This window comes from Halobacillus trueperi, from assembly GCF_003386945.1.
GTDB classification, from domain to species: domain Bacteria; phylum Bacillota; class Bacilli; order Bacillales; family Halobacillaceae; genus Halobacillus; species Halobacillus aidingensis.
Window position 1 is genome coordinate 56,848 of sequence record NZ_QUAE01000002.1, and the last position, 56,915, is coordinate 113,762.

The following is a 56,915-nucleotide window of genomic DNA, read 5'->3' on the forward strand; positions in this document are numbered from 1 at the left end:
TTCCTTTTTCCAAAAAAGGTAATTAAGCTAGTGGCTCGAGAATGGTCTCTCTTAAAAAGCTGGAATGAACTAGAACAAACTTCTATTTCCTCTTATTATCGTATGTTTTTCAAATCCCCCGCATACCTCTAAATCTCTAGAGTAAAGTCCCACACAGCTGATTTCATGAACCTTTTTAAATTATTTAGCACTATCAGGCAACAATCACACGTTAGTAATGAAAAAGCCGCTATTCTATCGTAGAAAATCGATAGAATAGCGGCTTAGCTCAATTATGATGTTTTACGTTCTTTTTCCTCAACGGATACAGGTACAATTCTTTCCGTAATCAGCCCTTGTTCCTTCGCCATCCGCTTAGCCACTTTCGGCGCTAACCAGACAGGCGGCAACAACAACAGTGAAACCGGAACAGCGGTAACAACGATAAAGTTCTGCAGGGTTTGAATACTGCTTTCCCCAATACCGAGAAGGGTTGCAGCGATCCCTCCAAAAAGCAGGGCCCAGAATACACGAAGAACACGTGGCGGATGAGTATCACCCGTAATCGTGACCGCAACAGAATAAGACATCGTATCTGCTGTGGTTGCGACGAAGATGACCGTAACAATTAAGAATCCAGCAGCCATGACCATTCCGTACGGCACTTGTTCCATAATCGCCATCACCGCGGCAGGCATTCCTGTGTTGTTCAAGGCTGTAGAAATGGCTCCCGGTGATTCCAGTTCGTAAAACAAACCAGATCCTCCGACAACGGCAAACCAGAAATTACTCACAATTGGAGCGATGATTGCCACGGCAAGAATCAGCTCACGGATGGTCCGACCTCTTGAGATCCGGCTGATGAACATCGCCATCGCCGGTCCGAAACCGAGGAACCAGCCCCAGAAGAAGACGGTCCAATATCCGAGCCAGCCGCTATCTCCGCGATAAAGACTCATACGCAGGAAGTTCTGAAGTTGAAAAGCTTCCGCAGCGATGAATGAATCGATGATGAACATGGTTGGTCCTAAAATGAGCATGCCGATCATAAGAATGACGGCAAAACCGACATTCAGACGACTGAGCAGTTGAATCCCTTTATCTACACCAGAAGCTGCAGAAATGGCAGCGATTGTCACAAGGAAAATGATCACGAGTGACTGAGTGAACATAGTGTCCGGGATATTGAATAAATAGTTCAAAGCATAACCGACTTGTAGTCCTAAAAAGCCGATCGGTCCTATCGTTCCTGCGGCTACGGCAATGACAGATACAATATCAGCTGTAGCTCCGATGATGCTTTTCTTATTGAAAATTTTCTCTCCAACCATCGGATACAAAATCGCCCGTGGCTTTAACGGGTACCCTTTATGGTAGTGCGCATACATCAGTACAATCGTAGCTACCGTACCTAAACACGCCCATGCGGTAAAGCCCCAGTGGAAAAAGCTTTGCGCTAACCCAGGTACGACGGCCTGTGCACTTGTCATTCCCTCATCCGCAAAAAGCGGTGGCGTCGTTAAGAAATGATAAATTGGTTCTCCGGCTGCCCAGAAGACACCGCCACTTGCAAGCAATGTACAAAGAATCATGGAGACCCAGCGGAACCAGCTGTTTTCCGGTCGATCCATTTTTCCTAATTTCACTTTTCCATATTTCGATAGGGCCAGCGAGACACCAACTACGAATGTAGCAAGCAGCAGCAGTTGCCAGAAGGCACCAAAGAATGTAACAGAAAAGTCGAACGAGCTTGAGATCCATTCTCCCATCAGGTCTTTATTCAAGAGAGACATGAGTAAAAATAAGACGAGAAAGCCTCCGCTGATGCTGAATGTGACCCAGTCAATTCTCGTTCTCCTATTCGTTTTTTCGTTCATTATTTTCCTCCTAGGTTTAATAACCTGTGATAGTTAATTTATTTTTAAGTCAATGACGTATATACAATGGCTTTGTTCTTTAGACGTTCAGAAAACGAATACTCCTCTTATTCTGAGACTTTTCTTAACACATAGGGATTAATTATAGAGATGTTCGTACAACTCGTCAAATCGAAGTGTTGTAAAGATTGAGAGGATGTTGAAGCATTTGTTAGCTGAGGTAGGCTGGTTAACTGTGAGCAGTAAATCTATAACATGCAGTCCATCTATTATAATTTAGCTATTATAGATTACGAAAAAATAGATTCACATAAAAAAAGCACCCCTACGGAAAGAGGTGCTTTGAATATAAGCTATTAATCGAACAGGACACTCACGGAATGCTCGTGCTGGACGCGTAGTAAGGCATCCGCGAGCAGAGGAGCGACAGAAAGAATGGTCATTTTATCAATCTGTTTTTCTTCCGGTTGGAAAATTGAATTCGTGATCACTAATTCTTTGATCGGTGACTGTTCGATTTTGATGACGGCAGGGTCCGATAACACGGCGTGCGTTCCGCAGGCATAGATGTCGCTGACTCCATTCTGATGAAGAATATCAGCAGCGACAGTCACGGTATCCGCTGTATCCATCATGTCATCGACGATGATGACGTTTTTACCCTGGACATCCCCGACGACGTCACGGATTTCCGCCTCCCCGGGCTCCGCTTTGCGTTTATCAATGAAAGCAAGCGGGGCATCAAGGATATTCGCCATTTTTCTTACCCGATTCATGCTGCTTGTATTAGGAGAAACGACGACAAGGTCCTCGATGTTCTTCGTTTTAAAATGTTCTCCAAGAATGGGAATGCCTTGAAGCTGATCCACAGGGATATTGAAGAATCCTTGGATCTGCGGAGCGTGTAAATCAAGCGTAATGACTCTGTCTGCGCCTGCCTTCTCGAGAAGGTTGGCGATCAACTTCGCTGTAATGGGTTCACGGGGACGTGCTTTCCGGTCTTGACGTGCGTACCCATAATAAGGGATAACGACATTGATCGTTTTGGCAGAAGCTCTCTTTAAGGCATCGACCATGATCAACATTTCCATCACATGCTCATTGACAGGCTGGGATGTGGACTGGATCAGGTAAATATCATCCCCACGGACACTTTCTTCAATATTGATTTGAACTTCTCCATCGCTGAAACGGACGACTTTGCTTTTTCCTAAAGGCACTTCCAGAATTTCTGATATTTCTTGAGCCAATGGTTCATTGGAGTTTAAAGTGAATAGCTTCATCTGTGATTGTGTATCCATATGTATCGCTCCTGTTTTTGTAAAGATTTCATTAAGAAAAACTTATCACTACAGGGAGTTGGATGCAAGTTCGGAACCTCGTTTGGTAAGAGTTACCCATCATTATAATTCGGGTCCAACTGATCGGTAATCAACATATGACCAGGGGCATGAGTAATCATAATGGGTGGCTTCGCTTGGAGCGCAGCATTTTGTGGTGTAACTCCACACGCCCAAAAAACAGGTGTCGCTTCTGCAGAGTCAAATTCGACGGCTTCCCCATAATCCGGATTTTGCAAATCATTGATGCCGATTTCTTCTGGTGATCCGATATGGACAGGACTCCCGTGAGACTGTTCAAACCGATCCGATATAGCAAGGGCCTGATCGACTAAATGGTTCGGGACCGCTCTCATACTGACGACCATATTCCCTTTAAAAATCCCGGCAGGCTCCAGTGGAATGGTTGTATCGAACATGGGCACGACTTTTTTCTGCTCCTGGTGGAACAACGGGATGCCACCATCAAGGAGCGCTTTTTCAAAAGTGAAACTGCACCCGATCAGAAACGTAACGAAATCATCCTGCCACACATCTGAGATATTTAGAACTTCTTCTGAAAACTTCCCATCGCGATAAATGCGGTACCGCGGCAAGTCTGTCCGGATATCCGCATCTGCCGATTGAGGAATCGTCTGTCCCGCTTCCATCACTTCGACTAAAGGGCAGGGCTTGGGATTTCTCATGCAGAACAATAAAAAATCGAAGGCGTACTCTTTCGGAAGTGTCACCATATTGGTTTGAATATACCCTTCACATAATCCGGACGTTGTACCAGTGTTTTCTTCCTTTCGCATCGCCGCTCTTTCTTTATAGGGTTCCATATTGAGCTCGTCTCCTTTTCTATCTGAAACTATAGTACTTCCATCATCTTAAGTTGTATTATACATGACTTTTTCATCTGAAGTTTCCAACGGATTTTCACCAAAAGATCAACAACAAAAATCATAAGGGTGAAGAGGTAAGGAAGCTTTGTACAGCCAAGCAGGTTCGTGATTAGGATCCTGCCAATGCCAGGCAGCAAGTGCAGCAGCGCAAGCATCAATGGTGTGGGATTCCTGGGCCATCACTTCCGGGATATCCAGTAATTGGTGTGTTTCGAACCATCTCCTTATCCTTTTACGAATGGTTAGGTCTTGCTTGTAGTGAAGAACATCATCAATCGTCTCCATTCTTGCTCCAAGCGCCGCTCCGGGATGAACTTCAACGATATGAACTTCGTATTTGGTTGAAAGACGTTCGATTTCCCTTGTAAAGCGTATGCCTCTCAACGATAAGTACACCATCCGCATCATCGTCGGGGGCATGATGGATGCTCCCTTCATGCCGAGCTTAGTTACGAAAGCTCTCAAGGATCGGTCGCTTTCCCGGTCCCCTCCTCCGTCTTCATAGGATAAAGGAGCGTCCACACCGATGGTAACGGAGTCCTTATTTGCTAGAGATTCTATGTATGTAATTAAAGCATGGTCATTCATCGGTGTTTCATGTTTTTTGTAAGAGAGCTTGCCTTTCTGCTTTTGAAAATGAACGAGTACGGTGTCTTTGGTGTTGCTGGGTCCGGATAAGTCAATCCCTATGTACTGCACCTGCGCTCCTCCTTCAACGTTCGCTGATCTATCAGCCTATACGATTTGATCAAATGAATGACAGACTTTTTGATTATCCATTTTTATGGAGAGTTGATTTATCAGGGTTTCGACCATGATATCATTATTTTCAGGATTATATCAGGATTTAAGAAAGCAATCCGCTACAACGAAAATTAATTTAGAAATAAAAACAGGCATCTATATAAAGATAGATACCTGTTTAACCTGCAGGATTCACATCATCTTCATGGACGGCATAGACGACCAGCCGTTCATCATGTGTTCCCGCTTCTTTATTGAATTCCCCTGTGCAAGTGATGAGGTTCAACTGTCTTCGGTAGGAAAAACCAAAAATCTTGTTCAATGGTGCGTTCTTCCGATCATACGCCTCTGATTTTTGTACGATAAAGGTTTGTTCTGTTCCTTCGTCATCTGTGACGATGATTTCGTCCCCTTCTTGCAAATCTTCCAGGTTATAAAATACCGCCGGACCCGTCCGGCTATCTACGTGGCCCGCTAGAACGGCACTTCCTTTCGCTCCTGGCTGATAACCATCTTTGTACCAGCCCACACCATCCACACTTCCCGGTTCTCCCATCTGACCATTTGCATAACGACCCACATTCTCAATATCCGCTTTCACATCAATCGCGGGAATGGTTACGGTATTCGGTGTGATGGCTGTCTCATCGGTGGTTTCAGAAGTTGTGGATGCATTTATTTTCTGGGAGTCATACGTTTTTCTTAAACTTTCCTTTTCCTGCGCCTCTTTTGACGTATCCGCTGCCTTTTGTTCAGCATCCATATTCGCATCCGGATCCTGAGCACTGGAACACGCAAACAAGAAGCAAAGAAACAACAGTGGAATCCATTTGTACATATCATTCACCTTCCATCTATATTAAACTACCCCTGGAAATATCTGTATGACCAGGGGTAGAAATTTTTGGTAATTATCTCTTATGCATTGTTTTTGCTTTTGCGTACGCCGATGGCTGTTGCGAATAGGACGGCTGCCATGCTGGCGAAGGCGATCATCCAGGCATTCATTCCGTCATCTGCTGTTCCGCCGAGACCTGTTTTAGGCATTTCAGAAGGCATGTTGGATGCGAACATTTCAGGGTTTTGCGCTACGATGGCACCTGATAGACCCTCACCTACTCCATACATGTGCGCGTATGCTTCACGAAGCTGGTCATAAGCTGCGTCAAAGTCACCGTCTACATAGCTGTCGAACGACCCTGTCAATTGGTTTACGTGCATTTGAAGTCCTTCGGCTGTTGCTTCTGCTTCTAATCCGCCTTCTGTCGCTGTATCAAGGAACTCGGAGAAGTCTGCACGGTAACCATCCAAAGCAGTCAAGGCTTGTTCTTTTGCTTCTTCATCTCCCGCCCCTGTCGCTTCTACATAATCGACGAAGTAACCGATGTGCTCAGACCACATTTCTTCAAATTGTTGTCCCGCTTCCTCTCCATAGACAGAAGTGATGGCTGCAGAAAGATCTTCCGTATTATTGCTGAGTGCAGCTGCGGCATTTTCAAAGTCTTCCGCACCGTCTCCGCCTTTTTGCATCGCAAGGACGGCAAGGGCTGCGTGCTCAGATAGCAAGTGGTTCAAGTCTGCACGAAGGTCAGCGGCTGGTGTCGCTGGGTTCGTGTTTTCGAATTTTTCCGGGAATTGGTCGGTAATTGCTGTGGATAGACCTTTTCCTACTCCGTACATGTGATCGATACTTGTACGAAGTTTTTGATAGGCTTCATCAAAGTCGCCTTCTTCATAATTGTCAAAAGCACCAACGAGCTGATTTACGTGCATTTGAAGACCTTCAGCCAGCGCAGAAGCTTCTAAGCGTTCGTCTGTTGCTGTTTCCAAGAACATGGAGAAATCTTCACGGTAGTTGTCCAAATTGCTTAACGCTTCTTCACGTCCCGCTTCATCTTCTTCTGCTGTCGCTTTTACATAATCAACAAAATATCCGATATGTTCAGACCACATGGATTCGAATTGCTGTCCTGCCTCATCTCCATAGACGGAAGCAATCGCTGCGCTCAGATCTTGTGTATTTCCTTCAAGGGCTGCAGCAGCTGCATCAAAATCCTCAGCTCCCTCAATTCCTTTCTGCATTGTTACAACGGCAAGGTAGGCGTGCTCGGAAAGGGACTGATCAAGTGTTGCGCGTAAATCAGCAGCCGGCGTTGATACCGTTACATCAGACATTTTTTCATTGTGATCTCCGTGATCATCTGCAAACGTAACCGTGGCTGTCGGCAGCATTAGTGCTGCGGACATCGGCAAAGCGATCAAAGATTTTTTCCAATTGATTTGTTTTTTCATTTCCAACCACTCCTCTTAATTTTGATTTCACTAAGCTAACGAGAGGAGATGCATTTTGGATCACAAAAAAACAAAAAAAGTTTTAAAAAAGGCTAAAACCCTTGTTATATCAACAAAAATTCTATTCGAAAAAAAGAAAACCACCTTTTCACGGTGGTTTTCCATAGACGCTTTCAAAACCAGCATCACTTATTTTCAACTGGTGAAGTCGATCGGAGGGAATGCAATCTCTGTTTCAACTCTTTAACTGTGCTCACCTTCAGCACTTTATCTTGAACGTCCTCAAATGCTTGAAAAAAGTGCGGTTTCCCGTTCTCTTCAAAATATTTGTTCCACTTGAACATTTTGAAGAAGATTTGGAAGGTGGGTATGTAATTGGCCTTTTCCAAACGAAGCTTCTGTAAAATGAAACGCTTGATGATCCGGTATGTCCGTATTGAATATTTGGTATCGAGGAAGATGATGACATCCGCATGACGGAAACTTTCTTCCACCCACCACTCATTGTGGACTCCTTCCATAATCCATCCTTCCATCCCGACTACCCGCTTCAAGTATTCGGCCCGCTCCTCTTCTGTTCTTCGAATATCGCCTGTCTGGTGCCTTTCCCACACGACATTATCCAATTCATAATAGGGAAGTTCCAATTCTCTGGATAGTTTTCTTGCGAGTGTCGTCTTCCCACTCGCAACGGAACCGATGATATGTATTTTTTTTACGTCGTTCACTAGACTCCCCCTTTTTAATACCGCTTCTTATTCTGGAGCGTTCATCATTATGTCAGCCCCCTCATCCCCGATATTGAACAGGAATCCACACCTCTTCCACGGCTTCAGGGTCAGCCGGACGATAGTCTTCTGTAAACCGTTCAAAATGCTCCCGGTCATCCAAGACGTAGGATGAAGATGGCAGCCACTCTTTGAATATGTATTGCAACGTTTGGTTGAATTCACTTGCAGGTCCACGATGCAGAAAGACCGCATAAATTCCACCACTCAAGAAATGGGTTTCCATCGCTGGCATTTCTTCAGGATCTATTTGATCAACTTCTACAGCCGCCCATTTAACAAAAGTTGTAGAAGAACTAAAATTCTCAGAACCCAATCCCCCATCAAAAACCTTGAGATTGTATAACATTTCATCGGTACGATTAGGAATGGAATGACGGTACGGCATAAAACTTTTCCAAAGTTCTTGAGTAGAATCTTCATTTAAAGACATCCGCTTCGATTTTCCAATCAACGTCTTTTCCTCTATCGCTATAATTTTCGGATCCATTTCTTCACCTCCAAAAGTGACATTCATTTTTGATTCCATTAAGAGACATAGACGATTGCCATTAGAAAATTTATCCTCATAAACTTTTTCTCCACGAAGACTTCTATTCCTGCTACATCCATAGGTTTCAGATCAAACCTTCAATATTTACAACGCCATAAGCTATAAAGCAAACGTAAGGCTAAAAAATATGATATTTTATTCCAATTATTTTATCGGGAATGACTTTTACCTTATTGACCTCTTTGGATATCCATTAACCAACAATCTTGATACTCCACCTCATGAAGCTCATGACTTGGAAGCAGCTTCACTTTTCGAAACCCGCATTTTTCATAACATCTTAAAGCCCGCTCGTTTCTTGCTTGAGGATCCATCACCACCCTGTCTGCACAGTTATTCTCAAATAAATAATCAACCATAGACGTAACAAGCAAGGAGCCCACCCCCTTGTTCCAATACTTCACTTCTCCAATAAATTGATCCATTCCATAAACAACCCGATCCACATACCCATATTGACCTTTCATTTTTTTATCTAACTCATAAAATTGGATATATCCTATTTTCTTCTCTTTATATACGACAAGGCATTGTGTCTTTTCATCACCTAAGGAAATGAATTCATTCTCAATCTTACTCCTATTAAAAGGCTGATCTCTTCCTTCATAAAATTCAAGTACTCTAGGGTCTGAAAGCCATTTGGATAGTACATCATGATCTTCTTTCACTACTTTCCTGACTAGTAAATCAGCATTTTCAAACAGCATGACACCCTCCTTCTATTATGTTCTCCCTACCATGACCCATATTAAGTTTCCACCAGCCCGCGTGATTACATTATGAGGGATCTTAGCCTACAGGAAAAATTCACTGTGGATCGACCATTTGTATCTTCTCGATCAACGCTATGATGTCCTCATTGGAAACTGGCTCAATCCTCACTTGCTTTGTGGTTTTAATTACACCTTCCGTGACTTTTTTAATCTCCTCCTTATCCACTTCTCCATTCAGCTTTTTATTCCACCGGGCGGGCACATTGTAGACATTGACTGTGCCATCCCCGTTACCACTATAAGTGACGGCTCCATCCACTTGGCGAGTACCTTCTAACTGAATCACATCCTCAGGATAGACAGCACTCTCTTCATGGTTAGGATTAATTAGGCTGCCAGCGGAAATCTTTCTCACATACATTTTGTCAATCTGTTGGTTTGGAGCTAGTTGATACCAAACTCTTGCCCATTCGATTTTATTGGACGTGTAAGGAGTTAAATCTACCTTTTCACCTTCTGAATATTGATTAGAATTCACGCTATTTGAGGGGTTAGCCTTTGATTGATCTTCCCCGGATCCTTTTGAAGATGCGCTCTCCGGTTGGTTTTTCGAAGTACCTTTTTCTTCGTTGGAATCTGTTTGATCACTTTCGTTTTCCCTTGACCCCGTCTCTGTGTGATGGTTGACACCAGACTCGTCTTCACCTGTAGTTAAAGTTGTTTCTTTGCCCTTTATGTCTTGACATCCAGCAGTCATGAAAACAATGAAGATGAAAATTACATAGGAATAAAAACGCTTTTTAGAATTCTTCACTCTGTCACCCCTTTCTTTTATTACCCGAAGGTGCCTATATTTCCTGAGATATCTAACCTATGTAGCTCAACGCCGTTCATTTAGACGTAAAGAATAAATACATTGGGTTTCACCAAAACGAGTGATGGTCTTGTCTAATTTCATACCAGTTTTTTCTAAGAGCCTGCAAGAATACACATTCGCCATCTGCGTTTCAGCCGTAATTTTTTGTAGATTCAGCTCATTAAAAGCATAGCCTGCGACTTCTTTCACAATTTCATAACCATACCCTTTCCCCCACCAACGAGGCAGGAATTGATATGAAAGCTCGATATTTTCCTCATCATGATGAGGATCAAGTGAAACTAACCCAATAAAATGATTGGTTCCTTTTTCACGTACCACCAAATAAAGAGACTTTTCATCTGAGGTCTGCATTCCTTCAAAGAGCGCAGCAATACTATCCTCATCACGTGGACCTCCTAGGTATTTCCTGACCACTGGATGTAAGTAAAGTTCTTTAACCTCTTCAAGATCTATGTTTTGAATCTCTTTCATAACTGTCCGATTTGTTGATAACAAGTCCATCTCCCCTTGCAATCTTGATTATTTTACTTCTATTGAAAAAGCGTAATTGCCATCCCCTTCCTTCCACTGAGCAGTAATATAATAGACATACACTCCTTTTTCGATGGGAGCCATTACTTCACTTCTCTTAAAATCAATTTCCCTCACATAACCATCTTCTACCCATTGTTCTATTTTCATTTCTTGCGCAGGTGCTTGACCAAAACGCACACTGATTTTTTGATTAGGGGCTACTTCGGTCGGTTCATATTGTTTTCCCATATCTATGGGATCTGTGAAAACTTTATCTACACATTCAGCTGATAGAAGTCCTTTCCAACAATAGGAACCTTCTGCTACAGGGACACTCATTCCAGCTGTTGTGACATTCGGAATGGGATGTTCTGGAGGTGTTGAAAAATAGAAAAACACCCCAATGGCCAATGGCACGCATAATAGAAAACCTGATACTACTAAAATTTTTCTAATCCACCATCCCTCCCTTTTCTATAAGACGACCATAATATGGAAAAGTTACAGTTCAAAAATAAAAAATCGAATATTTATCCTGGATGACTCTTCTCCGAGCATAGAAAAAGAAGCTAAAGATTCAAAGGAAACTTTAGCTTCTAAGAATGATTGATGACTTTCATTAAAGAATGAGCTTCTTTTTCTTTCTGCCCTGTCTCTTACGCTCGCTCACAGCTAAGATTATGCATTCTCTTAACTATTCACTGAATAATGCTTTTCTTGTTTTTGGTCCAACGATCCCATCAGCTACTAATCCTTTTGATGTCTGGAACTTCTTAACAGCTCTTAATGTCTGAGGACCAAAAGACCCGTCAGCCGTTATGCTGAGTTTCCGCTGAAGAATGGCCACTGATTCTCCTTTGCTTCCATACCTTAACGTTTCATTAAATGTCTGATATCCTGCGACTGCTTTATTGGCTCCTACTCCATATTTTTGAGCTAATGTCGAAAATGATGAAGAGGAACTCGTAATATAGACAGGGATATTTTTATCCGCACGATCATACAGCCATACGACATCTTTGTTATGCATGCGGATACAACCGCTGGACGCGTAAGTTCCAATAGAAGCCGGATTGTTTGTTCCGTGTACTCCGTATATATTTCCTGAGGTATGCCCCCAGTCACCTGGGACATTTATGCCAAGCCACCTTGCGCCTAAAGGATTCCTTGGATCCCCACCAGGGATGCCTTCTTTATACCATGGCCTGTTTTTAACCTTATTAACGAGAGAAAACTTCCCTTCCGGTGTCATATTTCTCGTTCTTCCTGTTGCTACAGGAAAGACTTTTTGAAGGGTTCCATTTTCATAAAAAGCGAGTTGGTTATTACTCTTGTTAATGATAATGGCTTCCTTCTCCGCAGCCTCTGCCGGCTTTACTCCCAAACACAAACCTAATAACAACACCCCAAGTGCAAACACAAGTTTCCTCATCTGCATCCTCTTTCCTCCATTACTCCCTTAATGAATATGGAAACATTATACTCCGGGGAATGAGGAAATAAATGTCGATTACGGCTGTCGAAATGAGAAAATTTTCGTGCGGATAAAACTGATATTTTCCGACCATTTCTCTGTTTAATGGGTATTAGAGCAGAATGATGAACGTGAGTGTTTCCTAATCCCCTGGTCATTCATCTCCCGTCCACCCACACACCCGCCATTTTATGGTAAAATATATGGGCGAAGAAGCCAGAATAAAATGAAAAGAGGTCGGCATTATGAGCCGACCTCTTTCGCTTCTATCGTCTTATAGTTCCGCTTGTAATACAACATCCCCTTCAGGAAGTTGGTTATTTGGTTGTGGCTCTTTCGTGATGGCGATGGCATCCCATGATTTCTGGTTTTCCTCATCAATCCGGAAAGTCACCGCACCGTTACCTTCTCCATCTGTCGTAAAAGCCCCTGCTGGTTCAGGATTTTCACCTTCGATCAGCCATACTTGATAGACCTGATCCCCTTCGAGTTGACTCAATTCTTCCACTTGGACAAGCAGTTCAGAACCGATATTGCGGTCAACTAAGGTCGCTACTCCAGATCCGGCTTCACCTGTGGATGCAAGCTGCGTCCGCTCGGTCGGGGTCACCGTATCTCCATTCTCACTCTCGCGATCTTCGAGTTCAGATAAAGCCACTTGAAGGTCAGAAAGATTCGACTCCAGATCTTCATTTTGGGAAGATAGCTGTTGAAGCTGCAGACCTGCGAATATATTTCCACCTACGGATAAGAGGAGCCCTGCTGCTAGTGCGCCAGCCCAAACCTTCCACTTGTTCGGCTTTTTAGGTGAGAGGACCGGCGTCTGTTTTTCTTTCGCTTCATATCCATGTCCATCTTCTTCCTCATTGAAGACACCATTTAAGACGCGTTCTCTCATACCGGCCGGAGGCGTCGCTTCTTTCATATAGGCAGGGATATCTCCCATCAGGCCTTCCAGCTCCTGGACTTCTTCCTGACAGTCGGGACACTCCCGTAAATGTTGTTCAAATTCGTTTTTCTCTTTTTCGTTCAACTGGTCATTCAAGTAATCAAGGACATTCTCGCATTGTTTGTCATTCATCGGTGGTCCCCCCTTTCTCATCCAAATGCTCGCGCAACTTTTTCAATGCGAGCCGAACCCGTCCTTTGACTGTACCAAGGGGAATCTCACATTTTTCAGCGATTTCCCGTTGCGATAATCCCTGGAAATAAAAAAGGCAGATCATGCGTTGCTGTTCATCGGGTAGCGTGTCGATCGCTTTTCGCAGTTGGTCACGTTCTTCTTTATCTGTCACGACCTCTTCGACACCAGGCATTTCCTCATTCACGGAATCTCTTTGATCCCACTCCACTTCCTGGACTTTCTTTTTTCTGATCAAGTCGATGGAAGCATTCCTTGTGATGGTCAACAGCCAACTTGAAAACTTGCCGCGTTCTTTCACGTATTGACCTGCTCCTTTGCCTCTCCACAACTTAATGAAGACATCCTGCATCACTTCTTCAGCGGCTTGCTGATCCTTCATCATTCGATAAGCAAAAGAATATAATAATTTCTCATATCGGTTGTAGAGGGTTTCGAGAGCAGTTTTGTCTTTATTACGGATTTGTTCGTATAACTCATAGTCCGTCGGTTTGCTCATTCAAATTCCCCTTTTTATGCCATTGTCTTTCTAGTATATCTTTTTAAAGGAGATTCTTCACGTTTCACAAAGCATACGAAAGGGAACAAATTCTGGATCACTATTCCCTTGATAGTTATTGTGACCGTTAATAAAAAACATGCGATAAAAAAGATACCGTTGAATTATCTTGAAAGTGAGGGATCTTGAATGAGTTCTACCAATAAACCTGTTGAAATCGACAAAGACGGTTCCTTCAAACGTCAAACCAACCGCTTCACTGCTTCTTTCGGTGAAGAACTTCCCGTAGAACCAGGAAAATACCGTCTCCTTTGGTCTCCCGCTTGTCCATGGGCTCACCGTGCAGTCATAGTCCGGAAAATCCTTGGACTTGATACCTCAATCAGTCTTGGAACCGCAAGCCCTCTTCGCCCGCAGATCGACCGTGTGGATTGGGAATTTTCTTTGGATGAAAATAGCAAAGACCCTGAACTAGGCATTCAATATGTAAGTGAAGTCTATCTCAATGCAGATAACAACTATTCCGGACGACCGACTGTACCAATGATGGTTGATATTGATGAGAAAAAAGCGGTCAACAATGACTATTTTAACTTGACCACAGATTTTGAAACCGCCTGGGCTCCTTTTCACAAAGAAGGTGCTCCTGCTCTGTATCCTAAAGAATTGCGAGAAGATATTGATTATTGGAGCGAGGTCATTTTCCATGACATCAATAATGGCGTCTACAAATGTGGCTTCGCTCAATCCCAGGAAGCTTATGAACACGCGTATGACCAGCTTTTTGCACGCCTTGATAAACTCGAGCAACATCTATCTAAAAACCGCTTCCTCCTGGGTGACTACATAACGGAGGCAGACGTACGCTTTTATACCACCCTTGCACGTTTTGATGTTGCTTATTACAATGGATTCAACACAAATCGAAATCTGATTCGTGAATTCCCGAGCCTTTGGGGGTATGCCCGCGACCTGTATCAGACAGAAGGATTTGGTGATACCACAGATTTTCATGCCATAAAGCAGCATTATCATTTATCGATCACCATCAACCCGGATCTCGCAGAAAAGAAGATTCTACCTAAAGGTCCTGACCTGTCTGTATGGGAGTCCCCTCATCATCGTAAAAAATTAAGCCAGACGAGAGATAAGTTTCGGTTTTAAAGGAGAACGACATGAACATTACGATTCGAAATGCGAAAAAAGAAGAATTACTTGAGATCCGAAAACTGAGAATGGTTGCTTACGAAGACCATACCGGTTCGATTCCGGACGAACATTGGAATGCACTGAAGAAGGCTGTCTCTTCTGAAGCTGACCAACAGCCAGGTGTAGATCTCATCGTGGCAGAAGTGAATGGGAACATTCTAGGAAGTGTCGCCCTCTTCCCGGCAAGGACAGACACATATGAAGGGTATGTAGATGTACTGGATTATCCTGAAATCCGTGTACTTGCTGTCATCCCACAAGCGCGTGGGAAAGGAATCGCTTCCAGTTTAATAGAAGAATGCATCTTAAGAGCCAAAGCGAAAGGGTATTCTGAAATCGGCCTGCATACCGGTGATTTTATGAAAGACGCCATCGCCTTGTATGAGCGCAACGGATTCGAGCGAGTGCCGGAGCACGACTTCGAGCCTGCTAATGACGGAATCATCGTGAAAGCTTTCCGACGATCCATATAGAAAGAGGAAAAAGGTCAACTCCATCCGGAGTGACCTTTTTTCATTCATACTTCAGATAATTGTAATTCTCCGTAGGTACTTCTTTTATCATGTTTCCATCACGATCTTTATAAATTTCATATTCCCGATAAGCTTCCACTTTTGCCCCGCCTACAACTTTCGTCCCCTCATATACGAGCTCCAACTCCATAGTTGTAAATGGTTCCTCCTTATCTTGTGTAGCCACAGCTTCGGTTTCATTATTTTCTGTGCTGACAGGTGATTGGAAATGATCTTCCGGGAGCATCTGTGGTGACTCCATGTACCCGATCAGCGCAATAACACCTAAGAGCAGTAAGAAAGGATAAAACTTTTTCATGATATCGCCCCCTAAAATTCACTGTACAAGCATCCTATGCATCCGACCATAAAAAAAGGAACCCTCCCGCATGGAAAGTTCCTTTTTCGTATGGATTTATTAATAAAATCCACCGTGACCGTGATGATACCCACCGTACCACGGATTATACCCGCCGTGCCCTTGATGGTATCCATGTCCTGGCGCGTATGAGCTGTGCCCATGTTCATAGCCATAACCCGGCGAGTACGTCCCTTGATCATGGTGATATCCATAGCCGGGGATGTACGTCCGGCCATGATGGTACCCATACCCTGGGACATAGGTGCCGTGACCGTGATGATAGACTTGATCCAAATCACTCGCCCCTTCCCTTAACTCTCATTAGCCTATGTGCAGGGGAAGATGTCGGTCTGGGCAATTTCCCCCCTAAAAAAATAGACACGCTCTTTTATGCAAAGAGCGTGTCTACCCCTTTATTTCACTTCAACTTTTACATTGTCGATATAAATGTCATGGGCATCTGCAAATTGACCCATCAAGAATTTCAAAGATGTAACATCATCTTTAACCATCTCAAACTCAAACTCATAATGTTCCATATCTTCATTTAGAGAAACTTTTTCACTGAGGTAACGTGTATAATTCGCGTTCTCAAGAGTAACCTCGATGTCTCTGGCTAGGGTTGATTTAGCATCAAAAGCTAATGTGTAGGCAGCCCCTTTGCTAAGGGAAAGGTTTTTCTGTTCCGCTAAAACACTCCATGTTTCATTGCCCGCATTCTCGATAGCTATTTTGAGCTCTTCATCAACAACGTCCACAGCCGCATTCGCATCAAAGTGAATATAACTTTCCCACGGTTCCATTCCTTGTGAAAAGTCACCATTTTGGAAATTGATTGGAGCAACAATTACGGACGTTTGAATCATGCGAATGTTATCTAACGTCACATCACCATCTTCTCCCCCTAGAAGAAATCTCAGCTGGCCGACTTCACCAGAGAGCTCCTCAGGCAGTTGGAATTCTAACGTATGACCCGCCATCTCTTTAGTCAATGAAACAGCTTCTTCACTGAAGTACTGGACAGAACCATCTTCGCTGACCACTTCCACTTGTATGTTTCTTGATTCTGATGCGTTCGCATCGAATGTCAATTCATATTCCTGATTTTCTGCAAGCGGAATGCCGCCTTGAGAGAAAAGAATGTCTCCTGGCTGCTGACCTTCTTCTGCAACGGTGATTTCAGCTTTTCGAGAGGATTCCGGTACGACTACACTCGCATCCGCAACATTTTGCGAGGACAGTTCCCAATAATTGAGACGTGTCATATCCCCCTGGTCGAAGGTACCGTTATAAATAAGGTTGCCATCACCCAACGCAGGCTTCGATGGGTCCTCGCTGACTTGATCCGTAATATCCTCTACACGGACGTTGCCAATCCATACAGGCGCTGTTCCATTACTACCCATATTGAATTCCAGACGCGCAGCTAAATCTGTATCCTGATTAAACTTAAATGTGTACTCATAAGATTGAAGGTTCTCCGTCAATCCCATCGTTTTTTCACCGGAGTAATTCGCATAACCTCTTTCTGCTCCACCGGATACTTTTGTCATGATGTTCCGGGTCGTATTGGACTTCGCATCAAACGATACCTTGTACGTGTGTCCTTTTAGAACCGGAAGCTTCTGGATTTGTTGCAAAGACCATAGGGCATTTCCTGGGTTAATAATCTCCGTCTTCGCAAAATTTTCTCCTTCTAGGTCTTCAATTGTTAGATTTCCTTCACCTTTGAAATCTGGGAGTTCAAGGAAATTCCAATAGGTTGAATCGAGTGTTTTTTCTGGAGAATCCACTACGGTTATTCCTTTTTCATAGTTCTGATCATAAATAAAGTTTCCGTCTTCTAATGGCTGTTTCGCATCTTCCGGCAATGTCTCTTCTTCTACGACAGGTTCAACGGGCTCTTTGTATTCTCTCCCAGTTAATTCATACACACGCACATAGTCTACTTCCATTGTGCCTGGAAATTCTGTCGTTTCATCTGGATCCCCGCCGTACCAGCCACCGACGGCAAGGTTCAAGATCATGTAGAACTCTTGATCAAATGGAGCAGGATATGCATATTTATCTCCTTGATTTTCACCTTTGCTGAACCAATCATTCAATGTTTGATATAGTTCTCCATCAACGTACCAGCGAATCTCACCTGGTTCCCACTCGACTGAATACGTATGGTAACCTGTGTAATCCTCGCCTTCTGGGAAGTGATACTCTTTGCCTGTGTACGTATTGTTCGGCCATTCTTCTCCATAGTGGATCGTTCCACCGATTTTACTCGTTTCTTTTCCAGCCGCTTCCATAATGTCGATTTCTCCAGAAGCCGGCCACGGTCCATATACATCATCCTCTGGCATCATCCAGAATGCCGGCCAGAATCCTTGACCCTCAGGAAGTTTCATTTTTGCTTCAAATTTACCGTATTTCTTACTGAATAGACCTTTTGTCTTTAATTTCGCGGATGTGTAATCATACGATCCGAATTTATCTGTTATCGGCTCTTCTTCCTTTTTCGCTTTGATAACTAAATGGCCATCTTGGGTATAAGAGTTTTCGCTGGAATCTGTATAATATTCTTTCTCATCGTTACCCCAGCCTGGAGCGACCCCTTCTCCGTTTTCGTCCACAATCCAGTTTCCAATATCGTAGGTCCATTTGTCTGAATCAATCTCTTTCGCTAAAAATTCATCGTTCCAAACGAGCGACCAATCTGAAGCTTTTTCATCAGCATCATATACGAGAACACGATTCAAATCTGAATTTACAGTGGAAACTTGATTCTGAATCTCTTCATCAATATAAACCGTTCCGTTTACAGTGACTTCGTTTAAAAGGATGTCCTTCCCGTTAGTAATGACTAAATCACCATCAATGGTAGATTCAGAGATTGTAACTCCTGATGCATTGATCCATGCATTTCCTTTGATATCCTGTCTTTCGTATTCTCCTGCTTCGTTATAGTAGGCATCAACAAAACCATCTACCAATTTTAGGAGGTCTTTACGCTTCAGTGGTTTTTCCGAACCTTCCCATTGATCAAGAGATTCTTCCAATTGATTAGGAAGAAATCCGGAGATAATATTCTTCGCTGCCCCTTGTTTAATAGCAGAGCGTATATTAACAGAATCATCCGTTGCTTCTTCTGTTTTTTGTATGACTTCTTTCTCATCCACGCCGAACAGATGACTTAACACAACGTAATATTCTTGATAGTTCATGGATGCGCTTTCATTTTTCTTGTTATTCAGCCCTTCAAATAGACCTTCTTCATACCAATGGATTCCTTCTTCTTGTTTCCCTTCGGACTTTTTGGCATGAACAGGGGTGAAACTTCCTAAAACGATAAACAGGACGATCAAACAATAAAAAAATTTCTTCAATCTGCTTCCTCCTTTAATTTTTCAGCTGTATGTAGTCAATCTAAGAGGTGTTGGTTCATCTTTTTGTTCCTTGATCATCAATGACAGAAAACATTTTATAAAAAAGAAAGGGAAACGAGTATCTTCCTATAAAATAGAACGAAACCGGTTTCCCTTCAGGTCAAAAAATTTTATCTTTCAAACTTGTGGTTCTCTACCGTGTCTTTGTACCAGTAGTAGCTATCTTTTCTCGTACGCTCGAACGTCTCGAAATTCACGTGGATAATTCCGAATCTCTTCTCATATCCTTCCGCCCATTCGAAATTATCTAGAAGTGACCAGACGATATACCCGACGATCGGTACGCCTGCTTCCATTGCACGGTTCAGAGCGGTCAAGTGTTGTTTGAGGTAATCTACGCGCTCTTTGTCGTGCACTTTTCCATCTTCCTCTACGCCATGGTTATAGCAAGCGCCGTTTTCCGTGATGTAAATCGGAACATCCCCGTACGTCTTGTGAAGGTCCGTAAGGGTTTTATAAAAACCTTCCGAATAGATCGGCCAATCGATATCGGTGCGACGTTCATCAAGAGCGATTTCTTCGACTTGGAACAACCCTTCGTCTTTCTTATAGCGGCCGAGACTTCCTGTATAATAGTTGATTCCCATCATATCGATCGGCTGGGAAATGATTTCAAGGTCGCCCTCTTCCATGTTCAAGGTCGCGTTATGCTCAGCGAAAAGTTTCACCAGGGTTTCTGGATATGTACCTTTGAACACAGGATCCATAAACCATTCTTTCTGCCACATCATTCCACGCTTGCATGCATCGATATCTTCTTGATTGGGGCTGTACGGCTCAAGCCAACCGACATTTGGTGCGTACCCGATTTCGCCATCCGGTACAAGGTCGCGGAACGACTGGACTGCTTTCCCGTGAGCGAGCAACAAATGATGGGAAACATCTACCGCCGCTTGCAAACTCGTTTTTCCTGGGGCATGGATACCTAGATAGTTAGATAAGAAGGATGCACACCAAGGTTCATTGATCGTCAGCCATTTTTTCACTTGGCCACCGAACTCTTGGAACATGGCATTCGCATAGGCCAAGAACGCTTCTGTCGTTTCGCGATTCTCCCATCCGCCTTTTTCCTGCAGAACTTGAGGAAGATCCCAGTGATAGAGCGTAATCATCGGCTCAATTCCGTTGTCAATCAGTTCCTGAATCAAGTTGCGATAATACTCGACGCCTTCTGGGTTCAATTCGCCTGTCCCTTCAGGAATAACGCGGGACCATGAAATCGAGAATCGATACATGTCAACACCAAGGTCCTTCAAGTGCTGCACATCTTCTTTGTACATATGATAGCTGTTGCATGCGTGATCGCCATGATCCCCGTTCTTTACATTGCCAGGGGTGTGGGAGAACACGTCCCAAATCGATGCGGTGCGTCCTCCTTCCTTTGCGGCTCCTTCAATCTGGTAGGAAGCAGTCGCTGCGCCCCATTTTAACTTGTCAGGAAATTGAATCGTTGTCATTGCCTTTACCTCCAGTTAATCTTTAGGAGTCTAGCGTTCTTTGGTAGATGCTCGTGGGACCAGCTCTGGGTCCACTTTGACATCCTGGATGTCGTGATCGTCCTTGATCAAGTCTTCAAGCATATACGCCGCTAGTTTTCCTAGTTTTTGTTTGTCTTGCTTTACAGTCGTCAGTGGTGGATCACTGTACCGGCAAGCTTCAATATCATCGCAGCCAATCAATTGGATATCTTCAGGAACAGACAATCCTTCTTCCTTCATGGCTTTTAATGCGCCAAGGGCCATCATATCGGAAGCTGCGAAAACCGCTTCTGGAAGCCGGTCTCCTTTCAGAATTTCCTTCATTCCTTCATATCCACTCTCTTCGAAAAAGTCGCCGTAATAGATCCAATCTTTGTTGACCGCAAGTCCAAATTGGTTCATCGCATCAATAAAGCCGATATTCCGGATACTTGATACGAGGGAATCTTGCTTTCCTCCGATGTAAGCGATGTTGCGGACTTTGTTCAAATAAAGATACTCGACGACTTTCGCACCGATTTTTGCGTTGTCTGTCATAATGTAGCTGGATCTCGGACCTTCAAGCTTCAAGTCAATCCCGATACAAGGAATCTCGCTTTTCGCAATGTCATGGACAGCCTCTTCAATTTCATCACCGGCGATGACCAGGCATCCATCAACATGGAAATGCTTACACCTTTCCAAGTACTTGCTTTCCCCTTTATAAAATTTTTCATTTGAGAATAACAGCAAGTCATAACCTAAAGCCCCTACTGCTCTCTTGAATGAATTGACGACCTCATTGAAAAAGGGGTGAGTGAAATCAACATTGATCTTACCGGCATAAATCAAGCCGATCAGATTCGATTTTTTCGTAGCCAGAGATTTGGCTGAAAACGTCGGTTGATATTTTGTATCTTCGATAATCTTATAGACTTTCTTTCGCGTCGATTCACTGATGCCTCCATAATTGTTGATGATTTTAGAAACAGTGGCTGGAGAAACACCTGCCATTTTTGCTATGTCACGTATTGTCAAATCCATATCTTGTTCTCTCCTTAAAAGCTAGCCGCTCTGTGATTACCATCTATTGTATCAACAATTACGAGTGGATGGCATAGATTTACTTGATCGACCCTTCTGTGATGCTTGAAATGAACCAGCGGTTGAAAATCAAGAAGATGATGATCAACGGAACAGTTGCCCAGAATACGCCTGAAAGCAGCATACCAAAGTCAACACGGAACGCGTTATTTAATGATGCGAGCGCTACTTGCAATGTGTAGGAAGCTGGGTCACGCAATACAGTGAACTGCCATAAGAATTCTCCCCATACAAGGGTGAATACGATGATTCCTAATGTTGCAAAGGCAGGCTTGATGATCGGAAGCACAATGCTCCGGAAAATCCTGAAGTTCGAACAACCATCAAGTTTTGCTGCTTCCATCAGCTCGTCCGGTACAGATTCACTGATGTATTGGCGCATTAAGAAGATGCCCAATGGATTCAACAAGAACAGGACACCTGCTCCAAGTAACGTATCCAACCATCCTAACTGGGAAACGAGATAGAACTGTGGAATCAAACCCAGTTGAGGAGGGATCACCATCGTCAATAGAATCAGGATGAAGAAAAAGTTTTTACCTGGGAACTCGAACTTCGCAAAGGCGAATCCAGCCAAAGAGCTGATCAATAATACAGCGAGCGTTACTGTGGTACATAAAAGGATCGTATTCCACATCGCCTGAAAGAATGGAATCGTATCCAGGACTTTCATGAAGTTATTTACAAGTTGATCACCCGGCAAGAGTGTCGGAGGAATCGAGTTGTAAGCGGCACTAGGCTGGGTCGCCATAACAAACATCCAATAGAATGGAAAAATGGATAAAATGGAAGCGATCCATAAGATGATGTAAACGGGAAGCGTCCCTTTTTTCAATCCTTTAGATTTTCTCATTTCGTAAACGCCCTCCTTTTCTGCTTACGACCGACTCCAGAAGTCAACCACGTATTCAATGCTGCGGCACCGACGATAATGATGAGCAATAATACAGCTGTTGCTGAAGCTGTTCCAAATGAACCTAAGTTGAAGGCGTCACGATAAAGATACATAACGACGGTCATAGCTTCATCTCGGTTGAAAGCGGAAGAACCTAAGAATACCGCTGGTTCAGCGAACAATTGCAGTGCTCCTACAGTAGACATGAAGACCGTCAGAATGATGAATGGTTTCAGCATTGGAATGGTAATGTGAAGGAATTGCTGAACCTTGCCAGCACCGTCGATGGTTGCTGCTTCATACAAGTCTTTCGGAATACTCTGCAGTCCTGCTAGATAGATGATCGTGTTGTAACCGACCCATCGCCAGAAAACCATTAAGGAAATCGCGATTTTCGCTCCCCATTCAGACGTTTTCCAACTGACAGGATCAACCCCGAATAGACCGATTACATAGTTCGCCAAAGCGGTCTCACTACTACTGAAAAACACACCGAATACTAAAGCTACGGCTACCATGGATGTGATGTACGGCATAAAGATCGTCACTCGGAAAAAGTTCGTGAAACGGATGACGGCCATGTTCAGGAAGTAGGCCAAAATAATTCCGACGATCAATTGTGGTGCTGTCCCCATTAAGCCGATGATGACGGTGTTATACAGGGATTTCCAAAACAAAGGATCCTGAAGGACGACAACAAAGTTGTTCAACCCTACGAAGTCCATCTCTCCAAGTCCATTCCAATCCTGGAAGGCCAAAACAATGCTGAAAACAGCTGGATAAAGACCGATAATTCCAAATATAATGAAAAAGGGTGCAATATATAAATATCCAGACAGCATATCTTTTTTCTTTTCAGACATTTGGGTAGTGGATTTTTTCACTTTTGAAGCTTGCTGACGTTTTTGTACATTCTCCACATGATTCCCTCCTTTATGTAGGAGGGCCGGATGGAATCCATCCAGCCCTTAAAACATTTAGCGACTCACTAAACCTTCAATACGTTCAACGGCAGCTTCCCATTCTTCTTTAGGATCTGCGCCTTCTTGAACATTTCTTAGAGCTGTCAATACTTCGTTGTTTACAGTTACATATTTCGGTCCTTTGTACACTTCAGGAATTTCTTTTGCCGCTTCCGCAAAGTAAGCAGCTGTATTCTGTCCGCCGAAATATTCATCAGAGTTGTTCACGAATTCTTCCATTTCGTACACTTCTGGAGCAGATGGGAACAAACCACTTTCTACGAAGGACTCTAATTGATTTTCAGGAGAAAGCATCCATTTAGCGAATTTGTACGCTTCTTCACTATGTTTCGTTTCAGAAGGAATCGCTACATAAGAACCTCCCCAGTTTCCGGCAAAGTCTGTTGGAAGTGTCGTCACTCTCCATTTACCTGCGCCTTCTGGTGCGTTTTCTGTCATGTAACCTTTCAACCAAGCAGGAGCCATCTCAACAGCAAACCCACCTTGGTTCAAGGCATTTGCCCATTCCGGCGTCCACATTTCGAATGACCCTACAACACCTTGTTCGTGAAGGTCTACAGCGTAATCATAAGCTTCTTTTACTCCGTTATCTGCTTCACCGATCAATAGTTCACCATCACGGTTGAAATAGCTGACTTCAAGAGCATCCATGTTTGCACGGAACGCCATTTCCATACTGTCTACCATTGGTTTTCCTGTTTTATCTAAAACGGTTGTCGCTGCTTCTTTAAATTGTTCAGGAGTTGAAATCATTTCACTGACTTTATCAGGATCTGTCGGTAGTCCCGCTTCTTCGAATACTTCTGTGTGGAAGTACATCGCTTTCGGTCCTATGTCTGTCGGTAAACCGAACAAGAAATCTTCTTCTCCATTTTCAGCCATCTTCCATTTCCAATCTAAGTATTGATCTTGTATCTCATCCGCACCTAAGTCGTAAAGGTTAACAAAGCGATCTTGCGCTTCACGGTAACGGTCCAGCTGATCGACCTCGATCATCGTCAAGTCCGGAGCGCCTGTGCCTGCTGAAATGGACGTGAACAAACTATCGTGGTGGTCGCCCAATTCAGAGTTTTTAATATTGATGGTTACATCTGGATTTTCTTTTTCATATTCCTCTGCTAACGCCTCATAGTTCGTCGCACCAAAAACCCAGAAATCCAAAGTGACTTTGCCTTCGCCTGAAGCCGATTCTTCATCGCCACTGCTACACGCATAAAGGAACATCGATAAGACCAACAACACAACGACAGATAAATTCTTTTTCACTTTCACCATTCCTTTCGTATTCCTGCCTAATTTCTCTTCCCCCCACATTAACGAAACCGGTTTCGTTAATGTTTAAAAAAAATCAATCGATTTATTAGGTTAGCTTGATTATATCGACAAATGTATCCGTTTTCAATGGTTTTTTTAAATTTTTTTACAATTAATCGTGTTTTTTAGTAAACCGGTTTCCTTAAATTTCTTATGGAGGATTTATTTCGTTTATTACATGGAGCAGTTCCTTAGACGGATTTCTTGTCATAAACAGCATGAAAGCGGATAGAAGGGGAATAGGGTTACTGTAAGCCAAAAACATTGAGGAGGAACGAAACATGTTATGGCTCTTACTATTGATTCCGATCGTATTGATTGCCCTTTCCATCTACTTCGCCCGAAAAAGAAAAGCTCAGCCTCATGTCAATATGGCAAATGAAAACAAAGAAGCCTTTGAAGAAATGTATTACGAGCAAGGAGCTGCCAAAAAATCAGCAGACCCTAAACATACGAAACCTTTTTAAAAGCACAGAAACGGAAGCTCTTCAGCTTCCGTTTTTTAATGCTCATGAGAAGAATGTTGACCGTCACCGAGCAAAAAGCTTTCCAGGTCCTCGATATGGGCCGTGCGGAAAACAATCTCCTCTGTATCTAAAACGATAAATTGCGGTAACTCCTCGATATTCAATAGTTTCTTGTAATCATAGGGTTCATCAGGTACTCTTTTTAGGATGTTGAAGGAATAGAGTCTGTTCTCCCATACTTCAGGATCACTGAACCTCTGGTTGATTTCGTTTTGAAACGCTTCTCCAGAATCCTTTTCACTCTTAAAAGCGAGAACACTATAACGCCCTTCCACATCTGAGGTTATCTCATCCATCAGCTTTTCTTTTTCAGAACCGCATCCTGCCAGAAGGACAAACATTCCAAACATAAAAATGAGAAACTTTCTCAACTTCTCTCCCCCTTATGACCTGAACGCTGTCGATCATCCTAAAATGAAGTCTCCTGATGTTCCGTCTTTATGTTTGTGAAAATTCCGTGGAATAATGGACGGTTCCTGAAACCTTTTCTAACGCTCCCCTTTTCAACTCCAAGGCCATGAAAGCTTCATCAGGAACTTCGAAAGGGGCTGTTATTCCGTACTGGGAGGCCGGTTGAAAACCGAATTTGGAATAATATTCCGGATGTCCAAGGACAATGACAGATTCATAACCCAACTCCCTCGCTTTTTCCAAAGAGTGCTTCATTAACGATTTGCCTATCCCTTGATTTTGATAAGAAGGAAGAACAGAAACTGGGGCGAGAGCCAAGGATTTCACAGACTCTTCTTCACCTATGCTTATCTTCGTTAACATGATGTGACCTAAGATTCCATCCTTTTCCTCTGCCACAAGAGAAAGTTCAGGGATATAGGGATCAGAATCTCTCAACCTGCCCACGAGTTGATGTTCGGTCTGGTCACTCATTTCCACGTTCTCAAATGCTTTTAAAATGACCTCTTCAATGGTTGAGAAGTCTTCTTTCTGTTCTGCTCTGATTTGCATGCTTTCACTCCTTCATTTCTTCACTCCATTGTTGATTCAATAGATGGTTGATCCCTACCGTCCGTTCGACATCCAGCACAAAGGCAATCCCTCTGCCCGGCTCATCCAGTCTGGCTCCTCGTTCAATCGCACGCAGAACTCCATCACACTTTTCTTTCACGATCAATGTCAGCACCACTTCTTTTTCGGGTTCAATTAATATATTAAAAAGTTTCGCTTTTTCATGTATACCTGTACCTCGTCCTGTGATGATGGTACCGCCCTCTGCCCCTGCCTCTTTAGAGGCGTCTACGACTTTTTCCGCATCCCCTTTATTGACGATCGTCACAATCAGATCATAGGATAAATTCTGTTTCTCCACCTGCATCACATCCTCACTTGCGTTTTGTTCTGGTTCAAGTCCCAGTCCGATCATATGATTGATGCCGCTGATATTTTTCGTATCGAGGACAAATCCTATGCCGTGCCTCGGTCGGTTCAATTTTGCTGTATCGATAATGGCTTCCATGACCGATTCATAAATGGAATTGGAAACGAGGGTTAAGATAACTTCCCGCTCCCTTTCTACTGGTATGCCGAGAAAACGCTTCTTTTCATCCATTCTGAAACCTTTACCAAAAAAGGTCGTTCCCCCCTGGGCACCTGCAAGAGTCGAGGCATGGACGACTTTTTTTGCTTTCTCTTTTTTAACGATCGTTACTATGAGCTTTTGTCCGGATTTGTTCTTTGTCATACTGCTCCTGCTCCTTTCTCCTGTAGATCACGCCTAGTGTAAGGACGGAAATAATCGGGGCCAAAGCGACGAGAGCCACCATTCCAAAACCGTCCAAAAGCGGATCACGTCCTTCTGTGACAGAGGCAATGCCTACGAATAGACTCAGTATAAAAGTAGCGGTCATCGGTCCTGTGGCTACTCCACCAGAGTCAAATGCGACCGAAGTGAATGTTTTATTTGAGAACCGAACGATAATCAAGGCGAACAGATAACCAGGGACAACAAAATACCATATCGGTATACCGATCAAAATGCGTACCATGGAAAGAGCGATCGAAAGACCGACGCCAAACGAAAGTGTATAGAGCAATAATTTCTGTGGGATATAGCCACCGGAGACTTTCTCAACCTGGTGTGTAAGCACACTGACCGCGGGCTCTGCATAAATGGCGACAAAGCCCAGGACAAAACCGATGGGTACAAGCAGCCAAGTGTTTTCAATGGTTCCCAGTTTCTCCCCCATCATGCTGCCAACAGGCAAGAAGCCGATATGGACCCCCTGCAAAAACAGAGCGAGACCTGCATAAGTCAAAATGAAGCCAACCAGGATGTCCTGTAACTTTTCCCATGGGAGCTTAAGAAAAACAAGTTGAAAGAGAAGGAATAAGAAGAATAATGGAATGAGCGCTGTCGCAACATCAAACAGGACGTGCCAGAAGCCTTCGAAAATTTTGATTTTCACCCATAAATCACCCCTAAAAGGAGAACAGATAAAATCGGACCTATCGAAGCTAATGCGACAAGACCAAACCCATCACCGGATGAGGATTTCCCACGCATGACAGCGGCCACACCGACACCGAGTGAAAGGATAAACGGCACCGTCAACGGGCCTGTGGTCACTCCGCCGGCATCAAAGGATATCGGGACGAAAACACTAGGTGTAAAGGCCGCCAGGAGAAAGACAATAGCATAACCACCTGCAAGTAAGTAAACAATGTTGATACTGAAGATAATCCGGAACATGGCGAGGGCGACAAACACCCCTACCCCGATCGCAACGGAAAGAATAAGAATGTCCATAGGGATCTGTCCACCAGAGACCTGATCCACCTGAGAGGAAAGCACACGGACATCAGGTTCCGCTATGGTCACTACAAGACCTAGAAGAAATCCGAAAAAAACGATCAGCCAGATTCTCTTCGTTTTAGACAACGCAGAGCCGATCATTTCTCCAATCGGTAACAATCCGATATTGACTCCGAGCAAAAACAACACCAAACCGGCCCCGACCATCCCTGCGCCGATGAGGAATTGGAAGAACATGTCCAACGGAAGCCAGACTAAAGTGAATTGAAGAATGGTAATGACAATCGTGATGGGGAGTATGGAGAGGACGACTTCAAGAAACGTCTCTTTAATATTATCCATCTAAAGCCTCCTAGGAAAGAGTTGAGGAGCTTGTATAAAGATGTTCCGTTTCTAAAAAGGTTTTCTGTATTCATTATATCATCAAAAGCATGCAATCATGATCAAGATCATAGACTTACCTTTTTCTCATGGCTCTCCGTTCAGCATAAGGGACACATGACCTGCAAACGAGCACCGCTTCTCCTTCGTCATTATAATACGACTCAGGGTCCACATCCCCCTTCTTACAAATCACACAAGACTTTCGTGTAAACAAGGACTTCAAATGTTTGAGCAAAGTCATCCCCGCGGCGTTCAGCCAAACTACATGGCAGTTGCACATAATCACGTCCCACTACGTTGAAAAAGATAGACAGCCCCACCGATGAAGGTGATAAAGCACACAAATAGCAACGTTCCAATGACGAGATCGTTCCGCTCCACAGGCTTTCCTTTTTCAAGAAAAGAATCCGCTGCTGTTTCCCCTTCACTCACGTAGGTGTAGGGAGCTTCCCGTTCCGCTTTTCTAAACACGCCCTCTCGTTCTTCAACGGCAATTACTTGTGTGGCAGGATGGCCGACGATTTTATAATAGGCCGTCCCTTTTTCAAAAACATTCGAAAAATTCCCTTCATACTGGTGCATATCCGAATAAGCGGTCACTTCTCCAATCTTCTCTTCCACTTGCACTTCTGCCCTCTCTTCTTCAACAACATAAATGAAACCGTCATAGACGACAAAAGGATAGGCCCATGAAGTGGCTGTAACCGTTGTAGATAAATAGAAAAATGGGAAAAGTAAACAACAGAGAGCAATCAACATTTGCCGCATCGTCTCCCTCCTTTCGAAAATAGACGTCTGAACATGGAATAAGTTTCAAACAGATTATTTTGAGACACGAAATACAGCTGATATGATAAGTGATGTCATACGAAGGAAAGGGTAATATTGCCCGCTTATTATAAAGTGAAATAGAAAAGAGGTTATCCTATGTCTGTACAAGGTTTAGCAAATACAAAATTCTCGGTCCTCGACCTTGCCCCTGTAATTGAGGGAGGAACACCGGCGGATTCTTTCCGAAATACGGTGGACCTTGCTCAACATGTTGAAAAGTGGGGATTCACAAGGTACTGGATGGCTGAACACCATAACATGCCTTTTATCGCGAGTTCCGCAACATCCGTTGCCATCAGTCATGTGCTGCACAATACGAACTCCATACGTGTCGGTTCAGGCGGAGTGATGCTTCCGAATCACGCTCCACTCATTGTCGCAGAACAATTCGGCACCCTTGAAACTCTGTTTCCCGGACGTGTGGATTTAGGCCTTGGACGTGCCCCAGGAACGGACGGAATGACAGCTCAGGCTTTACGGAGAAACTTAGACTCTGATCCCAATGAGTTTCCCGCGATGTTAGATGAATTACGGGGCTATTTTGCCGGAGATCATCATATTCGCGCGATTCCAGGAGAAGGACTGGACATTCCGGTTTGGCTGCTCGGCTCTAGTGGGTTCAGCGCACAACTTGCCGGCCAACTCGGACTGCCGTTTTCTTTTGCCAGCCACTTTTCACCGAACAACACGCGCGGCGCCTTGAACTTGTATCGTTCTAGTTTTCAGCCTTCTGAAGTACTTGATGAACCTTACGTCATGGTAGGCGTCAATGTCATTGCCGCAGATACGGATGAAGAAGCAGAAAAATTGGCCACGTCCCTGCAGCAACAATTCTTGAATCTCGTACGAAACACGAACCATTTGCTCCAGCCACCAGTTGATAACATGGATGAAGTGTGGACAGCACAAGAAAAGGCTGCACTAAGACAACAACTTGGCGCATCCATTATAGGAAGTAAAGAGACAGTGAGAGAACAATTAAAGAAATTCCAGGAAGAGACCGCAGCAGATGAAATGATGGTCATTTCACAAATCTACGACCACAGCGCGCGTTTACGCTCCTATGAAATTATTTCTGAGATTATAAATGAATGATTGCGAAAGCTTTCATCAGAAAAGAAGTCCCTCTGCGATCCAGAGGGACTTCCCTTTATATGACACATGTATAAAAAAGAAAGACAAAGACGCCTGTAGCGGTAAGAAAATGAAGAATCGAATAGGCTCCTTTACGCTTTTCGATTTCAACCATTCCTGTAACAAACATCAAGAAACCTAACATCAATAGCATGAAAGGCAAAACCCAAAAATCCTCTGTCCATAAACCATAGCCGCTCAAACTTAATACAAGCAATCCAAAAATAAATCGTATGATTGTTAACTTACGCAGACGTGACACGAGTATCATCCCACCTCCCCTTTCCACTTCAACCTCCCATAAATCCTACAAGAAACAGAGCGAGCACGGCACTCAACAATATTGAAACAGCCCAATCCCACCTTTTCGTAGTCTTGAACAAAATATTGAAGACGGAACTAATCGTTAAACACACAAAAAATGTAAAGAGTACCATAAAAATGCTGTACATCATATCCCCCCTATCTTATAAGCGATTGAAAATAATATTCCGCGTCATTCAACGCCTGACTCAATTCAATGGAAGCTGTAAACAATATGTAAATCGGAACACACAAAGCTGCGATGATGACCGGTAAAGATTCCTTAACCCCATGACTTCGCTTATTGAATAGGTAAAGGGTGAGAGTTGAGACGATGACAAAAAACACGCCCGTAATCCAGAGAGTAGACAAATGACTGTTTGCATTTTCTACACCTGTCCGGAATGATTGAAGACGATCTTCATTTTCTTCTGTTTCTATCACGGTCTGTATATTGTCTTTCCCTTCAATCAACCATGTGTATGTATTTTCCTCTTTGGTAACTTGATAATAATAACCGGCTGCTTCCTCCTCGCTTGTAACAAACGGACTGGAAGCCTGAACCGTTACACTTAAAAAAAGAAGCACGCAAAAGAATATGAGGATATCCCTATTCATTCAGCACCTGTGTTAACAAGCGAATGCCTTCCAAAACTTTTATATGATCCCATTCGTTTTTATTTTTCCTCGCATGAAGTAAAACGGGTCGAACCGATTCCACCGAGCGTCCGAATTCATACATCCAGTCGTATCGGGGCACCATCCATAAATGGAAGTGGTGGGTCGTGTCTTCGTTATAGAAATAATACACATTCTCGATCCCTAAAACTTCCCTTTGCGCTTTTCTTATCTTCGTGATGAACGTGATATAATCCTGTTGTTCTTGTTCCGTCAACTCATCAAGGCCTTTGATATGCCGTTTAGATGCTACGATGACTAACCCTCTGATTGGATAAGCCACATCCTGATGGGCGTGGAAATGCTCGGTTTCCGCAATGACTCCCCCTTCCGGTTCGACTTTACCGCTTGTCAAAGCACAACTGAGACAGTCCACTTCCACCGTGTCTCCATTCGATAATGTAATCGTACGCATACCATTCCCCCTTTCCACTTTTCCGTTTATATTATATAAGCTCCCGTTTGTGGAAGACTCAGTTTCGAGACTCTTTCGGGTTTCGTTACCGGGTTGAGCGTCAGGGGTGGTTGGGAAGCTACTCGCTTTCCTGTGGGGGAGTCTCGCAGCTTCCCAACCACCCCATTCGATATAGGTGCGTAACGAACCCCTTTGCCAAGTGGGATTTGTCTTCCACGATCCCACTGTTAAAAGCATAAAGCGCGTTGTATCGAGCTTTATGGATTCTAACAACTGAGCATGGGAGTTGATTCTTACAATTCCATCAAGCTGAATGGCTGCTTATTCGAGAAGTAGTTTGACGCACTAATTAGGCAAAGGGGCGGAGGGGGATGAGGAGACTCCTGTGGGAAAAAAGTGCTTGGTGAGACCCCACAAGGACGCAGTCCGAGGAGGCTCACCGCGCTCCCACGGAAAGCGAGTCATCCACCGCAGCCCCCATCCACTCGACAAAAGTCTTGAAACTGAGCCTTACACAACCCTGCCATATACTATAATAATTTTCACCTATGTTTAGTGGAGTTATATTAATTAAAATCGGAAATAAGACCGATTAACCTTGCAATCCCTTTCAATAACCAGACGACCATTCGGATGGGGAAAATGATCAGCTCAGGTAACCAAAGCAATAGTTCAAACAAAAAATCAAAAATACTGGATTTATCAGCATTTTGTCTGCTTCGTTTCAATACTTCTCTCTTGCTTTTCAACCATTGTCTCACACGGTCCACCTCCCCATTATTCCTACGGTTCTTATTAATGGAAGGTTTCATGAAAGAAAAAATTTCCTCGTTTTACCTCTCTTCATTATATACAAACTATGCCCATAAGAGGAGGTAGATGTTGATGGGAAAACGAACGTCACAAATGAACGCAGCGAAAACGAACAATAAAACACCGAAAGAAAGCCTGCCGATTGAAGAAGAAGTCGGTCACCGCACCAATAAGAATCGCCCCAAGCAAGAACCTGGAGCGAATGCATAAACAGTAAAATCCTGAGGAGTAGTCCTCAGGATTTTGTTTGATCTATTATGAATACCATTTGTGCCACATATGGTCATTCGCACCGCGGACGAAACAGTCAATCCGGTTTCTTCCCCATGATACAGCAGCTGGCGAAGAGCGCACGCCCCCTCTTGGGGCACCAAGGTTCTCCCAATTTCTCCATTGTCTACCGTCCCACCATTTATGCCATAGCTGATTATTGTCCCCACGCACAAAACAATCCAGGCGATTTTGTGCCCAGGAGGAAACACCAGGGGCACCATCAAATCCACCTCTTGGTGATCCCAAATCTTCCCACTCACTCCACCGTGTTCCGTTCCACCACTTGTGCCACATGACATCATTTCTTCCCCGGACAAAACAATCAATTCGATTCGGCCCCCAGGATACAGCTGTCGGAGAACTCCGAACGCCTCCTCTTGGCGCACCGAGGTTTTCCCATTGTCTCCACCTGGAACCATCCCACCACTTATGCCAAAGATTGTTATCGTCTCCCTGAACGAAACAGTCAAGACGATTCCTCTCCCAGGAGGATACAGCTGGTGAGCCATCAAATCCAGGAGGTGGAGAACCGAGATCTTCCCACTCTCTCCATCTTGAACCGTCCCACCATTTGTGCCACATCCGGTCACTCGTACCTCTTACAAAACAATCAATTCGGTTCGGCCCCCATGACACAGCCCCAGGCGAGCTTCTGACTCCTCCACGAGGGGCACCTAAGTCTTCCCACTCCTGCCACCTTGAACCATTCCACCATTTATGCCACAGACGGTTATCACTGCCTCTGACAAAGCAATCCAACCGATTTGCCTGCCATGATGAAACAGACGGGGACCCTCTAAAACCTCTTGGAGGTGATCCGAGGTCTTCCCACCTCTTCCAACTGTCCCTCTGAGGATTCAATGACCTATTTACCTGATAAGGATAAGCTTGGTAAGCCGGCTGCCCATAATAGCCCTGTTGATAAGGAGTGTATGGATACAGGACATTACCTTCCATAGGGTAACCCCTATATCCATAAAAATCCGGCGGTCCCCCATAACCATAATAATAAGGTCCGTATGGATACATGATGCTGTCATCCCCCCTTCATGGTGTCCTATCAATTTTATGCTGAAAAAAGAAAAACATGAAAAGGTTCAGACGCTCATTCCATCATGGCGATCCTTGCATAGATCTCGCTCAAATTCGTAAACCCTTCTTTCTTTAATTCTTTTATGCAAAATATCCATAATTCAGCGGTTGCCAAACTATCATAAAGCGCATGGTGACGTCTCTTTATATCAATCCCATAATGCTCACAACATTCATCTAACGTCGTCAGCCCTTGCTGTTTATGAAGAATTTTCGTCAAAAAGGCTGTATCGACGATTCTATGCTGGAACCTTTTTCTCAAGGCGATCCATGTGGCATGATTCATGAATTGCTTTTCATGATTGGCATGGTGAGCGACAAGCAAATCCGCCTTCACATAATTATAAAAGCTCTTCAAAGCATCGCGAAGGAGAGGCGCGTCTTCGATCATTTCCCTTGTAATTCCAGTCAAGGATGCAATCTCTTTAGATGGCGTAGCATCTGTACCGACCAAAGTATAAAAGGTGTGGCTATCGACAATTTGTTCTCCTTTCACTTTCACAGCCCCTATGGATAAAATCTGGTCGCCGTTGTATGGGTAAAAGCCGGTCGTTTCCAAATCGAAAACCGTAATACTCAAATCATCAAAAGGAAGGTCAAGAGTATTCTCGTTCTTCATCTCTCTCTCCAAGTTCCTTAAGTACGCCATATTGGATGGATCATTTTGATTCAATGAAGAAAATCCACCACCGATTTTTCCGGACAGATCTTTAACAAATTGTACAAATGGGTTCATGTTCGACCCTCTTTAATGATGTTTTTCGCCATTTGATATAGTTTTTGAGCGCTTTTGACCTGCTTTTTCAACTGCTGTTTTTCCTCTTTTGATAACTGTTCCACTTTGATTACGTGGACCTGTTGATAATCTTCAGCGTCTTTTTTCAGTTCCAACCTTTGCTGAAGGAATTGCCGAAAACCATTTTCATATTCAGAAAGAGAGGGGTATAGGGAACGCAGCGCTTCAAATCTTGATAACGTTGAAGAATTGGTAACATGTTGAAAAAGGGACAGGATCCTCAAAGCATTAATATATGGAAAATAGACCGTCTGTTTTAGATTGAAATGACCTTTTTTCTCTCCACTGTAATCCGGCAGCAGCTGCCCGAAAACTCCCACACCCTTTTTTACGTAATTGACATTATCCATCAACCTTGCCAAAAGCCCTGGTTCTTCATCGATCACTGCAAAAGAAGTCTCTTTGACTTTGAGCAACAGTTCTGATTCCCCCACCAAGACTCTAGAATCAAAGAAAATAAGAAAATGTCGCAGGGACTGCCATTCTGCTTCCCTCAACCATTCGGAGATCTGCCGAGTGAATACGTCTACGGGCTGGCACCATAGAGGATTTGAAGCCATCACATTCCCCTCACACCGTTCATAACCGACGATGGCCATCCCATCTCTGATTTCTTCTCCCAGCGATAAATAATAATCTTGATGCTTCTCGTCCCCATCAAACAGGATCCCGTGATCTTGGTCACTCCATAACGACTGCTCATATCTTCCTGCACTCCCCATCAGAAAAAATGCAAAAGGAGCAGGAGGCTCCCCCTGCTCACGTTCAACTTTTTCTTTTGCCAGATGGAAAGTATGGTGGATCAATTGATCATGAAAAGTATTCAACTGCAAATGATCATCACTTACAGATTCAATCATCTCTTCTCGCCATACTCTGATTTCTTCATATGTCTTAAACATCCATTCCATCCTTTATGATTACGTCTTTACGCTCCTGATTTTGTCTTTTGTGGAGGTGTCAAATTTTCAGGGTATCCATAACCACCATGTTCACTTAAATCAAGACCCATAATTTCTTCCTCTTCTGATACACGAAGACCACCCATTGCTTTATCCATAATTTTCAGAATGATGAATGAAACGATGAACGCATACAACCCACTACTTACAACTCCGAGCGTCTGCACCCATAGCTGCTCAAATCCACCACCGTAAAACAGCCCGGGACGACCCACAGAAGCAAGCTCCGGGGTTGCGAACAAACCATTGGACAACGTTCCCCATACACCCACGACACCGTGGACGGAGAGAGCAAAAATCGGATCATCAATTTTCCTTTTATCAAAGAAACGCATGCTGAAGAATACAATTCCACCACCGATCAAGCCAATCAAAACGGCTGCCCAAGGTTCAACGAAAGCGCAAGAAGCTGTAATCGCAACAAGACCGGCAAGGGCACCATTCAACGTTGTCGGTACATCTGCTTTTCCAGTCACTGCCCAAACCATCAGCATTGCACCAATGGCACCAGCACCTGCTGCCAATTGGGTGTTAAGGGCCACATAACCAAAGAACGCATCCGCTACCCCGAACGTACTTCCTGCATTAAATCCGAACCAGCCGACCCATAAGAGGAGGACACCTAATGCTGTAAACACCTGGTTATGGCCGGCAATTTCATTAGAAGAACCATCTTTGTTGTATTTTCCAATCCGAGGTTTCAAGATAATCGTTGCCGCTAAAGCTGCCATGGCACCCGTCAAGTGGACAACCGTTGAACCGGCAAAGTCCTGCTTTCCATGTTCACCTAACCAGCCGCCTCCCCAGATCCAGTGAGCAATAACAGGATAAACGAGTACAGAGAATAAAATAGCGAAAATAACGTAGGCGACAAGTTTTGCCCTCTCAGCAAAACCACCAAAAGCAATTGTCATTGCAATGGCTGCAAACGCCAACTGGAAAAGGAAGTCTGTAGAACCGGCTAAGCCTTCCCCCATCGTCGTTGCATCCCCGAAAAAGAAATTAGAAAAGCCAATAAATCCATTTCCTTCACCATAAATCAGTCCGTATCCTAATGCCCAGAATACCACAGAAACAATGCCTACAGTAAAAACCGTCTTTCCTGCAATATGGCCGGCGTTTTTCATTCGTGTCGACCCTGCTTCAAGCAGTATAAAGCCCCCTTGCATCAATAGAACCAGGATTGTACAAACGATGATCCAAAGATTGTTCATCAAAAAAGTAGCATCCATTCTCTTAACTCCCCTTATGTGAGATTTTATAACATCTTATGTTATTAAGCATTGTATCAAAGTCACAATATTTACACAACTATAAATGTCAGGTTTCTTAACATAAGGTATGATCAAAGATTCTTAAGTTGCTAAAAACCCCTTCACCTTAGTCTTTTTAAAGACAAAAAAAGATCCCAAAAGTTTGGGATCAGGGATCAATCTACACCGTTGACTCCATGCAGAAGGTTGTATTTCGTATGTTTTTGAAGCAATTCCGAGACAGTTACGAATTGATAGCCTTCTTCTTTCAGTTTAGGGAGAATCTGCTTTAATGCTTCAACCGTCTGTGAACGATCGCCTCCAAAATCGTGAAAAAGGACAATATCCCCATTCCTCGTATTGTTCAATACGGTTTTTACAATATTATGGACGCCGGGGCTTTTCCAGTCTCTCGTATCTTGATGCCAGGACCACATGACCACCATATACCCTTCTTCATTAGCTGTATTGACAATAATGTCGTTATAGACGCCTCCAGGTGGACGAAACAACCTTGGCGGGGCACCTGTCAAACTTTCAAGAACTTCTGATGTGTTGTCCATTTCATGGATCAGCTCTTCTTTCGTTATGCCTGTAAAGTCCGGGTGATGAAAACTGTGGTTGGCAAGCTCGTGACCACTTTTCACCATCGACTTGATGATCGACGGATTCTCCTGAGCCCTTGATCCAACTACAAAAAACGTGGCTTTCGCGTTATGCTCCTGTAAAATGTCCAAAATTTCCGGCGTGTACTCTGAACTTGGGCCATCATCAAAAGTGATGGCTATATACTTTGATGAAATGGGCACATCCCAAATCGCCGTCCCTTGTTCTTCATAATAATTCCGAGGGTGATTTTCAGCGTAAACGCTTACAATATTCATATGGAAAATACACAGACCAATCAAAAGATATAGGGTGAATGTTTTCAAATGAAACACCCCTTTCCTTTTTTCATTAGTTTGCGGGTAAAAAGCTCTCTTATCCCAGCTAAAAAACGGAAAGTGCCCCCACACAAAAACCAGTCCCCTGTTGGAACTGGTTTTTAGATTTCATTATTTTTTCGGTTTCAATATCGTCCGTTGCATTGGAACTCCCCCCACGGGTACATTCCTTTCAAAGAAGACGTATGGTTTTTCGTCCACGATAAAAGTGTGATTACCTTCATAACGAACAGTGTGTCCTCTTTCACTCAATTCTTTTTCAATTGCCTGGACATATTCCTGATGATCGATATACCTCTCATCAAAATCAATTTGTATATGGCCTTTCCGATAACCCATCAACCAATTGAACAGAACGAACAATCCAATACCGGCAGCTCCCATGAATATATATACCCATAACATATCATCACCCCTGTCACCTACAAGTACGAGTAGGCTGCAAGGTAAGTTTCAGAAAAATAAAAAAGACCATTTCCACTGATCTTTTTTCGTGAGGGAATGTTGTTCACCCCCAAGCGCTCATGCCACCTTTAACGTTGGTGATTTTATTAAACCCTTGCTTTTTCAATACTTTCGCTGCGTTCATACTTCTCATCCCGCTTTGACATATTAAAACGACCTCTTTATTGCGGTCCAATTCACCAGATCGTTTCGCAATATCAGAGAGAGGTACATTTTTAAATGGCTTTTTATGATTCGCTCGATATTCACCAGGCGTCCGGACATCAATCCATTGCACATTTTTCTCTTTCAAACGCTTCTGCGTTTCCTGGACAGTTATATTTTGAACACCTTTTACCGGCAAAAGCTTTTTAATTATGAACCAACCGAGTAACAATCCAATTCCCCATGGAAGGATAGCTTCCATTTGTTTCACCCCTTATTTTTCAATCATACATGGCATCGCCCGGCATTCCTGGTCTTTTGCCGGGATGGTATAACCAATCACTTCATACCCTTTTCTCTTCAGCAGTCTCGCTGCCAAATTCTTTTCAACTTCATCAGAACAAACCAAAACAATCGGATGCTGTGGTATATCTTGATGATGTCTTTCTAAATAAGCCAGTGGCAGACAAACAGCATGTTCCATTTTATCATGAGATGATGTTTGATAATCCCTCGTATCAACGGGAACGATCATGCCATCATTTTTTGCAGTTATTTCGGACATGTTCATTTTTTTCACATGAGAGACCGGGAGATAACGGTGAAGAAGAAAAAGCCCCGCTCCTACGACTAACGTTACAATCATTACAAATGACATGATGTTCCTCCTTTATGTCTTGAACTAAAAACATTTTATACCCTATAAGGTATTTATGTCAACAATTAAACTTCTAGTTTCCAATGAACATTTAAGCAGAGTATGAGCATTTTTTCCAGAATAAGGGCTTATCCGTCAGTGTCCAGCTCTTGGATCTGAATGCGTCTCCCCGATCCTATTCTTCTCAAACGTTTACGTAGCTTGGGGCATTTTATTAATTCCAAAACAAAAAAGCCTAAAGCTTCGGCTTTAGGCTAATTGAACCTTCTTTAATTGACCATTCGATTTTGGTCTTTCCAAAACTTCTTCCGAATGACGACTTTCTGAATCTTTCCAGACGCTGTCTTCGGTAATTCTTCGATAAAAGTAACGCTTTTTGGTGCTTTGAAGTGAGCCAGTTTCTCACGGCAAAACAGGATCACTTCTTCTTCTGAGAGAGTTTCTCCTTCTTTCACTACCACTACCGCATGGGGTACCTCTCCCCACTTTTCATCTGGAACAGCAACGACAGCCGCTTCAAGTATGGACGGGTGTTCATATAAGGCCGCCTCTACTTCGATGGAAGATATGTTTTCTCCTCCGCTGATGATGACATCTTTTTTGCGGTCGACAATTTCAATATTCCCTCCGTCATCAACCACTGCCATATCTCCAGTATGAAGCCACCCATCTCTTATAGCTTCATGGGTCGCTTCGACATTTTTATAATACCCTTCCATCACATTGTTTGATTTTGTTACGATTTCCCCGATAGAAGTTCCATCGCTCGGAACTTCTTCTCCCAACTCATCCACGACCTTCACCTGGCTGCCGATCATGCTGTAACCAGCTTTCGCTTTCAAGCGATAACGCTCTTCCGCTGGTCGATCCACATCCATCGACCGAAGTTCCGATGTAGTAATCAATGGTGAAATTTCTGTCATGCCGTACACCTGGACGAATTTCCATTTCAAGTCTTCTTCCACTTTACGGACAAATGCCGGCGGAGGGGCGGAACCTGCAATCACGACTCTTACCTCATGGTCAATGGATGGCTGCTTCTCTTCGTACGCCCCAATGACCATGTTTAACACGGTCGGCGCCATATGTAGCACGGACACTTTGTGTTTCTCTACTTTATCTACGATTAATTGTGGATCTGTTTTGCGAAGCATCACTTGTGTAGCACCGTTCGCCGTATAATAAAAAGGAGATCCCCATCCGTTCACATGAAACATTGGCAGGACATGGAGGAGAGTATCCTGATCCGAAACCCTTAAGTGATGCATGGATGACAAAGCATGGAGGTAATTGGACCGATGACTTAACAATACCCCTTTAGGATTTCCCGTCGTTCCGCTCGTATAAAGTAAAGACGCAATATCTGTCTCCTCTATCGTCGCCCGTTCAAAACGATCAGGTGAAAACTGGGACAGCCATGACTCATACCCTTCCTTGGATGGATCTCCATGGACAATCACTTTCTCTATAGAAGGAAGGTCCTCCACAACCTCTTGCACTAACGGCAGGAGAGTATGATCGACGAGAAGCACTTTACTTTCACTGTGCTCTAAAATGAAACGGTAGTCCCCCGGCTTCAACCTAGTATTCAACGGGGTCATTACAGCCCCCAGCTGGAAGACACCGTAGAATCCTTCAAGCATTTCCGTCGAATTCGGAGCAAGATAAGCCACCTTGTCCCCTTTCTTCACACCTAAAGATTCAAGCCCTCTTGATAACTGGTTGACCCGAGCGTTCAACTCGCGGTAAGTCAGTGTCCAATCCTCATCAATGATCGCCGGTTTCTCTCCATATAACTGTACCGCCCTGTCCAGAAACTCTGTCAATATCAATGGAACATGCATCGGATACCCTCTCCCTTTAGCAAAATTATTAAGCGCTTACATATTATTCTAATTGCAAACCTGTACTATATCAATAGAAGCCTGGATATTGTGTACACAAACAGATGATTTTCATCGCAAAAAAAAACTGCCGTTCAGCAGTTTTTTACATCATCACCTTATCTTCATTAACAACATCGATTTCAAATCCAAGATCCTCGATCATTCGATGATCCTCCGTACTCTCCTGACCATCCGTCGTCAAGTAATCACCGATGAAAATAGAATTCGCAGGATACAAGCTTAATGGCTGAAGGCTTCTTAAATTCACTTCACGACCTCCGGAGACACGTATTTCTTTCGTTGGGTTGATGAAACGGAACAAGCAAAGGACTTTCAAGCAGTAGGAAGGTGTCAGTTCATCCGTCCCCTCTAAAGCTGTTCCATCAATGGCATGTAAAAAATTCACCGGAATGGAGTCTGCATCAAGAGTTTTCAAAGCACGCGCCATATCGATCACGTCCTGCTTCGTCTCTTTCATCCCTACGATGACCCCAGAGCAAGGCGAAATGCCGGCCTCTTTGGCATGATTGACCGTCCCGACCCGGTCATGGTATGTATGACTCGTCGTTATTTCATCATGATGATTTTCTGAAGTATTGATATTATGGTTGTAGCGGTCCACACCCGCTTCTTTTAATTGCTCCGCCTGTTCTGCTTTCAATAAACCCAGACACGCACAAACTCTCATATCATATGCTTCTTTGATTTCTTTGACTGCAGATGTGACGATATCAAGTTCACGTTTTGATGGACCACGACCACTTGCCACGATACAGTAAGTTCCCGACCCCATTTTTGAGGCTTTTTCGGCTCCTTTTACGATGGTATCTTTGTCCATCATCCGGTATTTTTGAATGGGGGCACTCGAATCTCTGGACTGCGAACAATACCCGCAGTTCTCCGGGCAGAAGCCGGACTTCGTATTGACGATCATATTCAGTTTCACTTTGTTGCCATAATGTGCCTTTCTTACTTGGTAAGCTTGGTGTAATAAGTTTAGAAGTTCATCGTCTGGACAATTCAACACTTCAAACGCTTCCTGATCTGTAATTTCTTCTCCATTCAACGATTTTTCCACTAGATGACTCCACATACAGATTCCCCTTTCTGATGCCTTACTTAGTTAACCTATAAAATAAACGGTTAACATTTAGATTCAGAATACCATAACCCATCAGAAAAATCACGGTTCAATTTTGCTTTAAATGTTCCACATATGCTCCCTTTAGTTGAAGACTCAGTTTCGAGACACTTCCGGGATTCGTTTGCCTTGTTGGGAGTCAGGGGTGGTTGGGAAGCTACTCGCTTTCCTGTGGGGAGCGCCGAGCTTCCTCGGGCTACGCCCTGCGGGATCTCGCCTATCTCCTTCTCCCACGGGAGTCTCGCAGCTTCCCAACCACCCCATTCGATATAGGTGAGTAACGAACCCCTTTACCAAGTTGGATTTGTCTTCCATTCCCCCACTGTTAGAAGCATAAAGCGAGCTGTATCAAGCTTTAAGGGTTTTAACACCTGAGCATGGGAGGTTATTCTTACCATTCCATCAAGCTGAATGGCTGCTTATTCTAGAAGTGGTTTCGAGGCACTAATTAGGCGCAAGGGGCGGAGGGGGATGAGGAGACTCCTGTGGGGAAAAAGTGCTTGGTGAGACCTCGCAGGACGCAGTCCGAGGAGGCTCACCGCGCTCCCACGGAAAGCGAGTCATCCCCCTCCGCCCCCATCCACTCAAAAAACATCTCGAAACTGAGTCTTCAAGAACCCTGCCCGATAGTTGAATAACTCACACTTTACAGGGACGTATGTAAAGAGAGCTGTCATGCAGCTCTTATGACTCCTCAAACCGTGCAAGGCCACGACGGAAGGCTGCGAGGTGGTTCAATGATGCATTCCTTAACTGTATAAAAACAGTTCTCACATCCTCTGGCAAATCATACAATAAAAACTTTTCATACATGGATATGTTTTCAATTTCCCCCTGGACACCAGCTGCATACGCCGCTTTTACACTGTCAGGAGTGCTTACATACTGACTTGCATCATCGGATGGTATAGGGATTTGATATCTTGTGAAAAGTGTATTCAGGGCAGAAATGTGGCGTTTTTCCGCTTCCTGGATTCGGACGAATGTCTGGATATCGCCAAAATCCCGCCTAATATCTTCATAACGGGCTTGTGCAAGATATTCATCCTGGATGGCATACGTCAACATGTCTGCGAAGGTTAATGAAGAAGCGCTCAAGGCACCTGCCGCCCCATAATCCTGTTGCCTTACCTGAAAACGATCCCTTTGAGGGAATGAAAGAAAATACAGAAACCAAACGGCATGGTTCTGTTCATCAGCCCCCGCCTGGCGGAACGTTTCTTTGATGGAAAGATCCTGTGCTTTCCGCTCGATTTCATAATAAAAGTCTGTTGTCTTTTGTTCATCGACAAACGCTGCTTCTATCCCATCCCTGTATTGATCGGGGCACGGTTCAGTGATTTTCGGGGATGGTTGTTTTCCTGTCAGTTGCTTATAAATATTGCTGAAGGCCTCATAGTGACGGATTTCATCCTGGCGAATCTCATAAATTTGCTGTCTTGCCTGCTGTGTAGGAGCTAAATCCGCTAACTTATTGTAGCAAGCAATTGCACTGTACTCGCCGTTAATCGCTTTTTCCACATCTTTTATGAGTGATTGATCATTTTGGATGCGGAAGTAACCATCATATCCATAAGGGTTGAATGTATATCCATACTGATTCCGATACAATGAATTCAACCTCCTTTTAGAAGTCATCAACCTATCCTATGAAAAATGGGCGGTTTTGTGTGCAAATCGAATGTTTTGTATCTTTTATCGATCTTGATTTATAATTACTTCAATACTTGAGGTTCAATACTTTAGAACTAACCAGAGGTTCACATATGAGTATTTATGATTATTCGCCAGCAAAAAAAGCGTGATGAAGACTTTTTCTTCATCACGCTTCTGCGGTAGATACTATGCCATGGAGAGTAAGAATAATTTGCTGATCAGCTTTTAATAAAATCCTCCTGACGAAGATGGAGCATTAGCTAGAAGAGGCTGTGGTTGTTTCCCTACATTCCGGTCTCCTGTTGTCAACAGGGCTTTGCGTTCAAAGGCACCAGGATACTCGACGACCCAACCTTCAGCATCAATGACTAGTGCGGTCTCATAATCCCTGCAGCGGTATTGAAAGATCCTATAGCCGTCGTTATCTCCCAAATACGTGTACACTTGAAGCAGTGGAAATACTTCTTTCCTTAATACATCGACAAAAACCATTTTGAACGTCCGCCGTTCTCCTCTATGCCAGGTCACACGATTGATCGGCAAGGTGTTGGAAAAAGGCGTGATGGTCAAATCGACATTCGTCGCCCCATCCAGATTCTCATCGTACCTCCCATTGACCCACCACTTATCCTGTTTTTCCGCCTGGACGACAAAGGGCTCGGTCTCTTGTTCTTGATAAATCTTCACTTTTTTGGTCTTCCAATCAAGTCCGAGCTTCAAATCATAAGTAAGATGATGTGGCACTCCCTGATCCACAAGCAACACCGTCCCCCGCACCTCCATATGATTGGTTAACTTTTTCAACGTTAAATGTTCCGCTCCAGCGGACTCCAGATGATCCCAAATCACACGTTGCTCCATATGATTCCCTCCTAAATGGATTTTGTGACAGACCCTTTCATCCGAATGACTTTCCCATCAAGATCAGGACCGATTGTTTTCATTCCTGCCTTCTCATAAAATCGGCGTGCTCGATGGTTATCAGGTGCAACACGCAAATGAAATTCCTCAAGATTACGTTTTTTAAAAAAATCGATCGCGTAGTTGTGAAGTGCTTTCCCCATTCCTTTCCCACGCTCAGAAGGGATCAGGTAAAACAAGTGAATGTATCCGATTCTCCGTCCCTTATACTTTTTCACCGATAACTCCAGCTGACCAATGACTCCTCCGTCTACCTCTGCCATAACGAAACCATCAGGGTGTTGCTCTACTTTTTCAAGCACATAGATTAAGTATGCATTTGCGTCAAAGCCTGAGGTGTTACCGAAGCTCACCATAAACGAATCTTTACGGAAATCGATGATACACTGCCGGTCTTTTTTTAAATCAATCGTTCGGAACTGAACCATCTTGCACCCTCCATTTCTTCACTCGAGCATCGTAGAAGTATGGCGGGATGAATGAACGTAATATCACGGAATGATCTCGCTACAACTTCCCCAAATTCCTCCTCTCCTTATGGAAAAGATCAACCTCTGTCACCGGGCTCAAAACCTTTTCTAACGGCAGCATTTCTCGTTGATGTCACGGATTTGTTCAGGTGCTTGTGGAAGCTGTTTGTCGTTCTGTTATAGCTGCGATTTGTATAGGTTGCTCTTATCATTGGTTATCTTTTTCTTCAAAGGGAATTCCATCTCGCTCCTCCTTCTCTTAAAATTCGCTACCTAAATTGAAATTCCTTCCTTTTTTTACATAGAGAAGGATGGCGGACAAATACTAAGTTAATCATGTTGCATTCGTTTCGGAAATATATTCGTAGTAGGAGGTGAAAAGGATATGTTTTCATCCAAATGGCGCCTGCTGAAAAAAGACTTGAAGGCCGCGTTAAAATCAACCCCAGCCCCGTTGACGACGCAGGAAGAAACGCTCGTGAAGGAAATAAGGAGGATCACTCAGGAGAAAAATCGAAACAACGTCACACGTACGATGGCGTATCTTCACTTTTTTGAAAAGCATCCTGAAATTCATTGGGCACTGCTTGCCCACCTCGTCTCTAGAAACGCGGGCTGGAACATGACTGATCTGAAGGGTGAATATCTACCAAAGTTGTTGACAGGAAAAGAAGGGAGAGACTTTTTCGTTTTCTTAGAACGAGGAAATTGGCTCATCTTTCAGGATGCTTACCCCCAGCTATTGCTATATGATGCCAGTTTGAAGCATGGCCGCCCTCTCTATCACCTATTAGATGCGTTGGACGTATCCAAATTCATGAAACCTTTTTGGGAACGTTTTTGGAAAAGCGGAAATAGTGAAGAACTGACGAAAGCGCTGATCGTCAATGAACAGCATTATATCGAAAATCGCGTGGTAAGAAACCACCTTTACATGGCGACTGTTATGGACAAAGTGATGTTCAAGCTTCAAGATGTGCTTTCAATGAATCATATCCTTTTCCCTTATGTAACTCCGATCCAACAGAAGATAAAACTCGTCGGTGGAACCGTCCACCACTTTTCTGCCGTGGATGAACGCATTCTCCTCGGAAGATCTCTTTACGAGCTTCTTTATGGTGTGCGGTCACGCTTGGATCAAATCGTTCAGTGGTGCTCCGCTAATAAACACACGGGCTCGCGTAAGGATTACTGGCCGCAATTATTTAATGATGTCAATGAAACACCTCCGGGTCATGTCCATGAAATGACCATGAGCCCCTGCAAACGAAAGCAGAACGGGTCCAAAATTTACAGTCCCAGACTGGAGATTGTGTGGGAGGACTGGGTCCATGCAGAAGCGGAAACAGGAGATTGGTTCAAGAGTGTCCACGTCCTCGATTTGATGAAAAAGAATGCAAAGGAATTCAACGGGGATATTGAATCGGTGTATTGCCGGACGCTGGAAGAAATCGAGTTTGCCTCACAAACGAAGCATACTTTTTTTCAAAATACAGAAGGGCGATCCGAAGACCGCCCTTAACTATAAATTGCGTTTTTCATCCCTATTGCCTTGGCGCAAATAACATGACACATACACCGATTATGCAGATGCCTGCACCAATCCAGTCATATAAATCGGGCGTTTTACGATCCACGCCCCACCCCCACAACACTGATAAAATGATGAACACCCCTCCATAAGCGGCGTATACACGACCAAAGGATGGGAAACTCTGAAACGTAGCGATCACTCCGTATAAGGCAAGCGCGAATCCTCCAGCGATGCCCCAGGAAAGCGGCTTTCCTTCACGGATGGCGAGCCAAATTAAATACCCTCCTCCAATTTCAGCCACTCCTGCAAATAGAAATAATAAGAATGCTTGAATCATTAGCGATCACTCCTGTAAAAAACTATATCTATAATTTACAGGAGAAACCTCTACTTGTCACAAACCAAAAAATCATCAACCTCTATAAGCAGGACTTAACTCGCTCCAGACATCCAACCGATTTCCGTTTATATCCTCGAATACAAAATTCAAACCAGGGTGGCCCCTGTCTTCGATGTCCCCCACTTTAACGCCTTTATCTTTTAATTGTTTCTGTAAAGCCTTCAACGCCTCTTTTCCATCCACTTCAAATGTGATGGCAAAACGCTCGCTTCCGTCCTCCTCTAAAAAGTTTGATGTTTGTCCCGGCGCTGCTTTTACTAAGAAAATACTGATGTCTGCCAAGTCTACGATGGCTTTCTGGTTATCTTGATAATTGATGTCAGCTCCAAGCTTCTCTTTGTACCAGACTGCGGATTTCCCCACTTCTTGGACGGGTAAATAAATGGTTCCTACTCGGATTAACGAATGTTTCATGGCACGCCCTCCTATCGATCTATGTATTCCACCAAACGCTAGAAACTCCTTCATTCAATAAGTTCCTCATTTAATATAAACTCCCGATTGTGGAGGACTCAGTGTCGAGATAACCGGGGTTCGTTTGCTTTTTGTAAGCGTTAGGGGTGGTTAGAAACGAACCCTATATCATGACGGGACGTCCTATCCGCATGGAAACTAGTATAAAGTGGTCTATAACAAGCTTTCACGTTCGGAGTGACCAATGGGGAGAGCTTCCTATCGTCTACTTCCATTGAGCATCCAAGCAGAGATTCCGAGAGTGGTTTCGAGAGCCTCCTATGGTAAAGGACGCAACGATGAAGCAGGAAAACAGCACCGTCATGATTGTGGAAACCATAGGCTGCTCCTTATACCTTTAACTTCACGGCTCTTGTGGCAAGCATTGTTTTAATATGGTGGTCGATGGTTCTTCCACCGCCAAAATCATCTTCATAGATCCCTGCAATGACAAAGCCTGCATCTGTCTGCCCTTGCAGCTGATCTTCCAGTGTGTGGCCGAACTCGAGCGTCTCACCTTCGATCACTTCTTCCTCCTCAAGCGCGGAGTAAGGAATGGTATGGGCCACTTCCAACTGGCCTTCGTCCTCTTTTTCTGCATCAAACAAGTAAAGAACAGGATTCATAAAGCCTGAGATGAGTATCCCTTTATCCTTTAAAACACGTGCCGCTTCCTTCCAGACCGGGCGTACATTTTCAATGAATACGTTAGCAACAGGATGAACAATAAGATCGAACGTTTCATCTGCGAATACGGATAAATCAGTCATGTCCCCTTTAACGATTTTCAAATCGAGACCTTCCTGATCAGCTACACGCTTGTCCTGCTGCAGCTGTTTCTCAGATAAATCAAAAACGGTGACCTCGGCCCCTGCGGCTGCCAGGACAGGGCCTTGTTGACCACCACCGGACGCGAGGCAGAGAATCTTCACCCCTTTTAACGATTCAGGAAACCAGTTCCTCGGTACCTGACGATCGGCGGTCACACCGATTGTCCACTCGCCACTACGAGCCTTTTCGATTGTTTCATGTGTGACGCTTTGGGTGTAACGGACCCCGTCTTCCACTTTTTTGTCCCACGCTTTACTATTATGTTCTGTCGTTTGGCTCATCTTTTTCTTCCTCTCATTCAAATCAGTAAAATTACTTCCATCTTTAAATAGCGTTTCAAGCTGGATGACCGCTCGTATTCATGCGGTGTCCATATTGTTGCTTCAACTCGTCTAAAAGAGATGCTGCATCCTCGTCGGATAAGTTTTCTAAGTAAATGTTCTCTTCCTCACCCTTGTCTGATTTTATGGAAATGACATCATCCATTTGCTGGATGCGCTCTATTTCTTCATCTGTCAGGCGCATGTTCGGATCAGCGATGCCAATCCGGATGTTGAGGACACCATTCTCTACACACACATAATTACGTTCAGGCATTTTGTAATAGTGAATCATTTGCCACAAACCTATGAGAAAAACCACCCCTGATCCGAAAACGATAAACGGCTCGATCCGGCTGTGCAAATAAAGAGAAAGTCCTGCCGGTAATAAACTTACAATAACGTTAAACAAGGACCCTCTCGCCTTTTTCCTCCATAATTCTGTGTTGCTATATTTATAATTCAAGACATCACCCTCTTAAACCTCTTGTTGGGAAACTACTCTTTTGTATGCAGCGTACTCTGTTTTTGTCCCCCTAAGAACAAAAAAACAAAGCTTTACTCCGTATGCAAGACTTCCTCATCCGATAAGTGAATCATCAGCGGTTGGACGAATAGAACGATCAATAAAAGGAAAACAGCGAAAAACAAGGCTGAGGTCAGGCGCATTTGGAACGTCTCTATTAAAAACATAAACACAAAAAATGCTGAAACCGCTAAGAGACCTGAATGCTGGTAGGATCGTTTTGTTGAATAGTGCTCTTCTCCGCAATGCGGACATTCTTTCTTACCGCCGACTTTCATCGATGAAAGCAACGCTTTTCCAAATGTCCAACCGCGTCCACATGCCTTACACCTCACTTTGTTCACTCTCCTTCAGTGCTACCACTTCTTTTTCCAAACGTTGAATCCGCTCCTCCTCGCCTGTTGACCGAATTCTACGTACAACCGCTAGAAAACACCCAATAACAGCGAGCGTCATTCCTATCGTTCCAATGAAGAATACAAGGAAAAAATCGATCATTTTGTGCCCTCCTGTTTTTCTATACGGTCGATACGGTCCGAATGTTTCAATTTTTCAGAAAAAATCAAAGGATTACGCCCTAAGCAAAAGGAATAACGAGTTCACTCAAGAATTCCTCACAAAAAAATAAGCACCCCATAACAGAGTGCTTATTTTTTGAAGGATTTCCAGTCAAGCTCACTTTCATTCAACAGTTCCTCAAAGCTTTTGTTTGCTTCTGCCCGCTTGCGCTCTTCGATTCGGCGCTGTTTTTCCTGTTCTTCACGTTCAACGGCCTGCTGCTTCAGCTCCGTTTTTTTAGATTTCAACTTTGAAAGAACATCGGCATTCAGCTGGTCTCCGAGAGATCCGGATTGCGGCTTTTTCTTACTCATACGGTCGCTCCTTCTTTTACGTCTTTGATCGGGATGATCGGGTTCAGGATTCCGTCCGGGCTGGAAAGGCGGAACGTGCCTCTCATAAAGTCGAGCTTCATATCCTTTTTGAAAAAGGTTGCCTGCTGATCATCAATAATGACGGCATAATCATCGTTTTCTACTTTTCGATCGGTGGAGCGCTCCTCTTTTTCCAGACGAATGGTTGGCAGTCCATTCACACCGCAGCCACATCCTTCTGTGTCATAGAAAAGGCGGATGAGCGGACGCTCGGGATCCTGGATTTGTTCCAGCTGCTGCTTCGCTTCTTCGGTGATACGTAGTTTCATCGTTCATCCCTCCTGTTTCTTCTATTGTAAGAAAACCGTGCTTCAGAGGCAACGGTTATGTTTATTCTGCGTAGTGTCCGCCAACTAGACGACTCCGGTGGCGGGCGGTTCCTGCATTTGTCCAGGAAACCGCACGGAGAAGCATATCCTGCCCGTAGCGCTCGCGAATCTCATCCATCACATAACCGAGGTCTCTTTTTTTATCGCGGCCGTCATCAAACAAGTCGAGTTGGACATTCGCATCTTCCGTAATGTTTCCGAGGGTGACGGAGATGCGGCGGACAACCCCGCCATTAAAAAAGCGGTGGAACAGGGTGAGGCAGGCGTGGTAAATGTCCATCGTAATGCTCGTCGGATGTTCAATAGATACGGACCGGTGAAAGCCACCCGCTCCTTCACTTTTGCTATAGCCGATCCCGAGAGAAATCGTTCTCCCTGCATGGCCTTTTTTCCGGGCGCGACGGGCGACTTCTTCACACATTTCGAGGATGACGTACTTCACCTCTTCGGGATCTTGATAATCACGAAGGAGAATCTGACTTTTTCCATAGCTCACCTGACCGTGAATGATCGGAGCACCGGGATCGGACATGTCAATGCCGTTCGCATGGTAGTAGAGCTGATTTCCCATCACTCCGAACGTTTTTTCAAGACGATCGAGCGGAAACTTTGCCAACTGCCCGACAGACCAGATCCCCATGCGATTCAGACGGTGTTCAAGCCGCGGACCGATGCCCCACATTTCTGACAGGGGAGCGACCGGCCACAGCTTCTCGCGGAAGTCATGGTATGTCCAACGGGCGATGCCCTTCTTTTTTGCTTCAAGATCAAGGCAGAGTTTGGAAAGCAACATGTTCGGACCAATGCCGATCGCTGCATCTAGATGGAACGTTTCTTTTAATTCATCGACGATCATTTGAGCCGTTTCCTCCGGCACGCCGAATTTCCCTTTGTTGTCCCCCACTTCTAAAAAGCTTTCGTCAACGCTGTACGTATGGATCTTTTCTTTCGGGACGAATTTGTGAAAAAGGTTCGTTACTTGAGTGGATACTTCTAAGTACTTCCTCATTTGCGCGGAGACGATGACAATTTCCGGCGCGGAAGGGATTTCAAACAGGCGGCTCCCTGTGCGGATGCCGTATTTCTTTTTCATCGCCGGCGTCGCAGCCAATACGACACTTCCTTTACGATTCGTATCGGCCACGACAGCGAGCGGGACCGTAAGCGGATCGAGTCCACGATCGATCGCCGCACAGCTCGCATAGAAACTCTTCATGTCCACACACAGAATCCCTCTGTCCGGATACCTTCCATAATCAATGCTCGGATTTCCCATGTCGCCTCCACCTCCTTTACCTAGTATATCCTCATTATGCGAATATATGTTCGTATTTGCAAGTGCCAATTCCTGCTACCATTTCCTGTCTGACCAGGTCTTACAGATATTGGTGTACCAGGTCATACATATTTTTCCATCACACCCCATACAAAAACCTCTTCCCTGGAAAGAGGTTTTGTGTGATTGCGGTCATTTTTTGTTGAATTGTCTTTGCATGAGTTTTTCCATTGCAACGGGTGCGAGAGAGTAGACTTTGCTTCCGGAGTCCATCCAGGAAGGCATATTGATTTCTCGCTGTTTCGTAAATAAATGGTGGACAACCGTTCTTGCTACACGGTTCGGATCAAGCATGATCTTATCAACCGATTTCTCATACTTCCCGCTCGGGTCCGCCTGCTGAAAGAAATTCGTCCTCACAGGTCCGAGATTGACGGAAGTGACATAGATGCCTAAAGGCTCTACTTCCATCCTTAACGCATTCGTGAAACCTATAACCGCATGCTTAGTCGCTGCATAAACGGCTGATTTCGGTGTGGCGATTTTGCCTGCCTGTGAAGCTATGTTGATGATATGGCCTTCTCCATGCTGCACCAAATGTGGCAGCAGCTGATGCGTGGCGCGAAACAGTGACTTCACGTTCACAGACAGCATACGCTCAATATCCTGCCAGTTCGATTCAGCCACATGATCGAACACGGCGATTCCTGCATTATTGATCAACCCGTCAATGGATCCATGTTCATAGCAGATCCGGTCAATCGTATCTTTCCATTCCGCATCATTCGATAAATCCGCAGGGTACCATGGACTTTTGACGCCAAAGGCTTCTTCAATCTTCTCTGCGATGATTTCCAATTTGTGTGCGGTCCGTGCAACAAGAATCGGGGTTCCGCCTTCCTGCGCAACGTGAATCGCGAGAAATTCGCCAATTCCGCTCGAGGCTCCTGTGATAAGCACTTTTTTTCCTTTTACTCGTTCATTCATTCGATCACCTATTTGCTTGATAGAATTTCTCTCCGTCTACGTAAGAAACTTTAAGCTTTCCAACGCTTTCTAAGTAGTCCAGTTGTCCGATTGTTTCAGACATCGTCAAACCGAATTGATTCTCGATGTGTTTCGGAAAGAGACGCTTGCATACGTCATATGCACGTAATGGCCCCTCGCTAAACATTCGGAATACCTTTTCCGCTCGCTGTTCCTGCTTTTTTAACCGTTCCTGAATCAGTTCGTGCGCACGATCGAAGATGTCTCCATGCCCCGGGTAGACGTTACCAATCTCCCACTTTAACAACTTTTCCATAGAATCTCGGTAGTCAAGCAGAGGTCTTGGACGAGCCTCTCCCTTTGTGTGAGGCGGCTCAAGTAAAGGGTTCGAAGAAATATGGGAGAGAAGGTGATCTCCACCAATCAACGCCCCGTCCCCTTCTCTATAAAAAGATAAATGGCTTTGGGCATGGCCGTGTGTTTCGATTGTCACCCATTCTTCATGACCCGGTACCCGGTCACCTTCTGTCAATTCGTGGGTAAGCTTTCCTTCCGACGTCCATTTCAATGTCTTCCTCAATCCCTTTAACAATGGAAAAAAGCGCTCAGGCACTCCAGATTCCTTGTACATGCCTTTGAAAAATTCTTCATAATGAGAAAAGTATTCTTCTTCCCTCTCAAGCCAGGGCTTCAATTTCGGGTGGCCGGCGATGGTATTCACGTTCGGTAATCGTTCAACAAGCCCCATATGATCCGGATGATGATGAGTCAGAATCACCTGTTCAATATCTTCCGGCTGGTATCCCGCTTCCTTTAACTGTTCAACTAACGCTTTCCAACACTCTTCCGTCTTCACGCCTGCATCAATCAGGGACAACCGGTCACCTTTTATCAAATAAGCATGAACATCCCCGACCGCATAAGGGGTAGGCAATGTGAATTGTGTAATGGTATCCTTCAATGTCTTCATAACACTTCCTCCATACTGAATGATCATTCACTTTTCTATATTGTAGCATGACTACCATAGATTTTCCTCCTATATGACAAAGATTACAGACGTCACATTATTCATAATTGTTTTTCTAGTGGGACTTTTTCCAAAAGACTTCAAATAAAAATTACTTTTCATTATACTTTAACGCGTCATTGTAAATTCAAAAGAAATGTAAAGGTCAATAAGGAGGAAGATCATGGAACAACAAGAAAAGAAAGGGTTGACAATGCGCATTCTCGACTGGATTGAGCGCGTCGGGAACAAATTGCCTCACCCTGTCACATTGTTCGCAATATTTGCACTCATGGTTGTCGTCGCTTCCTGGATCTTCTCCACGATGAATGTGGAAGTCGAAGACCCAGCAACCGGCGAAACGTTACAAGTCGTCAACTTGCTATCCAGTGACGGCATTCAATACATGTTTGAAAGCATGGTAGAAAACTTCGTAGGCTTCGCGCCGCTCGGTACCGTCCTTGTTACGATGCTTGGTATCGGAATTGCCGAACGCTCAGGGCTGATCAGTGCGATGCTCCGTGGTCTCGTTACATCCGTACCACGTTCACTGATGACAGCAGCACTCGTCTTCGGTGGTATCATGTCCAGTATGGCTGCTGATGCCGGTTATGTTGTTTTGACACCACTCGGAGCGGTTCTATTTGCTGGTCTTGGCCGTCACCCACTTGCAGGTCTTGCTGCAGCATTCGCGGGTGTCTCCGCAGGTTTCAGTGCCAACTTGCTCCTCACATCGTTGGATCCATTGCTTGGTGACTTGACCATTCAAGCCGCAGCGACCATTGATCCTGCGTATGCCGATACAATCCTTTATACGATGAACTACTACTTCATGATTGTATCTGTATTTGTGCTGACTATTGTCGGTACACTTGTTACAGACAAGATTGTCGAGCCACGCCTTGGTGAATACAAAGGTGGCGTTAAAGAAGAAGTCGATTATATTTCTCCTATTGAGAAAAAGGGAATGATCGGTGCCCTTATCGCTTTTCTCGTAACGATTGGTCTTATGGCTTTGTTGGTCGTACCTACATGGGGACCATTGCGTGACCCTGATGATTTCTTAGCTTCTCCATTTTTCCATAGTTTAGTGCCCGTGATCCTCATCATGTTCTTCGTGCCCGGCTATGTTTATGGTAAAATCACGGAAGAAATTAAGAATGACAAAGATGTAGCAAACCAAATGTCTGAAACGATGGCGAGTATGGGCATTTACATTGTCCTTGCGTTTACAGCCGGTCAGTTTGTTGCATACTTCAATCATACGAATCTCGGAAAAGTAATTGCCGTGAGCGGTGCAGAATTCCTTGATTCTGTAGGGTTCACAGGAATCGGATTGATCATTGCATTCATTTTTGTCGCTGGTTTCATCAATTTGTTCATCGGAAGTTCATCCGCCAAATGGGCGATCATGGCTCCGGTCTTCGTTCCATTGATGATGCAGCTCGGCTATTCTCCAGAGTTAACCACACTTGCTTACAGAATTGCCGACTCCACGACAAACATTATTTCACCATTGATGCCTTACTTTGCGATTGTCATCGCATTTGCACAGAAATACGATAAGAAGGTCGGAATCGGTACATTGATCTCTACAATGCTTCCGTACTCTGTCATCTTCTCTATTGTCTGGATCATCATGCTGTTGATTTGGATGCTTACAGGCGCACCAATTGGTCCTGGAGCAGGATTCGAATACAATGGATAATCCATCATAAAAGAAAGCGTCCGGATTTCATTTCCGGACGCTTTTTTATATCTAAATCCTGACTTTATGGGCCATGATCATTAAACTTTTCAAACGATCGACCGTTTCAGAGATCCCCACCTTTGAGGTATCAATCACTACATTTGCACCGGCTCGCAATTTTGGCAGCACATGAGTGAAACTTTCTATGATTGCTCTTCTCTCATCTGGATGCTTTCCGTAAGGATTTGCCTCTCTTTTATTCACACGATCAAGCATAACAGCCAAAGGTGCTTCAAAAAGGACGACAGCATCGAAGGATTTATAAAATTTTCCTTGATTCGAATAACACCCTGAGAGAATTAAATGAGGGTACTTTCTTCTCTCGATGAGATGTGAGATTTTTTCTTCATCCCACACGGTTTCTTCCCCTTCTTTTACAGCTATTTTCTTGGTGTAGCCACGGTCATCGGTATCGACCACATCGTAGCCTTCCTTCTTCAATCTTTGCAGTACGCTTGTTTTCCCCACACCAGATAACCCTGTAATAAAAATAACTCCCACACTACCACCGACCTTTTAGAAAAATTTGCTCAAAGAGACTCTCATCCCCGGCCCGTCTTAAAGAACTCATGAATAACACGGGTCAAAATCTGCGGCAGTTTTTCAAAGCTGTATGATAATTCCAGGCGTTCCGTCCACTGATGTGGATCTCTCCCTAAAGGTCCGATATTGATGATCGGCATTGTGATCGATTCCATCACTTCTGTCGGCCACTCAAAACCATTGCCGTGAATCGGCATCTGCTTCGTCAAATCAGATAGAGAAGACGTGGAAGATGTCGGACCGATAAAACTCAAGTCGCTCAACCCTGTGAAATACTCCACCACTTCAAGCTCTTCTCCGAACTTTTCCCTGGCATAATCGATTGCGGTTTTGGCCCCATTCTGAATGAAAGGATCATCATTCGAGGACACCGCCGGATAAAAAGGTGGACTGTAAAAAAGAACGATCATCGGGCTGATATCCTTGCATATGGACGCAAGACTTTGAACAAGTGTTGTAGAGAAATCACGATCGCCCTGGTCCCTCAAATTGACTAACCGGTTCTGCCGGCGATCGACTTCCATTTTCCCGTAGCGTGCGACCGCTTCCTTGTACAACTG

The 56,915-nt window shown here is 44.1% G+C and carries 66 protein-coding genes (1 of these 66 running past the window's edge); 7 read left to right on the forward strand and 59 right to left on the reverse strand.

The annotated features are described in order from the left end of the window. Window positions 1-272 precede the first annotated feature (272 nt). The 15 genes from DYE48_RS02845 to DYE48_RS02915 all read right to left on the reverse strand — a co-directional run bounded on the left by DYE48_RS02845 (window position 273) and on the right by DYE48_RS02915 (window position 13,680). Window positions 273-1,856, reverse strand: a complete 1,584-nt coding sequence (locus tag DYE48_RS02845) for a BCCT family transporter (protein ID WP_115822337.1) — start codon at window positions 1,854-1,856, stop codon at window positions 273-275. Window positions 1,857-2,212: 356 nt separating this feature from the next. Further along, entirely contained in the window at window positions 2,213-3,157 is a 945-nt protein-coding gene (locus DYE48_RS02850; protein WP_115822338.1) for a ribose-phosphate diphosphokinase, read from the reverse strand. Between the two features lie 92 nt (window positions 3,158-3,249). Beyond that, window positions 3,250-4,020 carry a putative hydro-lyase gene (locus DYE48_RS02855; protein ID WP_115822339.1) on the reverse strand — a complete coding sequence of 257 codons (771 nt, stop codon included), beginning with the start codon at window positions 4,018-4,020 and terminating at the stop codon, window positions 3,250-3,252. 108 nt (window positions 4,021-4,128) lie between these two features. Further along, window positions 4,129-4,782 carry a DUF429 domain-containing protein gene (locus DYE48_RS02860; protein WP_115822340.1) on the reverse strand — a complete coding sequence of 218 codons (654 nt, stop codon included), beginning with the start codon at window positions 4,780-4,782 and terminating at the stop codon, window positions 4,129-4,131. Between the two features lie 223 nt (window positions 4,783-5,005). Continuing rightward, complete coding sequence (locus tag DYE48_RS02865) at window positions 5,006-5,665, reverse strand: class F sortase (protein ID WP_115822341.1); 660 nt, start codon at window positions 5,663-5,665, stop codon at window positions 5,006-5,008. A gap of 80 nt (window positions 5,666-5,745) precedes the next feature. Then, window positions 5,746-7,107 carry a copper amine oxidase gene (locus DYE48_RS02870; protein ID WP_115822624.1) on the reverse strand — a complete coding sequence of 454 codons (1,362 nt, stop codon included), beginning with the start codon at window positions 7,105-7,107 and terminating at the stop codon, window positions 5,746-5,748. Window positions 7,108-7,304: 197 nt separating this feature from the next. Then, a complete protein-coding gene (locus DYE48_RS02875) occupies window positions 7,305-7,847 on the reverse strand; it encodes a P-loop NTPase family protein (RefSeq protein ID WP_115822342.1) in 543 nt (180 codons plus the stop codon). Window positions 7,848-7,908: 61 nt separating this feature from the next. Beyond that, entirely contained in the window at window positions 7,909-8,397 is a 489-nt protein-coding gene (locus tag DYE48_RS02880; RefSeq protein ID WP_115822343.1) for a GyrI-like domain-containing protein, read from the reverse strand. A 233-nt stretch (window positions 8,398-8,630) separates the two neighbouring features. Next, window positions 8,631-9,167 carry a GNAT family N-acetyltransferase gene (locus tag DYE48_RS02885; protein WP_115822344.1) on the reverse strand — a complete coding sequence of 179 codons (537 nt, stop codon included), beginning with the start codon at window positions 9,165-9,167 and terminating at the stop codon, window positions 8,631-8,633. Window positions 9,168-9,267: 100 nt separating this feature from the next. Then, entirely contained in the window at window positions 9,268-9,987 is a 720-nt protein-coding gene (locus DYE48_RS02890; protein WP_115822345.1) for a hypothetical protein, read from the reverse strand. A 66-nt stretch (window positions 9,988-10,053) separates the two neighbouring features. Then, the gene (locus DYE48_RS02895; protein WP_425269280.1) at window positions 10,054-10,554 is read right to left on the reverse strand and encodes a GNAT family N-acetyltransferase; all 501 of its coding nucleotides are present in this window, start codon (window positions 10,552-10,554) and stop codon (window positions 10,054-10,056) included. A gap of 18 nt (window positions 10,555-10,572) precedes the next feature. After that, window positions 10,573-10,983, reverse strand: a complete 411-nt coding sequence (locus tag DYE48_RS02900) for a hypothetical protein (protein WP_115822346.1) — start codon at window positions 10,981-10,983, stop codon at window positions 10,573-10,575. A 277-nt stretch (window positions 10,984-11,260) separates the two neighbouring features. Beyond that, window positions 11,261-12,004, reverse strand: a complete 744-nt coding sequence (locus tag DYE48_RS02905; protein ID WP_115822347.1) for a L,D-transpeptidase family protein — start codon at window positions 12,002-12,004, stop codon at window positions 11,261-11,263. Between the two features lie 310 nt (window positions 12,005-12,314). Then, window positions 12,315-13,121, reverse strand: coding sequence for an anti-sigma factor (locus tag DYE48_RS02910; RefSeq protein WP_167449444.1), 807 nt, complete (start codon window positions 13,119-13,121; stop codon window positions 12,315-12,317). Next, complete coding sequence (locus DYE48_RS02915) at window positions 13,114-13,680, reverse strand: RNA polymerase sigma factor (RefSeq protein ID WP_115822349.1); 567 nt, start codon at window positions 13,678-13,680, stop codon at window positions 13,114-13,116. Before DYE48_RS02915 ends, DYE48_RS02910 begins: the two co-directional genes overlap by 8 nt. A gap of 189 nt (window positions 13,681-13,869) precedes the next feature. Here DYE48_RS02915 and DYE48_RS02920 point away from each other — a divergent pair, with 189 nt between their 5' ends. Both DYE48_RS02920 and DYE48_RS02925 read left to right on the forward strand, forming a co-directional pair. Further along, the gene (locus DYE48_RS02920) at window positions 13,870-14,844 is read left to right on the forward strand and encodes a glutathione S-transferase family protein (protein WP_115822350.1); all 975 of its coding nucleotides are present in this window, start codon (window positions 13,870-13,872) and stop codon (window positions 14,842-14,844) included. Window positions 14,845-14,855: 11 nt separating this feature from the next. Next, window positions 14,856-15,362, forward strand: coding sequence for a GNAT family N-acetyltransferase (locus DYE48_RS02925; RefSeq protein WP_115822351.1), 507 nt, complete (start codon window positions 14,856-14,858; stop codon window positions 15,360-15,362). A 40-nt stretch (window positions 15,363-15,402) separates the two neighbouring features. Here DYE48_RS02925 and DYE48_RS02930 read toward each other — a convergent pair whose 3' ends face one another. The 8 genes from DYE48_RS02930 to DYE48_RS02965 form a co-directional block, all read right to left on the reverse strand. Then, window positions 15,403-15,720, reverse strand: a complete 318-nt coding sequence (locus DYE48_RS02930) for a hypothetical protein (protein ID WP_115822352.1) — start codon at window positions 15,718-15,720, stop codon at window positions 15,403-15,405. Between the two features lie 99 nt (window positions 15,721-15,819). After that, window positions 15,820-16,056 carry a hypothetical protein gene (locus DYE48_RS02935; RefSeq protein WP_115822353.1) on the reverse strand — a complete coding sequence of 79 codons (237 nt, stop codon included), beginning with the start codon at window positions 16,054-16,056 and terminating at the stop codon, window positions 15,820-15,822. Window positions 16,057-16,175: 119 nt separating this feature from the next. Further along, window positions 16,176-19,139: a carbohydrate binding domain-containing protein gene (locus DYE48_RS02940; protein WP_115822354.1), complete on the reverse strand. Its 2,964-nt coding sequence runs from the start codon at window positions 19,137-19,139 to the stop codon at window positions 16,176-16,178. Between the two features lie 170 nt (window positions 19,140-19,309). Next, complete coding sequence (locus DYE48_RS02945; protein ID WP_115822355.1) at window positions 19,310-20,656, reverse strand: GH1 family beta-glucosidase; 1,347 nt, start codon at window positions 20,654-20,656, stop codon at window positions 19,310-19,312. Window positions 20,657-20,686: 30 nt separating this feature from the next. Next, window positions 20,687-21,700 (reverse strand): LacI family DNA-binding transcriptional regulator, encoded by a 1,014-nt coding sequence (locus DYE48_RS02950; RefSeq protein ID WP_115822356.1) that lies wholly within the window; start codon window positions 21,698-21,700, stop codon window positions 20,687-20,689. Between the two features lie 79 nt (window positions 21,701-21,779). Next, window positions 21,780-22,613: a carbohydrate ABC transporter permease gene (locus DYE48_RS02955; RefSeq protein WP_089651846.1), complete on the reverse strand. Its 834-nt coding sequence runs from the start codon at window positions 22,611-22,613 to the stop codon at window positions 21,780-21,782. After that, window positions 22,610-23,518 carry a carbohydrate ABC transporter permease gene (locus DYE48_RS02960; protein ID WP_089651894.1) on the reverse strand — a complete coding sequence of 303 codons (909 nt, stop codon included), beginning with the start codon at window positions 23,516-23,518 and terminating at the stop codon, window positions 22,610-22,612. Before DYE48_RS02960 ends, DYE48_RS02955 begins: the two co-directional genes overlap by 4 nt. A 114-nt stretch (window positions 23,519-23,632) precedes the next feature. Further along, window positions 23,633-24,913: an ABC transporter substrate-binding protein gene (locus tag DYE48_RS02965; protein WP_115822357.1), complete on the reverse strand. Its 1,281-nt coding sequence runs from the start codon at window positions 24,911-24,913 to the stop codon at window positions 23,633-23,635. A 320-nt stretch (window positions 24,914-25,233) separates the two neighbouring features. On the opposite strand from DYE48_RS02965, the gene DYE48_RS02970 reads away from it, so the two are divergent. Further along, window positions 25,234-25,419, forward strand: a complete 186-nt coding sequence (locus tag DYE48_RS02970; protein ID WP_115822358.1) for a hypothetical protein — start codon at window positions 25,234-25,236, stop codon at window positions 25,417-25,419. Between the two features lie 35 nt (window positions 25,420-25,454). On the opposite strand, the gene DYE48_RS02975 is transcribed toward DYE48_RS02970, so the two are convergent. The 6 genes from DYE48_RS02975 to DYE48_RS03005 form a co-directional block, all read right to left on the reverse strand. Then, the gene (locus tag DYE48_RS02975) at window positions 25,455-25,850 is read right to left on the reverse strand and encodes a hypothetical protein (RefSeq protein WP_115822359.1); all 396 of its coding nucleotides are present in this window, start codon (window positions 25,848-25,850) and stop codon (window positions 25,455-25,457) included. Window positions 25,851-25,917: 67 nt separating this feature from the next. After that, the gene (locus DYE48_RS02980; protein WP_115822360.1) at window positions 25,918-26,442 is read right to left on the reverse strand and encodes a GNAT family N-acetyltransferase; all 525 of its coding nucleotides are present in this window, start codon (window positions 26,440-26,442) and stop codon (window positions 25,918-25,920) included. Window positions 26,443-26,446: 4 nt separating this feature from the next. Next, window positions 26,447-27,175, reverse strand: a complete 729-nt coding sequence (locus tag DYE48_RS02985) for a P-II family nitrogen regulator (protein WP_115822361.1) — start codon at window positions 27,173-27,175, stop codon at window positions 26,447-26,449. Next, entirely contained in the window at window positions 27,129-27,899 is a 771-nt protein-coding gene (locus DYE48_RS02990) for a DUF1538 domain-containing protein (protein WP_115822362.1), read from the reverse strand. Before DYE48_RS02990 ends, DYE48_RS02985 begins: the two co-directional genes overlap by 47 nt. After that, window positions 27,896-28,588: a DUF1538 domain-containing protein gene (locus DYE48_RS02995; RefSeq protein WP_115822363.1), complete on the reverse strand. Its 693-nt coding sequence runs from the start codon at window positions 28,586-28,588 to the stop codon at window positions 27,896-27,898. The genes DYE48_RS02990 and DYE48_RS02995 overlap by 4 nt, the downstream gene beginning before the upstream one ends. Window positions 28,589-28,912: 324 nt before the next feature. Further along, a complete protein-coding gene (locus tag DYE48_RS03005) occupies window positions 28,913-29,398 on the reverse strand; it encodes a hypothetical protein (protein WP_115822365.1) in 486 nt (161 codons plus the stop codon). Between the two features lie 159 nt (window positions 29,399-29,557). On the opposite strand from DYE48_RS03005, the gene DYE48_RS03010 reads away from it, so the two are divergent. After that, window positions 29,558-30,556: an LLM class flavin-dependent oxidoreductase gene (locus DYE48_RS03010; RefSeq protein ID WP_115822366.1), complete on the forward strand. Its 999-nt coding sequence runs from the start codon at window positions 29,558-29,560 to the stop codon at window positions 30,554-30,556. A gap of 55 nt (window positions 30,557-30,611) precedes the next feature. On the opposite strand, the gene DYE48_RS03015 is transcribed toward DYE48_RS03010, so the two are convergent. From DYE48_RS03015 to DYE48_RS03030, 4 genes are all read right to left on the reverse strand, one after another. After that, window positions 30,612-30,866, reverse strand: a complete 255-nt coding sequence (locus tag DYE48_RS03015) for a DUF3953 domain-containing protein (RefSeq protein WP_147299262.1) — start codon at window positions 30,864-30,866, stop codon at window positions 30,612-30,614. Window positions 30,867-31,057: 191 nt separating this feature from the next. After that, entirely contained in the window at window positions 31,058-31,516 is a 459-nt protein-coding gene (locus tag DYE48_RS03020; protein WP_115822368.1) for a hypothetical protein, read from the reverse strand. Beyond that, window positions 31,509-31,991 (reverse strand): HIT family protein, encoded by a 483-nt coding sequence (locus tag DYE48_RS03025; RefSeq protein WP_115822369.1) that lies wholly within the window; start codon window positions 31,989-31,991, stop codon window positions 31,509-31,511. Before DYE48_RS03025 ends, DYE48_RS03020 begins: the two co-directional genes overlap by 8 nt. Before the next feature lie 566 nt (window positions 31,992-32,557). Beyond that, on the reverse strand, window positions 32,558-32,752 hold the full coding sequence (locus DYE48_RS03030; RefSeq protein ID WP_147299263.1) for a hypothetical protein: 195 nt from the start codon (window positions 32,750-32,752) through the stop codon (window positions 32,558-32,560). A gap of 124 nt (window positions 32,753-32,876) precedes the next feature. Between DYE48_RS03030 and DYE48_RS21080 the strand changes: the two genes are divergently transcribed. Continuing rightward, window positions 32,877-33,014: a hypothetical protein gene (locus DYE48_RS21080; protein ID WP_167449431.1), complete on the forward strand. Its 138-nt coding sequence runs from the start codon at window positions 32,877-32,879 to the stop codon at window positions 33,012-33,014. Window positions 33,015-33,059: 45 nt separating this feature from the next. On the opposite strand, the gene DYE48_RS03035 is transcribed toward DYE48_RS21080, so the two are convergent. The 13 genes from DYE48_RS03035 to DYE48_RS03095 all read right to left on the reverse strand — a co-directional run bounded on the left by DYE48_RS03035 (window position 33,060) and on the right by DYE48_RS03095 (window position 45,423). Continuing rightward, window positions 33,060-34,034 carry a PLL family lectin gene (locus tag DYE48_RS03035; protein WP_208639628.1) on the reverse strand — a complete coding sequence of 325 codons (975 nt, stop codon included), beginning with the start codon at window positions 34,032-34,034 and terminating at the stop codon, window positions 33,060-33,062. 148 nt (window positions 34,035-34,182) lie between these two features. After that, complete coding sequence (locus DYE48_RS03040; RefSeq protein ID WP_115822372.1) at window positions 34,183-34,905, reverse strand: exonuclease domain-containing protein; 723 nt, start codon at window positions 34,903-34,905, stop codon at window positions 34,183-34,185. Next, window positions 34,902-35,867, reverse strand: a complete 966-nt coding sequence (locus DYE48_RS03045; protein WP_115822373.1) for a DUF294 nucleotidyltransferase-like domain-containing protein — start codon at window positions 35,865-35,867, stop codon at window positions 34,902-34,904. The genes DYE48_RS03040 and DYE48_RS03045 overlap by 4 nt, the downstream gene beginning before the upstream one ends. A gap of 26 nt (window positions 35,868-35,893) precedes the next feature. Then, entirely contained in the window at window positions 35,894-37,159 is a 1,266-nt protein-coding gene (locus DYE48_RS03050; protein WP_089651829.1) for an ammonium transporter, read from the reverse strand. A gap of 197 nt (window positions 37,160-37,356) precedes the next feature. Further along, window positions 37,357-38,112 carry a polysaccharide deacetylase family protein gene (locus tag DYE48_RS03055; RefSeq protein WP_244199361.1) on the reverse strand — a complete coding sequence of 252 codons (756 nt, stop codon included), beginning with the start codon at window positions 38,110-38,112 and terminating at the stop codon, window positions 37,357-37,359. Window positions 38,113-38,235: 123 nt separating this feature from the next. Then, window positions 38,236-38,529, reverse strand: coding sequence for a hypothetical protein (locus DYE48_RS03060; RefSeq protein ID WP_115822374.1), 294 nt, complete (start codon window positions 38,527-38,529; stop codon window positions 38,236-38,238). A gap of 103 nt (window positions 38,530-38,632) precedes the next feature. Then, window positions 38,633-38,995, reverse strand: a complete 363-nt coding sequence (locus tag DYE48_RS03065; protein WP_115822375.1) for a rhodanese-like domain-containing protein — start codon at window positions 38,993-38,995, stop codon at window positions 38,633-38,635. Between the two features lie 12 nt (window positions 38,996-39,007). Then, entirely contained in the window at window positions 39,008-39,391 is a 384-nt protein-coding gene (locus DYE48_RS03070) for a rhodanese-like domain-containing protein (RefSeq protein WP_115822376.1), read from the reverse strand. Between the two features lie 269 nt (window positions 39,392-39,660). Beyond that, a complete protein-coding gene (locus tag DYE48_RS03075; RefSeq protein WP_115822377.1) occupies window positions 39,661-41,235 on the reverse strand; it encodes a long-chain-fatty-acid--CoA ligase in 1,575 nt (524 codons plus the stop codon). 145 nt (window positions 41,236-41,380) lie between these two features. Then, window positions 41,381-42,376: a biotin synthase BioB gene (gene bioB / locus DYE48_RS03080; protein WP_425269285.1), complete on the reverse strand. Its 996-nt coding sequence runs from the start codon at window positions 42,374-42,376 to the stop codon at window positions 41,381-41,383. 726 nt (window positions 42,377-43,102) lie between these two features. Continuing rightward, complete coding sequence (locus DYE48_RS03085) at window positions 43,103-44,029, reverse strand: ferritin family protein (RefSeq protein WP_244199362.1); 927 nt, start codon at window positions 44,027-44,029, stop codon at window positions 43,103-43,105. Window positions 44,030-44,299: 270 nt separating this feature from the next. Beyond that, window positions 44,300-44,935: a putative glycolipid-binding domain-containing protein gene (locus tag DYE48_RS03090; RefSeq protein ID WP_115822379.1), complete on the reverse strand. Its 636-nt coding sequence runs from the start codon at window positions 44,933-44,935 to the stop codon at window positions 44,300-44,302. An 11-nt stretch (window positions 44,936-44,946) separates the two neighbouring features. Further along, window positions 44,947-45,423: a GNAT family N-acetyltransferase gene (locus DYE48_RS03095; protein WP_115822380.1), complete on the reverse strand. Its 477-nt coding sequence runs from the start codon at window positions 45,421-45,423 to the stop codon at window positions 44,947-44,949. Between the two features lie 427 nt (window positions 45,424-45,850). On the opposite strand from DYE48_RS03095, the gene DYE48_RS03100 reads away from it, so the two are divergent. Further along, window positions 45,851-46,987, forward strand: a complete 1,137-nt coding sequence (locus tag DYE48_RS03100) for a DUF2515 family protein (protein ID WP_115822381.1) — start codon at window positions 45,851-45,853, stop codon at window positions 46,985-46,987. Between the two features lie 22 nt (window positions 46,988-47,009). Here DYE48_RS03100 and DYE48_RS03105 read toward each other — a convergent pair whose 3' ends face one another. The 11 genes from DYE48_RS03105 to DYE48_RS03150 all read right to left on the reverse strand — a co-directional run bounded on the left by DYE48_RS03105 (window position 47,010) and on the right by DYE48_RS03150 (window position 54,023). Then, a complete protein-coding gene (locus DYE48_RS03105) occupies window positions 47,010-47,336 on the reverse strand; it encodes a YnfA family protein (protein WP_115822382.1) in 327 nt (108 codons plus the stop codon). A gap of 75 nt (window positions 47,337-47,411) precedes the next feature. Continuing rightward, window positions 47,412-47,813, reverse strand: a complete 402-nt coding sequence (locus DYE48_RS03110; protein WP_115822383.1) for a VOC family protein — start codon at window positions 47,811-47,813, stop codon at window positions 47,412-47,414. A gap of 389 nt (window positions 47,814-48,202) precedes the next feature. Continuing rightward, window positions 48,203-48,964 (reverse strand): class I SAM-dependent methyltransferase, encoded by a 762-nt coding sequence (locus DYE48_RS03115; protein WP_115822384.1) that lies wholly within the window; start codon window positions 48,962-48,964, stop codon window positions 48,203-48,205. A gap of 55 nt (window positions 48,965-49,019) precedes the next feature. Then, on the reverse strand, window positions 49,020-49,469 hold the full coding sequence (locus DYE48_RS03120) for a hypothetical protein (protein ID WP_115822385.1): 450 nt from the start codon (window positions 49,467-49,469) through the stop codon (window positions 49,020-49,022). A gap of 92 nt (window positions 49,470-49,561) precedes the next feature. Next, window positions 49,562-49,864, reverse strand: a complete 303-nt coding sequence (locus DYE48_RS03125) for a TIGR04104 family putative zinc finger protein (protein ID WP_167449432.1) — start codon at window positions 49,862-49,864, stop codon at window positions 49,562-49,564. Beyond that, the gene (locus DYE48_RS21085; RefSeq protein WP_167449433.1) at window positions 49,854-50,027 is read right to left on the reverse strand and encodes a hypothetical protein; all 174 of its coding nucleotides are present in this window, start codon (window positions 50,025-50,027) and stop codon (window positions 49,854-49,856) included. The genes DYE48_RS03125 and DYE48_RS21085 overlap by 11 nt, the downstream gene beginning before the upstream one ends. 149 nt (window positions 50,028-50,176) lie before the next feature. Further along, window positions 50,177-50,401, reverse strand: a complete 225-nt coding sequence (locus tag DYE48_RS03130; protein WP_115822387.1) for a YqkE family protein — start codon at window positions 50,399-50,401, stop codon at window positions 50,177-50,179. Beyond that, window positions 50,398-50,730 carry an iron-sulfur cluster biosynthesis family protein gene (locus tag DYE48_RS03135; protein ID WP_089651812.1) on the reverse strand — a complete coding sequence of 111 codons (333 nt, stop codon included), beginning with the start codon at window positions 50,728-50,730 and terminating at the stop codon, window positions 50,398-50,400. Before DYE48_RS03135 ends, DYE48_RS03130 begins: the two co-directional genes overlap by 4 nt. 61 nt (window positions 50,731-50,791) lie before the next feature. Continuing rightward, on the reverse strand, window positions 50,792-52,066 hold the full coding sequence (locus DYE48_RS03140) for a Y-family DNA polymerase (protein ID WP_115822388.1): 1,275 nt from the start codon (window positions 52,064-52,066) through the stop codon (window positions 50,792-50,794). A gap of 192 nt (window positions 52,067-52,258) precedes the next feature. Next, a complete protein-coding gene (locus DYE48_RS03145; RefSeq protein ID WP_115822389.1) occupies window positions 52,259-53,053 on the reverse strand; it encodes an SDR family NAD(P)-dependent oxidoreductase in 795 nt (264 codons plus the stop codon). Between the two features lie 4 nt (window positions 53,054-53,057). Then, window positions 53,058-54,023, reverse strand: coding sequence for an MBL fold metallo-hydrolase (locus tag DYE48_RS03150; RefSeq protein WP_115822390.1), 966 nt, complete (start codon window positions 54,021-54,023; stop codon window positions 53,058-53,060). Window positions 54,024-54,246: 223 nt separating this feature from the next. On the opposite strand from DYE48_RS03150, the gene DYE48_RS03155 reads away from it, so the two are divergent. Further along, window positions 54,247-55,770, forward strand: a complete 1,524-nt coding sequence (locus DYE48_RS03155) for an AbgT family transporter (protein WP_115822391.1) — start codon at window positions 54,247-54,249, stop codon at window positions 55,768-55,770. A gap of 51 nt (window positions 55,771-55,821) precedes the next feature. Here DYE48_RS03155 and DYE48_RS03160 read toward each other — a convergent pair whose 3' ends face one another. Together DYE48_RS03160 and DYE48_RS03165 are read right to left on the reverse strand one after the other, a co-directional pair. Then, the gene (locus tag DYE48_RS03160) at window positions 55,822-56,313 is read right to left on the reverse strand and encodes an RNase adapter RapZ (protein WP_115822392.1); all 492 of its coding nucleotides are present in this window, start codon (window positions 56,311-56,313) and stop codon (window positions 55,822-55,824) included. A gap of 41 nt (window positions 56,314-56,354) precedes the next feature. Further along, a protein-coding gene (locus tag DYE48_RS03165; protein WP_115822393.1) for a M20/M25/M40 family metallo-hydrolase crosses the window boundary here: on the reverse strand, window positions 56,355-56,915 show its end. The gene runs 1,065 nt beyond the window's last position; 561 of the gene's 1,626 nt are visible here — the last part of the coding sequence; the start codon falls outside the window, past its right edge; its stop codon occupies window positions 56,355-56,357.

Excerpts from the sequence above, each read along its gene's own strand:
- DYE48_RS03140 (WP_115822388.1), bottom strand. The coding sequence starts at position 52,066 with ATGGGAAATCCGAGCATTGATTATGGAAGGTATCCGGACAGAGGGATT.
- DYE48_RS21085 (WP_167449433.1), bottom strand. The coding sequence starts at position 50,027 with ATGATCGATTTTTTCCTTGTATTCTTCATTGGAACGATAGGAATGACG.
- DYE48_RS02915 (WP_115822349.1), bottom strand. The coding sequence starts at position 13,680 with ATGAGCAAACCGACGGACTATGAGTTATACGAACAAATCCGTAATAAA.
- DYE48_RS03150 (WP_115822390.1), bottom strand. The coding sequence starts at position 54,023 with ATGAAGACATTGAAGGATACCATTACACAATTCACATTGCCTACCCCT.
- DYE48_RS02910 (WP_167449444.1), bottom strand. The coding sequence starts at position 13,121 with ATGAATGACAAACAATGCGAGAATGTCCTTGATTACTTGAATGACCAG.
- DYE48_RS03075 (WP_115822377.1), bottom strand. The coding sequence starts at position 41,235 with ATGCATGTTCCATTGATATTGACAGAGTTTCTGGACAGGGCGGTACAG.
- DYE48_RS02850 (WP_115822338.1), bottom strand. The coding sequence starts at position 3,157 with ATGGATACACAATCACAGATGAAGCTATTCACTTTAAACTCCAATGAA.
- DYE48_RS03020 (WP_115822368.1), bottom strand. The coding sequence starts at position 31,516 with ATGAATAGGGATATCCTCATATTCTTTTGCGTGCTTCTTTTTTTAAGT.
- DYE48_RS03065 (WP_115822375.1), bottom strand. The coding sequence starts at position 38,995 with ATGGAAGCTATCCTTCCATGGGGAATTGGATTGTTACTCGGTTGGTTC.
- DYE48_RS02905 (WP_115822347.1), bottom strand. The coding sequence starts at position 12,004 with ATGCAGATGAGGAAACTTGTGTTTGCACTTGGGGTGTTGTTATTAGGT.
- DYE48_RS03060 (WP_115822374.1), bottom strand. The coding sequence starts at position 38,529 with ATGTTATGGGTATATATATTCATGGGAGCTGCCGGTATTGGATTGTTC.
- DYE48_RS03070 (WP_115822376.1), bottom strand. The coding sequence starts at position 39,391 with ATGTCATTTGTAATGATTGTAACGTTAGTCGTAGGAGCGGGGCTTTTT.
- DYE48_RS02885 (WP_115822344.1), bottom strand. The coding sequence starts at position 9,167 with ATGCTGTTTGAAAATGCTGATTTACTAGTCAGGAAAGTAGTGAAAGAA.
- DYE48_RS21080 (WP_167449431.1), top strand. The coding sequence starts at position 32,877 with ATGGGAAAACGAACGTCACAAATGAACGCAGCGAAAACGAACAATAAA.
- DYE48_RS03115 (WP_115822384.1), bottom strand. The coding sequence starts at position 48,964 with ATGAGCCAAACGACAGAACATAATAGTAAAGCGTGGGACAAAAAAGTG.
- DYE48_RS02965 (WP_115822357.1), bottom strand. The coding sequence starts at position 24,913 with ATGGTGAAAGTGAAAAAGAATTTATCTGTCGTTGTGTTGTTGGTCTTA.
- DYE48_RS03110 (WP_115822383.1), bottom strand. The coding sequence starts at position 47,813 with ATGAAACATTCGTTAATCCGAGTAGGAACCATTTATTTACCCGTCCAA.
- DYE48_RS02960 (WP_089651894.1), bottom strand. The coding sequence starts at position 23,518 with ATGTCTGAAAAGAAAAAAGATATGCTGTCTGGATATTTATATATTGCA.
- DYE48_RS03090 (WP_115822379.1), bottom strand. The coding sequence starts at position 44,935 with ATGGAGCAACGTGTGATTTGGGATCATCTGGAGTCCGCTGGAGCGGAA.
- DYE48_RS02985 (WP_115822361.1), bottom strand. The coding sequence starts at position 27,175 with ATGACAAAGAACAAATCCGGACAAAAGCTCATAGTAACGATCGTTAAA.
- DYE48_RS03095 (WP_115822380.1), bottom strand. The coding sequence starts at position 45,423 with ATGGTTCAGTTCCGAACGATTGATTTAAAAAAAGACCGGCAGTGTATC.
- DYE48_RS02980 (WP_115822360.1), bottom strand. The coding sequence starts at position 26,442 with ATGCAAATCAGAGCAGAACAGAAAGAAGACTTCTCAACCATTGAAGAG.
- DYE48_RS03100 (WP_115822381.1), top strand. The coding sequence starts at position 45,851 with ATGTTTTCATCCAAATGGCGCCTGCTGAAAAAAGACTTGAAGGCCGCG.
- DYE48_RS02950 (WP_115822356.1), bottom strand. The coding sequence starts at position 21,700 with ATGGATTTGACAATACGTGACATAGCAAAAATGGCAGGTGTTTCTCCA.
- DYE48_RS02855 (WP_115822339.1), bottom strand. The coding sequence starts at position 4,020 with ATGGAACCCTATAAAGAAAGAGCGGCGATGCGAAAGGAAGAAAACACT.
- DYE48_RS02995 (WP_115822363.1), bottom strand. The coding sequence starts at position 28,588 with ATGGATAATATTAAAGAGACGTTTCTTGAAGTCGTCCTCTCCATACTC.
- DYE48_RS02955 (WP_089651846.1), bottom strand. The coding sequence starts at position 22,613 with ATGAGAAAATCTAAAGGATTGAAAAAAGGGACGCTTCCCGTTTACATC.
- DYE48_RS03045 (WP_115822373.1), bottom strand. The coding sequence starts at position 35,867 with ATGTTTAAGACATATGAAGAAATCAGAGTATGGCGAGAAGAGATGATT.
- DYE48_RS03025 (WP_115822369.1), bottom strand. The coding sequence starts at position 31,991 with ATGCGTACGATTACATTATCGAATGGAGACACGGTGGAAGTGGACTGT.
- DYE48_RS03035 (WP_208639628.1), bottom strand. The coding sequence starts at position 34,034 with ATGGAAGGTAATGTCCTGTATCCATACACTCCTTATCAACAGGGCTAT.
- DYE48_RS02925 (WP_115822351.1), top strand. The coding sequence starts at position 14,856 with ATGAACATTACGATTCGAAATGCGAAAAAAGAAGAATTACTTGAGATC.
- DYE48_RS02880 (WP_115822343.1), bottom strand. The coding sequence starts at position 8,397 with ATGGATCCGAAAATTATAGCGATAGAGGAAAAGACGTTGATTGGAAAA.
- DYE48_RS03155 (WP_115822391.1), top strand. The coding sequence starts at position 54,247 with ATGGAACAACAAGAAAAGAAAGGGTTGACAATGCGCATTCTCGACTGG.
- DYE48_RS02865 (WP_115822341.1), bottom strand. The coding sequence starts at position 5,665 with ATGTACAAATGGATTCCACTGTTGTTTCTTTGCTTCTTGTTTGCGTGT.
- DYE48_RS03130 (WP_115822387.1), bottom strand. The coding sequence starts at position 50,401 with ATGAGTAAGAAAAAGCCGCAATCCGGATCTCTCGGAGACCAGCTGAAT.
- DYE48_RS02970 (WP_115822358.1), top strand. The coding sequence starts at position 25,234 with ATGTTATGGCTCTTACTATTGATTCCGATCGTATTGATTGCCCTTTCC.
- DYE48_RS03105 (WP_115822382.1), bottom strand. The coding sequence starts at position 47,336 with ATGATTCAAGCATTCTTATTATTTCTATTTGCAGGAGTGGCTGAAATT.
- DYE48_RS03135 (WP_089651812.1), bottom strand. The coding sequence starts at position 50,730 with ATGAAACTACGTATCACCGAAGAAGCGAAGCAGCAGCTGGAACAAATC.
- DYE48_RS03005 (WP_115822365.1), bottom strand. The coding sequence starts at position 29,398 with ATGCGGCAAATGTTGATTGCTCTCTGTTGTTTACTTTTCCCATTTTTC.
- DYE48_RS02920 (WP_115822350.1), top strand. The coding sequence starts at position 13,870 with ATGAGTTCTACCAATAAACCTGTTGAAATCGACAAAGACGGTTCCTTC.
- DYE48_RS02845 (WP_115822337.1), bottom strand. The coding sequence starts at position 1,856 with ATGAACGAAAAAACGAATAGGAGAACGAGAATTGACTGGGTCACATTC.
- DYE48_RS03145 (WP_115822389.1), bottom strand. The coding sequence starts at position 53,053 with ATGAATGAACGAGTAAAAGGAAAAAAAGTGCTTATCACAGGAGCCTCG.
- DYE48_RS03010 (WP_115822366.1), top strand. The coding sequence starts at position 29,558 with ATGTCTGTACAAGGTTTAGCAAATACAAAATTCTCGGTCCTCGACCTT.
- DYE48_RS03050 (WP_089651829.1), bottom strand. The coding sequence starts at position 37,159 with ATGGATGCTACTTTTTTGATGAACAATCTTTGGATCATCGTTTGTACA.
- DYE48_RS02895 (WP_425269280.1), bottom strand. The coding sequence starts at position 10,554 with ATGGACTTGTTATCAACAAATCGGACAGTTATGAAAGAGATTCAAAAC.
- DYE48_RS02930 (WP_115822352.1), bottom strand. The coding sequence starts at position 15,720 with ATGAAAAAGTTTTATCCTTTCTTACTGCTCTTAGGTGTTATTGCGCTG.
- DYE48_RS03015 (WP_147299262.1), bottom strand. The coding sequence starts at position 30,866 with ATGATACTCGTGTCACGTCTGCGTAAGTTAACAATCATACGATTTATT.
- DYE48_RS03040 (WP_115822372.1), bottom strand. The coding sequence starts at position 34,905 with ATGAACCCATTTGTACAATTTGTTAAAGATCTGTCCGGAAAAATCGGT.
- DYE48_RS02945 (WP_115822355.1), bottom strand. The coding sequence starts at position 20,656 with ATGACAACGATTCAATTTCCTGACAAGTTAAAATGGGGCGCAGCGACT.